At 37.6% G+C, this 48,079-nt stretch carries 43 protein-coding genes and 5 tRNA genes; 34 read left to right on the top strand and 14 right to left on the bottom strand.

Going from position 1 to position 48,079, the window contains the following annotated elements:
* Positions 1–33 precede the first annotated feature (33 nt).
* Positions 34–348 (bottom strand): hypothetical protein, encoded by a 315-nt coding sequence (locus tag AC07YT_RS23115; protein ID WP_494945547.1) that lies wholly within the window; start codon positions 346–348, stop codon positions 34–36.
* A 149-nt stretch (positions 349–497) separates the two neighbouring features.
* Between AC07YT_RS23115 and AC07YT_RS23110 the strand changes: the two genes are divergently transcribed.
* The gene (locus AC07YT_RS23110; protein ID WP_494945546.1) at positions 498–650 is read left to right on the top strand and encodes a hypothetical protein; all 153 of its coding nucleotides are present in this window, start codon (positions 498–500) and stop codon (positions 648–650) included.
* Here AC07YT_RS23110 and AC07YT_RS23105 read toward each other — a convergent pair.
* The 3 genes from AC07YT_RS23105 to AC07YT_RS23095 form a co-directional block, all read right to left on the bottom strand.
* Positions 647–922, bottom strand: coding sequence for a hypothetical protein (locus tag AC07YT_RS23105; protein ID WP_086545143.1), 276 nt, complete (start codon positions 920–922; stop codon positions 647–649). The two genes, AC07YT_RS23110 and AC07YT_RS23105, sit on opposite strands and share 4 nt — an antisense overlap.
* 115 nt (positions 923–1,037) lie before the next feature.
* Positions 1,038–2,219, bottom strand: a complete 1,182-nt coding sequence (locus AC07YT_RS23100; RefSeq protein WP_494945545.1) for a hypothetical protein — start codon at positions 2,217–2,219, stop codon at positions 1,038–1,040.
* Between the two features lie 355 nt (positions 2,220–2,574).
* Complete coding sequence (locus tag AC07YT_RS23095) at positions 2,575–4,326, bottom strand: bifunctional lysophospholipid acyltransferase family protein/GNAT family N-acetyltransferase (protein WP_086545145.1); 1,752 nt, start codon at positions 4,324–4,326, stop codon at positions 2,575–2,577.
* Positions 4,327–4,421: 95 nt separating this feature from the next.
* Between AC07YT_RS23095 and AC07YT_RS23090 the strand changes: the two genes are divergently transcribed.
* From AC07YT_RS23090 to AC07YT_RS23080, 3 genes are all read left to right on the top strand, one after another.
* Entirely contained in the window at positions 4,422–5,321 is a 900-nt protein-coding gene (locus tag AC07YT_RS23090; RefSeq protein WP_086545146.1) for a ComEA family DNA-binding protein, read from the top strand.
* Between the two features lie 639 nt (positions 5,322–5,960).
* Positions 5,961–7,115, top strand: a complete 1,155-nt coding sequence (locus AC07YT_RS23085; RefSeq protein ID WP_086545147.1) for an acyl-CoA dehydrogenase family protein — start codon at positions 5,961–5,963, stop codon at positions 7,113–7,115.
* Positions 7,116–7,499: 384 nt separating this feature from the next.
* Positions 7,500–7,673 carry a DUF6496 domain-containing protein gene (locus AC07YT_RS23080; protein WP_478358773.1) on the top strand — a complete coding sequence of 58 codons (174 nt, stop codon included), beginning with the start codon at positions 7,500–7,502 and terminating at the stop codon, positions 7,671–7,673.
* A gap of 99 nt (positions 7,674–7,772) precedes the next feature.
* Here AC07YT_RS23080 and AC07YT_RS23075 read toward each other — a convergent pair whose 3' ends face one another.
* Positions 7,773–8,156 (bottom strand): hypothetical protein, encoded by a 384-nt coding sequence (locus AC07YT_RS23075; protein WP_086545148.1) that lies wholly within the window; start codon positions 8,154–8,156, stop codon positions 7,773–7,775.
* 169 nt (positions 8,157–8,325) lie between these two features.
* Between AC07YT_RS23075 and rpsU the strand changes: the two genes are divergently transcribed.
* The 26 genes from rpsU (at position 8,326) to AC07YT_RS22945 (ending at position 35,401) form a co-directional block, all read left to right on the top strand.
* Positions 8,326–8,520, top strand: coding sequence for a 30S ribosomal protein S21 (rpsU, locus tag AC07YT_RS23070; protein WP_086549247.1), 195 nt, complete (start codon positions 8,326–8,328; stop codon positions 8,518–8,520).
* A 163-nt stretch (positions 8,521–8,683) separates the two neighbouring features.
* Complete coding sequence (locus AC07YT_RS23065; protein ID WP_086545149.1) at positions 8,684–9,568, top strand: tyrosine-type recombinase/integrase; 885 nt, start codon at positions 8,684–8,686, stop codon at positions 9,566–9,568.
* A gap of 14 nt (positions 9,569–9,582) precedes the next feature.
* The gene (gene hpf / locus AC07YT_RS23060) at positions 9,583–9,930 is read left to right on the top strand and encodes a ribosome hibernation-promoting factor, HPF/YfiA family (protein ID WP_025143266.1); all 348 of its coding nucleotides are present in this window, start codon (positions 9,583–9,585) and stop codon (positions 9,928–9,930) included.
* A 549-nt stretch (positions 9,931–10,479) separates the two neighbouring features.
* Positions 10,480–10,552: transfer RNA gene (locus tag AC07YT_RS23055), tRNA-Thr, on the top strand.
* A 39-nt stretch (positions 10,553–10,591) separates the two neighbouring features.
* Positions 10,592–10,674 (top strand) — tRNA-Tyr (locus AC07YT_RS23050).
* Positions 10,675–10,755: 81 nt separating this feature from the next.
* Positions 10,756–10,831 (top strand) — tRNA-Gly (locus AC07YT_RS23045).
* Positions 10,832–10,912: 81 nt separating this feature from the next.
* Positions 10,913–10,984 (top strand) — tRNA-Thr (locus tag AC07YT_RS23040).
* A 121-nt stretch (positions 10,985–11,105) separates the two neighbouring features.
* Positions 11,106–12,293: an elongation factor Tu gene (gene tuf, locus AC07YT_RS23035; protein WP_086545150.1), complete on the top strand. Its 1,188-nt coding sequence runs from the start codon at positions 11,106–11,108 to the stop codon at positions 12,291–12,293.
* Between the two features lie 82 nt (positions 12,294–12,375).
* Positions 12,376–12,446, top strand: a tRNA-Trp gene (locus AC07YT_RS23030).
* Positions 12,447–12,555: 109 nt separating this feature from the next.
* Positions 12,556–12,753, top strand: coding sequence for a preprotein translocase subunit SecE (gene secE, locus AC07YT_RS23025; RefSeq protein ID WP_029279332.1), 198 nt, complete (start codon positions 12,556–12,558; stop codon positions 12,751–12,753).
* A gap of 9 nt (positions 12,754–12,762) precedes the next feature.
* Positions 12,763–13,302: a transcription termination/antitermination protein NusG gene (gene nusG / locus AC07YT_RS23020; protein ID WP_025143263.1), complete on the top strand. Its 540-nt coding sequence runs from the start codon at positions 12,763–12,765 to the stop codon at positions 13,300–13,302.
* 168 nt (positions 13,303–13,470) lie between these two features.
* Positions 13,471–14,187, top strand: coding sequence for a M15 family metallopeptidase (locus AC07YT_RS23015; RefSeq protein WP_494945544.1), 717 nt, complete (start codon positions 13,471–13,473; stop codon positions 14,185–14,187).
* Between the two features lie 2 nt (positions 14,188–14,189).
* On the top strand, positions 14,190–14,708 hold the full coding sequence (locus tag AC07YT_RS23010) for a hypothetical protein (protein WP_086545151.1): 519 nt from the start codon (positions 14,190–14,192) through the stop codon (positions 14,706–14,708).
* A 215-nt stretch (positions 14,709–14,923) separates the two neighbouring features.
* Entirely contained in the window at positions 14,924–15,367 is a 444-nt protein-coding gene (rplK, locus tag AC07YT_RS23005; protein WP_010601094.1) for a 50S ribosomal protein L11, read from the top strand.
* 20 nt (positions 15,368–15,387) lie between these two features.
* The gene (gene rplA / locus AC07YT_RS23000) at positions 15,388–16,086 is read left to right on the top strand and encodes a 50S ribosomal protein L1 (protein WP_025143259.1); all 699 of its coding nucleotides are present in this window, start codon (positions 15,388–15,390) and stop codon (positions 16,084–16,086) included.
* Between the two features lie 2 nt (positions 16,087–16,088).
* Positions 16,089–16,610, top strand: coding sequence for a 50S ribosomal protein L10 (rplJ, locus tag AC07YT_RS22995; protein WP_086545152.1), 522 nt, complete (start codon positions 16,089–16,091; stop codon positions 16,608–16,610).
* 66 nt (positions 16,611–16,676) lie between these two features.
* On the top strand, positions 16,677–17,054 hold the full coding sequence (rplL, locus tag AC07YT_RS22990) for a 50S ribosomal protein L7/L12 (protein ID WP_010601097.1): 378 nt from the start codon (positions 16,677–16,679) through the stop codon (positions 17,052–17,054).
* 157 nt (positions 17,055–17,211) lie between these two features.
* On the top strand, positions 17,212–21,015 hold the full coding sequence (gene rpoB / locus AC07YT_RS22985; RefSeq protein WP_086545153.1) for a DNA-directed RNA polymerase subunit beta: 3,804 nt from the start codon (positions 17,212–17,214) through the stop codon (positions 21,013–21,015).
* An 88-nt stretch (positions 21,016–21,103) separates the two neighbouring features.
* Positions 21,104–25,390: a DNA-directed RNA polymerase subunit beta' gene (rpoC, locus tag AC07YT_RS22980; RefSeq protein WP_086545154.1), complete on the top strand. Its 4,287-nt coding sequence runs from the start codon at positions 21,104–21,106 to the stop codon at positions 25,388–25,390.
* A gap of 141 nt (positions 25,391–25,531) precedes the next feature.
* Entirely contained in the window at positions 25,532–27,133 is a 1,602-nt protein-coding gene (locus AC07YT_RS22975; protein ID WP_086545155.1) for a sulfatase family protein, read from the top strand.
* A gap of 113 nt (positions 27,134–27,246) precedes the next feature.
* Positions 27,247–28,035: a glycoside hydrolase family 16 protein gene (locus tag AC07YT_RS22970; RefSeq protein ID WP_086545156.1), complete on the top strand. Its 789-nt coding sequence runs from the start codon at positions 27,247–27,249 to the stop codon at positions 28,033–28,035.
* Complete coding sequence (locus tag AC07YT_RS22965) at positions 28,032–30,071, top strand: beta-N-acetylhexosaminidase (protein ID WP_086545157.1); 2,040 nt, start codon at positions 28,032–28,034, stop codon at positions 30,069–30,071. Before AC07YT_RS22970 ends, AC07YT_RS22965 begins: the two co-directional genes overlap by 4 nt.
* A gap of 78 nt (positions 30,072–30,149) precedes the next feature.
* Positions 30,150–32,384: an alpha-L-fucosidase gene (locus AC07YT_RS22960; protein WP_086545158.1), complete on the top strand. Its 2,235-nt coding sequence runs from the start codon at positions 30,150–30,152 to the stop codon at positions 32,382–32,384.
* A 91-nt stretch (positions 32,385–32,475) separates the two neighbouring features.
* Positions 32,476–32,787, top strand: a complete 312-nt coding sequence (locus AC07YT_RS22955; protein WP_029279713.1) for a DUF3467 domain-containing protein — start codon at positions 32,476–32,478, stop codon at positions 32,785–32,787.
* A 77-nt stretch (positions 32,788–32,864) separates the two neighbouring features.
* Positions 32,865–34,088, top strand: coding sequence for an OmpP1/FadL family transporter (locus tag AC07YT_RS22950; protein ID WP_086545159.1), 1,224 nt, complete (start codon positions 32,865–32,867; stop codon positions 34,086–34,088).
* 11 nt (positions 34,089–34,099) lie between these two features.
* Positions 34,100–35,401, top strand: coding sequence for an SGNH/GDSL hydrolase family protein (locus AC07YT_RS22945; protein ID WP_086549249.1), 1,302 nt, complete (start codon positions 34,100–34,102; stop codon positions 35,399–35,401).
* Between the two features lie 121 nt (positions 35,402–35,522).
* Here the strand turns inward: AC07YT_RS22945 and miaA are convergent, their stop codons facing one another.
* The 4 genes from miaA to AC07YT_RS22925 form a co-directional block, all read right to left on the bottom strand.
* A complete protein-coding gene (gene miaA, locus AC07YT_RS22940) occupies positions 35,523–36,437 on the bottom strand; it encodes a tRNA (adenosine(37)-N6)-dimethylallyltransferase MiaA (protein WP_086545160.1) in 915 nt (304 codons plus the stop codon).
* Between the two features lie 72 nt (positions 36,438–36,509).
* Positions 36,510–37,157, bottom strand: coding sequence for an IS1096 element passenger TnpR family protein (locus tag AC07YT_RS22935; RefSeq protein ID WP_086549250.1), 648 nt, complete (start codon positions 37,155–37,157; stop codon positions 36,510–36,512).
* A 99-nt stretch (positions 37,158–37,256) separates the two neighbouring features.
* Complete coding sequence (locus tag AC07YT_RS22930; protein WP_086545161.1) at positions 37,257–38,711, bottom strand: CCA tRNA nucleotidyltransferase; 1,455 nt, start codon at positions 38,709–38,711, stop codon at positions 37,257–37,259.
* A 91-nt stretch (positions 38,712–38,802) separates the two neighbouring features.
* Positions 38,803–39,369, bottom strand: coding sequence for an L-threonylcarbamoyladenylate synthase (locus AC07YT_RS22925; protein WP_086545162.1), 567 nt, complete (start codon positions 39,367–39,369; stop codon positions 38,803–38,805).
* A 223-nt stretch (positions 39,370–39,592) separates the two neighbouring features.
* Here AC07YT_RS22925 and AC07YT_RS22920 point away from each other — a divergent pair, with 223 nt between their 5' ends.
* Together AC07YT_RS22920 and AC07YT_RS22915 are read left to right on the top strand one after the other, a co-directional pair.
* Entirely contained in the window at positions 39,593–40,144 is a 552-nt protein-coding gene (locus AC07YT_RS22920; protein WP_086545163.1) for a DUF4136 domain-containing protein, read from the top strand.
* A gap of 176 nt (positions 40,145–40,320) precedes the next feature.
* On the top strand, positions 40,321–40,875 hold the full coding sequence (locus AC07YT_RS22915; RefSeq protein ID WP_086545164.1) for a DUF4136 domain-containing protein: 555 nt from the start codon (positions 40,321–40,323) through the stop codon (positions 40,873–40,875).
* A gap of 261 nt (positions 40,876–41,136) precedes the next feature.
* Here the strand turns inward: AC07YT_RS22915 and AC07YT_RS22910 are convergent, their stop codons facing one another.
* Positions 41,137–42,246, bottom strand: a complete 1,110-nt coding sequence (locus AC07YT_RS22910; protein ID WP_086545165.1) for a glycosyltransferase family 4 protein — start codon at positions 42,244–42,246, stop codon at positions 41,137–41,139.
* A 79-nt stretch (positions 42,247–42,325) separates the two neighbouring features.
* Entirely contained in the window at positions 42,326–43,144 is an 819-nt protein-coding gene (locus tag AC07YT_RS22905; RefSeq protein WP_057932460.1) for a 2,3,4,5-tetrahydropyridine-2,6-dicarboxylate N-succinyltransferase, read from the bottom strand.
* 204 nt (positions 43,145–43,348) lie between these two features.
* On the opposite strand from AC07YT_RS22905, the gene AC07YT_RS22900 reads away from it, so the two are divergent.
* Positions 43,349–43,750 (top strand): RNA-binding S4 domain-containing protein, encoded by a 402-nt coding sequence (locus tag AC07YT_RS22900; RefSeq protein ID WP_029279693.1) that lies wholly within the window; start codon positions 43,349–43,351, stop codon positions 43,748–43,750.
* A gap of 8 nt (positions 43,751–43,758) precedes the next feature.
* On the opposite strand, the gene AC07YT_RS22895 is transcribed toward AC07YT_RS22900, so the two are convergent.
* Positions 43,759–44,532, bottom strand: coding sequence for an EcsC family protein (locus AC07YT_RS22895; RefSeq protein ID WP_086545167.1), 774 nt, complete (start codon positions 44,530–44,532; stop codon positions 43,759–43,761).
* 108 nt (positions 44,533–44,640) lie between these two features.
* Here AC07YT_RS22895 and AC07YT_RS22890 point away from each other — a divergent pair, with 108 nt between their 5' ends.
* On the top strand, positions 44,641–46,566 hold the full coding sequence (locus tag AC07YT_RS22890; RefSeq protein ID WP_086545168.1) for a redoxin domain-containing protein: 1,926 nt from the start codon (positions 44,641–44,643) through the stop codon (positions 46,564–46,566).
* A 50-nt stretch (positions 46,567–46,616) separates the two neighbouring features.
* Here the strand turns inward: AC07YT_RS22890 and AC07YT_RS22885 are convergent, their stop codons facing one another.
* Positions 46,617–47,093: a nucleoside deaminase gene (locus AC07YT_RS22885; RefSeq protein ID WP_086545169.1), complete on the bottom strand. Its 477-nt coding sequence runs from the start codon at positions 47,091–47,093 to the stop codon at positions 46,617–46,619.
* A gap of 83 nt (positions 47,094–47,176) precedes the next feature.
* Positions 47,177–47,776: an OmpH/Skp family outer membrane protein gene (locus AC07YT_RS22880; RefSeq protein WP_086545170.1), complete on the bottom strand. Its 600-nt coding sequence runs from the start codon at positions 47,774–47,776 to the stop codon at positions 47,177–47,179.
* Positions 47,777–48,079: the final 303 nt, after the last annotated feature.

Below are 48,079 nucleotides of genomic sequence, written 5' to 3'. Positions count from 1 at the left end.
CGTTCATTTTGATGATGAACGCCCCCTTTTATTTTATAATTTTTTATGCTGTTTCTTAATCTCTACTTTGCTTTTCTTTGCTACAGCAGGTTTAGCTGTTTTAACCTTCGGACTTGCAGGCGTTGCTTTTTCTTCTTTAATATATGGCGTTATAGAATCATCTTGAGTAGCGAAAGTAACTTTTTTAGTTAATTGCTTTGCAAATTTTTCGATTACTTTATCAGTTTTTTTGGCTTTTCCGTACTGGATAACAAGTTCGTTAAATGCAAGGGCTAATTTCGATTCTAATTCTTTGCGTAGTTTTTTGCTTGTCGAATGATTTTTCGACTTGGATTTATTCTTTTTCATTTAGAACTTATAGGGTTTCTTCAAAGATAAAAAAACAGAAAGTTAAATTAATATTATGATTATGTTAACACATAGCCCGGCGCTTAACATATAAAATATTTCTCATAACTTAGTTTAAATCAAATAGTTTAGAATTTAATCGAACGAATATGAACTATCCAATATTAATCGGCGTTGCGGTTCTGGTTATTATTTTAATTGTTTACCTGATTAAAAGAAACCAAAAGGATAAGAAGGCCTTTGAAGAGGAGACCATTCAATCTGAACTTCCCCCTGAAAAAGACGATAAGGAAAATATTTAAAAAGTATGCCCTGCTGCGATTTCGCCACCCAGATCTAATGTATTCTGGAAGCCTTCCAAATACTGAAGTAAATGCCGCTCTGCATTTGCATAAGAGGTAAATGTAGACGCCGGTTCATAGGCATCAGCATCAGTTTTGCTTTTGTAAAACGAACTGATTTTGAAAACGAAAACTTTGTCATCATTAATAGGCGACATAATTCTAGCCTTTATGGCGTGGCCGTTTACCTCAACAAAAAATTCTTTTAAAACAGTATAGATAACAGCAGACATAGACCAGGTTTTAAATTTAACTCAATATAAGAAATCTAAATTACCTTAAATAGCCCATGAATCAACCTGTTGTTGATAACATAATAATTTTTTAACATTAATTTAATGTGAATGGCTATTTCTTAACAGGCTCGTATGCATAAACCACTTCGTATTTACTGTTTTTGAAATTTGAAGAAAGTTGTCCGATTTTTAGGTTTTGAGCCTGGGGGGTAGGCTCGCAATACGAATATTTTTTGCCTTTATAAGTAACCGGTTCGCCAATTGGTTTATCAAACTGAACAGCAATGGTTAAATGTTTAGGGTATAGCAGGGCAATCATCGGCAGGTTATATATTTCCTTTACCAGATAGAAAAATAGTGCAGCCCGGTCATCGCAATCGCTGTACGTACTTAATAACGTTTGTTCAGGGGAGAAACGTTTTTCCTTGCCGAAGTTTTCACCGTCATCTTCATATAAAAAACCATAACGGGTAAACCTCATCAGGTAATCAACCCCTTTTTTCTGATCCATGCCCTTTAGGTTTTCTTTCAGGGTGGGAATAAGCGAGCTGTACGTTTCCCTGCTTAAAGGGATATTAAAATAACTCTCAAAATCTACTACCGGATAATTTTTGAAAATGGCTTGTACATCTTCATTAACTTTTAGCTTAAAGTGATGGATTTTTTGACGGTAGCTAAATTCGATATCCTTTTCCTGATAACTTTCCGGTTTAAAATCGGGCATTCTGGTTACCTTATAAGAGAAAGGATTTTTAGCCTCTGGAATTAAAATTTTAACAGGTTTGTAAGCATCGGTCTGTTTAAACAGTTTGCCATAATCATGGTAATTCAGGCACATAAACTTTTTATCATCAATCATAAAAAACGGAATATCACTGATATCCTCTTCATTTCTTACATAAAAGATAACCTGATCATTGCCTATGGCTAACCTGGCATCGTAGCCACATTTACTCAGTAAAAACCATTTGTATAAAGTATAACCGAAATAATTAGCTGCTTTCGGGCTAATCTGTTCGGCTGTTTTACGAATCAGCTGATAATAAATCCAGTCGTTTAGGTTGTATTTTTTCTGGTATTTTTCTAAAGACGAAATAAGGGGCGCATATTGACCAGAGGAGATGCGGCTGTAAAAGTTTGAAACGGCTGATGTGGTTGCTGTTTTGGGTATTGGAAAAACCACTGAAGAATCGATACTAAAGTTAAAGGTCCCATCATAAAAATCGAAAGAATAGTTTTGTCCCTTCGAGATGATGGCATTCATCATCAGGCAAACGAACAAAATAGTGCTCAAAACATATGTATAAATCCCTCTTTTCAAACCGCCCTGTATTTGGTTACATTAAATTTACTTATTATTAACATAAAAGCAACAATTTCTTTATGTGAACAATTTTAGCATCACTTAACGTAGTGTTAACATTAATGCTGATTCAGGGCTTTGAAAATTGCTTCTTAGGAGAAAATCGTTGGATTAGAAATATCATTATATATGCATGAATAAATTCTATAAATAACATATCATTAATACCAATTTAACAAGGCAAACCTACTTTTGTGGCATAAATATTTGGTTAGTATTTATAAAGTTTAGGTTAGTTGATAATAAAAAACCCAGATGGATGTCTGGGTTTTTTTATTGAATTGACTTAAAGATTCTTGCCGAGTTTTTCGAGCATTTCTGGTGGGATATTATGTGTATCAACCACTAAGAAGCCATCTAAGCAATCAGAAAATTTAGGGTCGATATTGAATGAGATAATCTTTGCATTCAGGTTCATGTACTGCCTCAATAATACTGGAATTTTGATGTGCGAGTTTTCAATGTCTCCGATGATGCTGTCTAAATCTTTGAACGATTCGCTACTGTCTACCAGGGTATCGGTAGCGATAGGCAGTAAGTCGGCTTTAAATTTGTTCCGGGGTTTAACATATTTGGCCATTTCATAATCGAAATGGTTTTTGGTAATATAATCTACAATTAGGGCCTTGCTAAATTTAGAAAAGTTGTTGCTGATACTCACCGGTCCAAACATGTAACGATACTGCGGATTATCGATCAGGTACTTTAAAATACCTTTCCAAAGCAAAAATAATGGAAGAGGTTTGCCCTGGTATTCTTTTCTGATCCACGATCTGCCCAGCTCTATCCCTTGTCTCAACATCGGGTAAAACTGATCTTTCATTTTGAACAATTCAGACAGGTAGAAGCCACGGCGGCCCATGCTTTCTAAAATTTCATCTCCTTTACCAATCCGGTAAGCACCTACAATATTTTCCAAATCCTTATCCCAAATAAATAAGTGGTTATAGTAGATATCGTAATTGTCGAGATCGATTTTTTTGTTCGTGCCTTCACCAACTTCACGGAAAGTAATTTCGCGCAAACGGCCAATCTCTCTTAAAATATTCGGTATTTTTAAAGTCGGCACAATATATACTTCGTAGTTTTTCTCTGTCCAAACCTTGAAATCTTCCAGAAGCACAACCTCATTTTTAATTAATTCCCTCGAAGTTTCTTCAATTACTTCAACAGGTTTCTTTTTAATCTTAAATAAGTTTAACGGATTAAAGAGTTTTTTCTCTGTATCTAATCCAACACCAAGCGCATAGGTACGGGCCCTTAAAAAGTCCATCAGTTTATTACTACTGTTCATATGCGAAATTTCAGATACGGCAATGGGTTTACCAATGCGTACCTTAATGGTGCGCCCGTGTTTATTTAAAAACTCCGAAGGTAGCTTTGCTGTACGCAGCGTAGGATGGATGAAGCTTAAAATGTTAAAGAAAACACCATTATTGCCATGGAAATAAATAGGTACAACAGGTACTTTTGCTTTGGCAATCAGTTTTCCAACAACAGGATGCCACATCCTGTCGGTTACCTGCTGGGCATCTAATTTAAAGGTAGAAACTTCTCCTGCAGGGAAAATACCAATTGGTGTTCCATTTCTAAGTAAATCAAAAGTAGTTTTTAAGCCACTGATACTTGAAGAATGCTGCACATTTTCGAAAGGATTTACAGCAACAAAAAATTCATCAAGGTTTGGTATTTTCTTCAAAATGAAATTTACCATCACCTTGGCATCCGGCCTAACCGTGCACAATAGTTTAACTAAAGCCAAACCTTCTACACCACCATAAGGGTGATTTGCAATAGCAATAAAAGGTCCTGTTTTCGGGATGCTGTTTAAATCATCATCATCAAATTCTATCGAAACGCCAATGGTTTCTAATATCTTGTCTACAAATTCTAAGCCTTTAAAGTGTTGATTTTGAGCGAATACGTCGTTGATATCGTTCAGTTTCATGATCTCCATCATCAAACCTGCTAAACCTGGTACACCTAGCTTATCTATCTTTGTTGCTTTCGCAAACTCAGATGTAGTTATGATCTTCATATAAAATTCTTAGATTGTTGATAGGCAAAACCCATTCTGTTTTGCAATCCCAAAAATAAGATTTATATTTATAATACACATGTCATATCGCATCAATGAGAATTTGGCTCAACAAAAATTTTGGTGTTAGCAAGGGTGAATTTAATGGATTGCTGTTTCTGGTCTTTATTCTCATTGTCATTAAGGCTATACCTATTATATATGATTATTATCAGCCCCTTTCAAATGATGATCCAAATCTCTTAGCACAAATTCAGAAGATCAGCATCACAGATCAGGCACATGCCAATAGCATTCGCGATCGGATTGAAAGTTCAAATCCCGAAAAACCGGTTAAACTTTTTAAATTCAATCCCAACACTTTAGATGTACAAGGCTGGCAAACTTTAGGCTTATCGCCAAAACAGGCACAATCGATTATAAATTATACCGTCAAGGGTGGTAAATTTTATAAAGCCGAAGATCTTCAGAAAATGTATACCCTTTCGCCAGAAATGTACCAAAAGATATTGCCTTATATTCAGATACCCGATCAGCCCATCAAGGACTCCGGAAAATATGCGCCTTTCGAAAAAAAGGAATATGCTAAAAAAACATTGACAATCGTCGATATCAATAGGGCTGATTCGGCACAACTGGACGAGATAAAAGGCATTGGTGGCACTTTTGCCCTTAGAATTATTAAATACCGCGAGCGTTTAGGTGGTTTTTACAAGAAAGAGCAGCTGCTCGAAGTTTATGGCTTAGATTCTACGAAGTATGCTGAAATTAAAGATCAGATCGAAATCAGCAATACGCCGCTAAAAACAATAAACCTAAATACAGCAACGTTTAACGATTTAAAGCGCAATCCATACCTTTCGTACAAACAGATCAATGCCATTATTCAATACCGCAAGCAGCATGGCAATTATTCGGGTATATCTGATCTGAAAAAGATTGTGCTGTTGAACCAGCAGGTTATCGATAAAATTACCCCTTATATTTCTTTTTAAACACTTGAGTTAAAGATTAAACATTTCCTATTCCGAGTTAATTGCAAAATTTAGAAAGAATCCATTTTCAATTTGATTTGGAAGGCAATTATTAACCCCAAATCATCGTACTGGCCGTGCCTTATAAACCTGATCGGAACGAGCACGGAGTGTAACGGAGTAAAGTGGAGAGCAGGGCTGAGTTGAGCCAAAAGCTCCTGTACCTGATTTCCAAAAAAGATAACCATTTAAAAATTAAGCATTTCCTATTCTGGGTCAATTTTAGGAGTTAGCCGCCAGGTTTAAAAGAATCGATTTTCAATTTGATTTGGAAAGCAATTATAAACTCCAAATCATCTTACCAGCGGTGCCTTATAAACCTGATCGGAACGAACACGGAGTGTAACGGAGTAAAGTGGAGAGCGGGGCTGAGTAACGCCAAACGCTTCTGTACCTGATTTCCAAAAAAAGATGATCATTAAAAAATTATGTATTTCGTTTCCAGGTTAATTATTGCCGTTAATTTCAAGGTTTAAAATTAACCGATAAACTAATTGAACCGAATACCATTTCATTCTGTAATTGCACAAATATTTAATGGTAACTAACTATCAAATAATTGTTTATAATTGCCTCAACTAACTATAAAATATAAATTTAATGAGCGTAAGCTTCGATTTTTCAGAAACAGAAACTCAGCAAAGTGTAAAGGCCATGGTCCGCGATTTTGCAGAGAAAAACATTCGTCCACATATCATGGAATGGGATGAGGCACAGCATTTCCCCGTTGAATTGTTTAAACAGCTCGGAGAACTGGGCTTAATGGGCGTATTGGTTCCCGAAGAATATGGCGGCTCTGGATTGGGCTATCAGGAATATGTTGATGTAATTGTAGAAGTGGCCCGCGTTTGTGGCTCAATCGGTTTATCATTAGCTGCGCACAACTCCTTATGTACTGGTCATATTCTGGCCTTCGCCAATCCAGAACAGAAACAAAGGTGGCTGCCAAAGCTGGCAACAGCCGAATGGATTGGTGCCTGGGGATTAACCGAAGCCAATACAGGTTCGGATGCCTTAAGGATGATGACCACTGCTGTTGAAGATGGCGACGATTACATTATAAACGGTGCAAAAAACTGGATCACTCATGGCAAAAGCGGCGATATTGCGGTTGTTATGGTAAGAACCGGTGAGCAAGGAAGTTCGAAAGGGATTTCGGCTATTGTAGTAGAGCGCGGTACACCTGGTTTTACTGCAGGGAAAAAAGAAAATAAATTAGGAATGCGGGCATCAGAAACCACAGAAATGATTTTTGACAATTGCCGCGTACCTAAAGCCAATTTATTGGGCAATGTTGGCGAAGGTTTTAAACAGGCCATGAAAGTTTTAGATGGCGGCAGAATTTCTATTGCCGCCTTGGCCCTAGGCATTGCAAAAGGTGCTTTTGATGCTGCAGTTGCTTATTCGAAACAACGCCAGCAGTTTGGTCAGCCCATTTCGAGCTTTCAGGCCATTAGCTTTAAACTAGCTGATATGGCTACAGAGATTGAAGCTGCCGAACTATTAATCCGTCAGGCGGCAGATTTAAAGAACAGGCATTTGCCCATGACAAAAGAATCGGCTATGGCGAAATATTTTGCCTCAGAGGTTTCGGTAAGGGTAGCCACAGATGCCGTTCAGATATTTGGTGGTTATGGTTATACCAAAGACTTTCCAGTTGAGAAATTTTATCGTGATAGTAAATTATGTACAATAGGCGAGGGCACCTCAGAAATACAAAAGATTGTAATCGCCAGAGAAGTCTTGCAAGGGTAGAAAGGTAGAAGGTTTAGGGTTTAAGGCAAATGTCGATCACCCTACACCTTAGACCTTACACCTTCAACCTTATTAAAACCAAATATATTATGAGTAATCCGGATGGCTTAACCACCTCCGGATTTTTTTTTGTTTAAAATTTTAAAACCAACTACTTGAAAGCGATGTTTTTTAATGACCAATGACCAATGACCAATAACCAATAACCAATAACCAATAACCAGGATAAGCCTGGAGTTTGGCGTTTGGCGTCAGTTAACCGATTAAATAATGGCCCACATTAGTGACTATTGTACCATAACCAATATTCAATGATCAATAACCATTTGGTAAGTGAACTAATGAACTAATGAACCATTGAACTAATGACTAATAAACTAACATATGGCAAAGTATTCAGAAAAAGCTGGTGAGAAAGTAGAAGAAACCATGCACGAAATGAAAGCAGGTAAGCTTAAAAGCGGATCAGGTAAAAAAGTGACTTCCAAAAAACAGGCTATTGCTATCGGATTATCGGAAGCCAGAAAAGCAGGAGCGAAGGTACCGAAGAAAGGTTAGCAGGTAAAAGGTTTATGGTATAAGGTTTTAAAACTAATCTTTTGAATAATAATTTTCCCTAAACCCTAAACCCTAAACCCTAAACCCTAAACCTTTAGCTTATTGTATATCTTTCGTAGTTAAAATGCTATCTACCACATAAACGCTAAATCCGCGCCAGGGCAGGGTGTTTTTATATTCTTTATAGTGTAACTCGTAAAACTTTCCGCTATTGGCCATCATTTTATCGGCAATTTCCTTATTTGCAATAGAAAATTCGAATTCGTTGTTTTGCAAGGTGCCGGCTTGTTTGGATCGTACGCCGCTTTGAATCAATTTACCTTCGTATGTTTTAAAGATATAACCTTTCTTTACCACATAATTTAATTCGCCTGCTTTAACCCCTTCGCCAAAAACAAAGAAATACCGGTAATAGCAAACTGCTACGAGTAAAATCACGACTATAACTGCGATAATTGAACCTACTTTTTTGCCTGTTGTCATATCCTATATTGTATATATAAATGTAAGTAAACAACAGTTTAGTTTAATCAATGATTTAAATATAATTTCTTTTTATAAAATCTTTCTCATTTTCAATATTTTGCTTACATTTGCAGCCCCGATAACACGGGAAAATTTAAAAAACCACGAGAGGAGGTATTTCAGCGTTATGATCATTATCAACATTAAAGACGGCGAATCATTAGATAAAGCCCTTAAACGTTTCAAGAAAAAGTTTGAAAAAACTGGTGTATTGAGAGAACTACGTAGTCGCCAAGCATACGAGAAAAAATCCGTTGCTCGCCGTACTGAAATTAAACATGCTGTTTACATTCAGAATATGAATCAAGATACAACTGCATAGTTGTTTAAGATATAAATACATTAAAGTCCTCCAGATGTTAAATCGGGAGGACTTTTTTGTTTTAAAAAGAAATCAAAAACTTTACAATAAACAATTAATTAATGATTTCTTTATATCAAAACTATTTGTAACTTCATATCAGTCCCCGGCAAAAAGATATTGAATGTTGCTAAAAAGTTTTATAACCTATTTAACTCACGAGAAGCGCTATTCTCAGCACACCATTACCTCTTATCAAACCGATTTAGATCAGTTTGAAGAGTATATCAATCATACGTTCAGTCTGAATTTTTTAGAAGTAAAACATGTTCATCTGAGGAGTTATATGGTAGATCTGATGGAGAACAAAATATCCGAGCATACCATCAATAGAAAAATTTCGACCTTAAGGAGCTTTTATAAATTTTTACAGCGAACCGGAGAAATTGATCAAAACCCTACTGTTTTAATTAAGGCACCCAAAATACCCAAAAGGTTACCTGTATTTGTTGATACACAAAAAATGGATCATCTACTGGATTCTGAGCATTATTTTGACGAAAGTTTCCCATCGGTTCGCGATCACCTGGTCATCGAACTGCTTTATGGAACAGGCATGCGTTTAACAGAACTGCTTCAGTTAAAGGATACCGATATTGATATTTATTCGGGAACGATAAAGGTGTTGGGTAAAAGAAATAAAGAACGGATCATCCCCGTAAATAAACAGCTTATTAATCAGGTAAATACCTACATTGAGCTAAAAAAGTTGCAAAACTTTAATAACAATTTGCTTATCTTAATCGTTACCAATACAGGTGCAGCGGCATATCCAAAATTAATATACCGTATTGTGACCTCATACCTAAACCACGTATCAACCAATGAGAAGAAAAGTCCCCACGTGCTTCGGCACAGTTATGCAACAAGCCTGTTAAATGCAGGAGCAGATCTAAATGCAATTAAAGAACTTTTGGGTCATGCCAGTTTAGCGGCAACCCAGGTTTACACCCACAATTCAATCGAAAGATTAAAAACAATTTATAAACAAGCCCATCCAAAGGCATAAAAAAAGGAGGAAAAATGAAAATCGGAGTTCAATCAATCCACTTCAGTGCAGACAGTAAGTTGTTAGATTTTATACAAAAAAAAGCAAATAAGCTAGATCAGTTTTTTGACCAGATTATTAGCGGAGAAGTGTATTTAAAGTTAGAGAACGTAGAGGATGAGGCCAATAAAATTAGTGAGATAAAACTCATTGTGCCCGGAGGAACCCTCTTCGCTAAAGAACAATGTAAATCATTTGAAGAAGCCACCGATCTGGCTATTGAATCGTTAAGAAAGCAGATTACGAAACATAAAGATAAAACACGCGCAAAATTAAGCGAGCATAAAGCAATTTTAAGCGAAAGCGAAGCCGCTGATTACTAAAAATTAGCTTAGTTTAAGAAAAGGCAACATGATTAATGATTATGTTGCCTTTTTTATGCACTACCTTGAGGAATTTGCTATTATTTTTTAATTGTTATTGACTAAGGAATTATGGTATCGAATGATTTTTTTTAAAAAAACAATAAGAATAGAAACGATTTAGTGGCGGTAGCGCATGTAAAGGGCAATGGTGGCAAAGCAGCAGGCAGCAGGGGAAAGTGCGATTAAACTTAAAAACCGATTCATATTCGTTTAGAACACCTAAAAAGTTAAAAAAAATAATACAAATTTAAGCGCAGGCAAAGCGGCTGATTATGAAGTACCTATTATTTTAAATGGGCCTAATTGAATGAATAGGCTAAAAAAGTTCAGTATTTTTTTTCAAATTTATTTTGAAGTGAAATATAAGTGTGTATATTTGCATTCCCTTTCGGAAACGGCGTTAGGCCAGGAAGAAAAGGGTTGTTCTTTAAAAAGATAAAAGTTTTAAAAAAACACGTTAATAGTATGAAAAATGAAGATTTTTCGTATCATTGCACAAAATTTAAAGCCTCCTTAGCTCAGCTGGTAGAGCAACTGACTTGTAATCAGTAGGTCATTGGTTCGATTCCGATAGGAGGCTCTTTTTATTTTAAAGTGTTAGCATTTTAAAGTAAAAAATGGGGAGATTCCAGAGCGGCCAAATGGGACAGACTGTAACTCTGTTATCGCAAGATTTCGAAGGTTCGAATCCTTCTCTCCCCACACTTTAAATGAACGACCAAATGTTTTAATGAGAGATTATTTCTATCATTCTTTCATTCAATCAATCACTAGTTTTTAAAAGCGGAAGTAGCTCAGTTGGTAGAGCGATAGCCTTCCAAGCTATAGGTCGCGAGTTCGAACCTCGTCTTCCGCTCCAATAAAAATTAGAAAGTGGGCAGTTATTGGTAACAGTTTTAATTTGGATAAAACTAAAAAGGCTGAAACTGGAAACTAAAAAGCCGACTTAGCTCAGCGGTAGAGCACTTCCTTGGTAAGGAAGAGGTCATGGGTTCAATTCCCATAGTTGGCTCAGGTATAATAAAGCTTTGTTAAATCTGTTTAATAAGCAGAGTAGACAAGGTTTTTTGTGTTGAAATAACAATAAATAAAAAAATAATAAAAAGTTAACCTACTAATTAGTTATAAATAAAATGGCAAAAGAAAAATTTGACCGCAGTAAACCGCACTTAAACATCGGTACAATCGGTCACGTCGATCACGGTAAAACAACTTTAACAGCAGCTATTACAAAAGTTTTGGCTGATGCTGGTTTAACTGAGGCACGTTCATTCGATTCAATTGACTCTGCTCCAGAGGAAAAAGAAAGAGGTATTACAATCAATACAGCTCACGTTGAGTATTCAACAGCTAACCGTCACTATGCACACGTTGACTGTCCAGGTCACGCGGATTACGTGAAAAACATGGTTACTGGTGCTGCTCAGATGGACGGTGCAATTATCGTTGTTGCTGCTACTGATGGTCCAATGCCACAAACTCGCGAGCACATCTTATTAGCTCGTCAGGTTGGTGTACCTTCATTAGTTGTATTCATGAATAAAGTGGATATGGTTGATGATCCTGAATTATTAGAATTAGTAGAAATGGAAGTTCGTGAATTATTATCGTTCTACGAATTCCCAGGTGATGATATTCCTGTAATCCAAGGTTCTGCATTAGGTGGATTAAACGGCGATCCTAAATGGGTTGGAAAAATTATGGAATTAATGGATGCTGTTGATAGCTACATTCCAATTCCTCCACGTTTAACTGATCTTCCATTCTTAATGCCTGTTGAAGACGTATTCTCAATTACTGGTCGTGGTACTGTTGCTACTGGTCGTATTGAGCGTGGTGTAATCAACTCTGGAGATCCGGTTGAGATCTTAGGTATGGGTGCTGAGAACTTAAAATCTACAGTAACTGGTGTTGAGATGTTCCGTAAAATCTTAGATTACGGTGAAGCTGGTGATAACGTAGGTTTATTGTTACGTGGTATTGAGAAAACTGATATCCGTCGTGGTATGGTAATCTGTAAACCAGGTTCAGTAACGCCTCACACTGATTTCAAAGCTGAGATCTATGTATTATCAAAAGCAGAAGGTGGTCGTCACACACCATTCTTCAACAAATACCGTCCTCAATTCTATTTCCGTACTACAGACGTTACTGGTGAGATTTCACTAGCTGAAGGTACTGAAATGGTAATGCCAGGTGATAACGTTACCATCACTGTAAAGTTGATCAACGCTATCGCAATGGAAAAAGGTCTACGTTTCGCTATCCGTGAAGGTGGTAGAACAGTAGGTGCTGGTCAGGTAACTGAAATTTTAAAATAAATCTTAAATCCCGGTTGACCGGGGCTTAAGTAAAATAAGAAAAGCGAAGTGTTTATACACTTAAACACTTCGCTTTCTAAATACGGGAATAGTTCAACGGTAGAATAGAGGTCTCCAAAACCTTTGATCAGGGTTCGAATCCTTGTTCCCGTGCTCAAAACAATGGTTGAGTAATTGAATGAGTGAATGATTGAATTTGAAAGTAAGCTTTCGAATATTATCATTCACTCATTTAGTCATTCTGTCATTCAATAAATTAAATATGGCTAAAGTAGTTGAGTTTATAAAAGAATCGTACGATGAAATGACCCAGAAGGTTACATGGCCTACCTGGGGCGAACTGCAAAGTTCTGCAATTCTTGTATTAGTGGCTTCTTTAATTATTGCATTGGTTATTTTTGCAATGGATAAAGGATCAACATTTGTGTTAGATACTTTTTATAAATCACTTTCTAATTAATATTTACTAATGAGCGATCTAAAGTGGTACGTTGTAAGGGCTGTTAGCGGTAAAGAAAAGAAAGTAAAACAGTACATTGATGCTGAGATCAGCCGTTTAGGTTTCTCTCATTTGGTTCCTCAGGTTTTAATACCAATGGAAAAATATTACCAAATGAAAGATGGTAAAAAAATTGCCAAAGAACGTAACTTCTATCCTGGTTATGTTTTAATCGAAGCTACATTAGATGGAGAATTAGAACACATCATTAAAGGAATTAACAGCGTTATTGGTTTCTTAGGTGATAAAGCCGGTAATCCAATCCCAATGCGCCAGGCAGAAGTTAACCGTATTTTAGGTGTGGTTGATGAAATGAGCGAGCAAGGTGAAACCATGAATGTGCCTTACTATGTGGGCGAAGGCATCAAAGTAATGGACGGACCTTTCAATGGTTTCTCCGGTATTATCGAAGAGGTAAACGAAGAGAAGAAAAAACTGAAAGTAATGGTTAAAATCTTTGGACGTAAAACGCCACTTGAACTTAACTACATGCAGGTAGAAAAAGAGTAAGAAATTATCTTTAAAATATTTAAAGGCCTTAGAATTTATTTTCTGAGGCCTTTTTGTTTGAAATAGATTTTCATTATAAGATTATGGCATTTTAATTGCTAGATTATAAGTATCCCTATCATTTTTTGTGATTTAATAATTAATTGTCAAACCACTTTAACAGTAATTATGGAATATTCATTAGTAGGGAAGAAGAACGCAGGTATTATATTTAGTTTTTATGATCCTTTTAAGTCGTTTCTAATCTTTGGTTCGGGTTCATTTTCTCCTGCTTTAATTCCTTTAATTATTGACACTATTCATAAAAATTATGTAGTGAAGAAAGTATCTGCAAAAGGCGGTATTGATGTTGATTATTATTTTCTTGAGTCAGGGATGGTTTGGGATAAAAGAAAAAGAATAAAGTTCAATAAAAAAGCGAATTCTTTATTATTATTGGTAGAAAACGGTCTTCCCAGATCCTTAAAGCCAACTTGGGATGCTGCTACTAATAAGCGGATCTTAACATTAGATAAAAGATTGCAAGCGCCAGCTCGGGAATTTACTAATACAGTGGAAGAAGAGCTTGGTATACAGCTAAGGATTGTACAGGCTTTAAGGACTATTGCTGAACAAAATGCGCTATATAATCAAGGCAGAACTACTCCTGGAAATATAGTAACTAAAGCAAAAGGAGGTACAAGTTATCATAATTATGCATTAGCTATGGATGTTGTGATTGTGAAAGAAGGTAATGCAGTTTGGAGTATATTGCCAAAAGAGGTTGTTAAGATTGGAGAAGATTTGGGATTTGAATGGGGAGGAAATTGGAAAGGTTTTAAAGATTATCCTCATTTTCAGATGACTTTTGGTCAAAGTATTAGAGATTTGAAAAAAGTAAAATAGTTATGAAAGGGTTTCTTATATTTTTGATTTGTATACTTTATTATGGTGCTGATGGTGTCTGTGTAAATGATCGTTCAATCAAAGCATTGGTTGATACTCCGGCTATTATCAAGAAAATACAAACGGACTTTTTAGCAATCAATAAACAGTTAAGCCTTTACCGAAAGAAAACTAAGGATGCACCCGGTGTGTCGGCAGAAGGTGGAGAGGTAACTGGTTATTATGATAAAAATACCTTAAAAAAAATGCATTGTGTTTTCTATGGTGAAACAGGAAGAGCTGAGGTTGATTATTATCTTAATAATAAAGGTCTATTCTTTGTATTTAGAAAGGAGATATTCTACGATAAGCCGATGTACGTGAAAGGTTCTAAAATAAAAAACACTGTCGAAACACGTTATTATATACATAGTAATAAAGTGGTAAAAAGTATTTCCAAACCCAGCACATCAGTAATATTATCCTATAATGAAATAGGAGATAGCTTTAAGCAAATCTTAAGCATATTAAATACGAAATAGGTTTGGTTCAATTTAATGATCGTTGCTAACTCCTAATTGATCGGGAATATTTTTACGCATTACATAATATAAAATATATTTCTCTCCATCTATTGTGCATTTGCAAGATTATCCATATCTTTGCAGTCCTTTAAGCTTTATAGGAGCTATAAGGAATTAAATGTTACATGCTTCCAATATTTAACATTGAGTTTTAAATAAACAAAAAACACAAAATGGCAAAAGAAGTCAGTGCAATGATCAAATTACAGATCAAAGGCGGAGCGGCAAATCCATCGCCACCAGTAGGACCTGCATTAGGTGCTAAAGGGGTGAACATTATGGAGTTTTGCAAACAGTACAACGCTCGTACCCAAGATAAAGCAGGTAAAGTATTGCCAGTTGTAATTACTGTTTATGCTGATAAGTCATTCGATTTCATCATCAAAACCCCTCCTGTAGCTATCCAGTTAAAAGATGCTACTAAATTACAGAGTGGTTCTGCTGAGCCTAACCGTAAAAAAGTTGGATCGGTGACCTGGGACCAGATTAAAGTTATTGCTGAAGATAAAATGCCTGATTTAAATGCATTTACGATCGAATCTGCAATGAGTATGGTTGCCGGTACAGCACGCAGTATGGGAATCACCGTTTCTGGTGACGCACCCTGGAACAATTAATTAAAAAACAGTTTACAACAGTGGCGAAATTAACTAAAAATCAAAAAAAGGCACATGCTAAGATAGAAGCTGGTAAAGCTTATACTTTGAAGGATGCTGCTGCTTTGGTAAAAGAAATCACTACGACTAAATTCGATGCTTCAGTTGATATTGATGTATCTTTAGGAGTAGATCCGCGTAAAGCCAATCAAATGGTACGTGGTATTGCTACTTTACCACACGGAACAGGTAAAACTGTACGTGTTTTAGCTTTAGTAACTCCTGATAAGGAAGAAGAAGCAAAAGCAGCTGGCGCAGACTTCGTAGGTTTAGACGAGTATGTAGCTAAAATTGAAGGTGGTTGGACCGATGTAGACATTATTATCACTACACCAGCTTGTATGGCTAAGGTAGGTAAATTGGGCCGTGTTTTAGGTCCAAGGAACTTAATGCCTAACCCAAAATCTGGTACAGTAACTAACGAAGTTGGTAAAGCTGTAACAGAGGTTAAAGCAGGTAAAATTGATTTTAAAGTAGACAAAACGGGTATCATACACGCCTCGATAGGAAAAGTATCATTCCCAGCAGACAAAATTTATGAGAATGCACTTGAGATTATTCAAGTAATTTCTAAATTAAAACCATCTGCTGCAAAAGGAACTTATTTTAAGAGCATTCACGTGTCTTCTACAATGAGTCCTGGGATTGCAATTGAAACAAAATCAGTAGCGGGGATCTAATCATGAACAGAGAAGAAAAAAACGAAGTAGTTTTAGAACTACAAGGACAAATGCAAGAGTTTGGCAATTTTTATATTGCTGATACTTCTAGCCTTTCTGTAGAGCAGATCAATAACATCCGCCGCAAATGTTTCGAAGGTGATATCGTAATGAAGGTTGCTAAAAACTCTTTAATCCGCAAAGCGATTGAAGGTTTAGATGGCGATGCTTCTGAGATATACGAAGCCCTTAAAGGTTCATCATCATTATTATTCTCAAAAACAGCAAACGCTCCGGCTAAGTTGATCAAAACTTTGAGAAAAACATCTGATAAACCAGTGCTTAAAGCAGCATATATAGATTCATCAGTATACGTTGGCGACGACCAATTGAATAACTTAGTAAGCTTAAAATCAAGAGAAGAGCTTATTGGCGATATCATTGGATTATTACAGTCACCAGCTAAAAATGTTCTATCTGCGCTTCAGTCAGGCGGTAACAAAATTGCAGGAATTGTTAAAACTCTTCAAGAAAGAGAAGGTTAACGAACACCTTAAGTTCGCAAATTAAACAAAATTATTACACACGTAAATTTTTAAAATCTTAATAAAATGGCAGATTTAAAAGCGTTTGCTGAGCAATTAGTAAACTTAACAGTAAAAGAAGTTAATGAATTAGCTCAAATCTTAAAAGATGAGTATGGTATTGAGCCTGCAGCTGCTGCTGTAGTTGCTGGTCCTGCTGCTGGTGGTGATGCACCTGCTGCTGCTGCAGAAAAAACATCTTTTGATGTAATCTTAAAAGAAGCTGGTGGTCAGAAATTAGCAGTTGTAAAACTGGTTAAAGACTTAACTGGTTTAGGTTTGAAAGAAGCTAAAGACTTAGTAGACGGAGCACCAAAAGAATTAAAAGCTGGTGTTGCTAAAGACGAAGCAGAAGCTCTTAAAAAACAATTAGAAGAAGCTGGAGCAGTAGTTGAGATTAAGTAATCACTTAACTTAGCTAAGCTAAAAATGTATTAGACACCGACTGAAAATGTCGGTGTCTTTACCTGTTTATAAACATCTCATTTTGTTTGGTTAATGAGCCTGTTTGAAATCTGAACCAAACAAATAGTTTATTCTTAAACTAAAATCTTTTAGTCCATTGGCAAAGACAGTCGAACAAAGAGTAAATTTTGCAACTAGTAAGCACATTATAGACTATCCGGATTTTCTGGATGTGCAATTGCAATCATTCAGAGAATTTTTCCAGATAGATACCACATCAGACGATCGCTCTAGCGAAGGTTTGTTTAAAGTGTTTGCTGAAAACTTTCCAATAACAGATTCAAGAAATATCTTCGTATTAGAGTTTCTTGATTATTTTGTTGATCCGCCACGTTACGATATACACGAGTGTATTGAGCGTGGATTAACCTACAATGTTCCATTAAAGGCAAAGCTAAAGCTTTCTTGTAATGATGTAGAACATGAAGATTTTGAAACCATCATCCAGGATGTGTACTTAGGTACGATCCCGTATATGACACCAAAAGGTACATTTGTTATCAACGGTGCAGAACGTGTTATCGTTTCGCAATTACACCGTTCTCCAGGAGTGTTCTTCGGTCAAAGCCGTCACACTAACGGAACCAAATTGTATTCTGCCCGTGTAATTCCTTTCAAAGGTTCATGGATCGAGTTTGCTACAGACGTTAATAACGTGATGTATGCTTACATCGATCGTAAGAAAAAATTCCCGGTTACCACTTTATTACGTGCTATCGGTTACGATTCTGATAAAGATATCTTGGAACTTTTCGATCTTGCTGACGAAGTAAAAGTTAGTAAATCGGGTTTAAAGAAATACATCGGTCGTAAACTGGCTGCAAGAGTATTGAAAAAATGGGTTGAAGATTTTGTTGATGAAGATACTGGTGAGGTAGTTTCTATCGACCGTAATGAAGTGATTCTTGAAAGAGAAACCGTTTTAGAAGACGAACACATTGATATGGTTATCGAAGCTGGCGTAAAAAGCATCATCTTATCAAAAGAAGATGGCGCAAGTCAGGCTGATTATACCATTATATATAATACATTACAGAAAGATACATCAAACTCAGAAAAAGAAGCTGTAGAAAACATCTATCGTGCTTTGCGTAACGCAGAACCACCTGATGAGGAAACAGCACGTGGTATCATTGATCGTTTATTCTTTTCAGATAAACGTTACGATTTAGGAGATGTTGGTCGTTACCGCATCAACCGTAAATTAAAAATGAATACCCCTGATGAGGTTAAAGTATTAACAAAAGCAGATATTATTGCAATTGTAAAATACCTGATCAAATTGATCAACTCAAAAGAAGAGGTAGATGATATCGATCACTTGTCTAACCGTCGTGTACGTACGGTAGGTGAACAATTATACGCACAATTTGGTGTTGGTTTAGCCCGTATGGCCAGAACAATCCGTGAGCGTATGAACATTCGCGATAACGAGGTGTTTACACCAACTGATTTGATTAACGCCCGTACGTTATCATCAGTGATCAACTCTTTCTTTGGTACTAACCAGTTATCTCAGTTCATGGATCAAACCAATCCATTAGCAGAGATCACGCACAAACGCCGTTTATCGGCCCTAGGTCCAGGTGGTTTATCACGTGAGCGTGCCGGTTTCGAGGTACGTGACGTTCACTACACGCACTATGGTCGTTTATGTACGATTGAAACGCCAGAGGGACCAAACATTGGTTTAATTTCATCACTTTGTGTGCATGCAAAAATCAATAATTTAGGTTTCATTGAAACACCTTACAAACGTGTTGAAGATGGTAAAGTAGTTGTAGATTCAGACGTTATTTATTTATCTGCAGAAGATGAAGATGGTAAAACCATCGCTCAGGCTAATGCAGAGTATGATGATAAAGGTAACTTTACCACACCACGTGTTAAAGCGCGTTATGAGGGTGACTTCCCAATTATTGAGCCTGAGAAATTAGACTTAATGGACGTTGCACCTAACCAGATTACTTCAATCGCTGCTTCGTTAATTCCGTTCTTAGAACATGATGATGCGAACAGGGCTTTGATGGGATCGAACATGCAACGTCAGGCCGTACCATTGTTACGTCCTGAAGCACCAATTGTAGGTACAGGTTTAGAAGGTCGCGTTGCACGTGACTCAAGAACTTTGATCAATGCAGAAGGTGATGGTATTGTAGAGTATGTTGATGCTAACGAAATTACCATTAAATATGAGCGTAACGAAGATGATCGTTTAGTTTCATTTGAAGGTGATAGCAAAACTTACCGTTTAATTAAATTCAAAAAAACCAACCAGAATACTTGTATCAACTTAAAACCAATCGTTAAGAAAGGTCAGAAAGTAACTAAAGGACAAGTACTTTGCGAAGGTTATGCAACTGAAAATGGCGAATTAGCATTAGGTAGAAACTTGAAAGTGGCATTCATGCCTTGGCAAGGTTTCAACTTTGAGGATGCGATTGTAATTAACGAGCGTATTGTTCGTGATGACGTTTTCACTTCATTGCATATTGAAGAGTTTGAATTAGAAGTACGTGATACTAAACGTGGAGAAGAGGAATTAACACCAGATATCCCGAACGTTTCTGAAGAGGCTACTAAAGACCTTGATGAAAATGGTATTATCCGTATTGGTGCTGACGTAAAAGAAGGTGATATTTTAATTGGTAAGATTACACCAAAAGGTGAGTCTGATCCTTCACCGGAAGAGAAATTACTACGTGCAATTTTTGGTGATAAAGCAGGTGATGTTAAAGATGCGTCTTTAAAAACTCCTCCTTCAATCCAGGGTGTGGTAATTGATACTAAATTATTCAGCCGTGCTAAGAAAACGACAAAAGCTGAGGAAAAATCGGCAATTGAGAAATTAGACAAAGGATATAACAATATCACTGAGAAATTAAAAGCAGAATTAGTTGACAAATTATTCACCATCGTAAACGGTAAAACATCTCAGGGTGTATTTAACATTTACAAAGAATTATTGGTTGCTAAAGGCGCTAAATTTACTCAGAAAATTTTAGCTGAGCTTGATTATAATCACATTAGCCCTAACAAATGGACTACTGATGATGATAAAAACGAGATGATTAAAATGTTGCTTCACAACTACGGTATCCGTGTTAACGAAGAACTTGGTGCTTACAAACGTGATAAATTCGCGATCAGTGTAGGTGATGAGCTTCCTTCAGGAATCGTACAGATGGCAAAAGTTTATGTAGCTAAAAAACGTAAATTAAAAGTAGGTGATAAAATGGCGGGTCGCCACGGTAACAAAGGTATTGTTGCACGTATTGTACGTGATGAAGATATGCCTTTCTTAGCTGATGGTAGTCCGGTTGATATCGTGTTGAACCCACTGGGTGTACCTTCACGTATGAACCTTGGTCAGATCTACGAAACCGTATTGGCATGGGCTGGTAAAGAATTGGGTGTTAAATTTGCAACCCCGATTTTTGATGGCGCTACGCATGATGAGGTGGAAGAATGGATCGCTAAAGCAGGAGTTCCTGCTTCAGGAAAAACCTACTTATACAATGGTTTAACAGGTGAGCGTTTCGATCAGACTACAACTGTAGGTATTATCTACATGTTGAAATTAGGTCACATGGTTGATGATAAGATGCACGCCCGTTCAATCGGACCATACTCATTAATTACACAACAACCATTGGGTGGTAAAGCCCAGTTCGGTGGTCAGCGTTTTGGTGAGATGGAGGTTTGGGCATTAGAGGCATTCGGTGCAGCTAATATTCTTCAGGAGATCTTAACCGTTAAATCGGATGATGTAATCGGAAGAGCCAAAACTTACGAAGCCATTGTTAAAGGTGAAAACCTACCAACGCCAGGTGTGCCAGAATCGTTTAACGTATTGGTACATGAGTTACGCGGATTAGGTTTAGATATTACATTAGATTAAATAAGGTAGAAGGTTTAAGGTATAAGGTGAAAGGTTTTAAACCCTACGCCCTAAACCTTAAACCCTACGCCTTTAACCTTACATAAGTATGTCTTACAAAAAGGATAATAAATTAAAAAGCAATTTCACATCAATCACGATTAGCTTATCGTCTCCAGAAATTATTTTGGAACGTTCAAGCGGTGAGGTGTTGAAACCAGAAACCATTAACTACCGTACTTACAAACCTGAGCGTGATGGTTTGTTCTGTGAGCGTATTTTTGGTCCGGTAAAAGATTACGAATGTCATTGCGGTAAATACAAACGTATCCGTTATAAAGGTATTGTTTGCGATCGTTGTGGTGTTGAAGTAACGGAGAAAAAAGTACGTCGTGAGCGTATGGGCCACATTGCTTTAGTGGTTCCTGTTGCACACATCTGGTACTTCCGCTCTTTACCAAACAAAATCGGTTATTTATTAGGTTTACCTACTAAAAAATTAGATTTAATTATCTATTACGAGCGTTACGTAGTTATTCAATCAGGCTTAATGGCTGAAGAAGGTATCAACTATATGGACTTCTTAACGGAAGAAGAGTATTTAGATATCTTAGATAAATTACCTAAAGAAAACCAATACCTGGATGATAAAGATCCTAATAAATTCATCGCCAAAATGGGTGCTGAAGCATTAGAAGATTTATTAAAACGTATTGATTTAGATACTTTATCTTATGATTTACGTCACCAGGCAGCTAACGAAACTTCTCAGCAACGTAAAAATGAGGCTTTAAAACGTCTTCAGGTTGTTGAAGCTTTCCGTGGCGCTAATACACGTATTGAGAATCGCCCTGAGTGGATGATTGTTAAAATCGTTCCGGTTATTCCACCAGAATTACGTCCTTTAGTACCATTAGAAGGTGGCCGTTTCGCTACTTCCGATTTAAATGATTTATACCGTCGTGTAATTATCCGTAACAACCGTTTAAAACGTTTGATCGAGATTAAAGCACCAGAGGTAATTTTACGTAACGAGAAACGTATGTTGCAGGAAGCTGTAGATTCGTTATTCGATAACTCACGTAAAGTTAATGCGGTAAAAACTGAAGGTAACCGTGCTTTGAAATCACTTTCAGATATCTTGAAAGGTAAACAAGGTCGTTTCCGTCAGAACTTATTAGGTAAACGTGTGGATTATTCAGCTCGTTCGGTAATTGTTGTAGGGCCTAGCCTTAAATTACACGAGTGCGGTATTCCGAAAGATATGGCTGCTGAACTTTACAAACCGTTCATTATTCGTAAGATGATTGAGCGTGGTGTAGTAAAAACAGTTAAATCTGCGAAGAAAATCGTTGATAGAAAAGATCCGTTAGTTTGGGATATCTTAGAAAATGTATTAAAAGGTCACCCGGTATTATTAAACCGTGCACCTACGCTACACAGACTAGGTATTCAGGCTTTCCAGCCAAAATTAATTGAAGGAAAAGCAATCCAGTTACACCCACTAGTTTGTACTGCATTTAACGCCGATTTTGATGGTGACCAGATGGCTGTGCACTTACCGTTAGGTAATGCCGCAATTTTGGAAGCCCAGGTTTTGATGCTTGCAGCACATAACATCTTAAACCCTGCAAACGGTACACCAATTACAGTACCTTCTCAGGATATGGTTTTGGGTCTTTATTATATTACTAAAGGCCGTAGAACAGATGAAACCAGAGTGGTAAAAGGACAGGATTCTGCTTTCTATTCTCCGGAAGAAGTTATTATTGCTTATAACGAAAAAGAATTAGACTTGCACGCATTTATCAAAGTAAGGGTAAATGTTAAACAAGCTGATGGTTCTATCGTTAATAAATTAACTGAAACTACTGTAGGTAGAGTATTGTTCAACCAAATGGTTCCTGAAGAAGTTGGTTATATCAATGAGCTATTAACCAAAAAATCTTTAAGAGATATTATTGGTGAAGTAGTGAAAATGACCGGTATGGCCCGTGCTTCTCAATTCTTGGATGATATCAAAGAATTAGGTTTCAAAATGGCATTCCAGGGAGGTTTATCGTTCAACTTACAAGACGTAAACATTCCGGTTGAAAAACATACTTTATTAGAACAGGCAGCAGCTGAGGTTGAAGAGGTAAGAAACAACTATAACATGGGTTTCATTACCAACAACGAGCGTTACAACCAGATTATCGATATCTGGACCCGTATCAACAACAGGTTAACTACATTCGTTATGACTCAGTTATCATCAGATAACCAAGGTTTTAACTCTGTTTACATGATGCTTGATTCAGGTGCACGTGGATCTAAAGAGCAGATTCGTCAGCTTTGCGGAATGCGTGGTTTGATGGCGAAACCTCAAAAATCAGGTTCAGGTGGCGATATCATCGAAAACCCGATCTTATCAAACTTTAAAGAAGGTTTATCGGTATTAGAGTACTTTATCTCTACTCACGGTGCACGTAAAGGTTTGGCGGATACGGCGTTAAAAACGGCGGATGCGGGTTACTTAACCCGTCGTTTACATGATGTAGCGCAGGATATGATTGTTAACGATAACGATTGTGGTACTTTAAGAGGTATGTATACAACCGCTTTAAAAGATCAGGAAGATATCGTTGAGCCATTGTACGACAGGATTTTAGGCCGTACTTCATTACATGATGTATACAATCCTTTGGATAATACATTATTAGTAGGTGCGGGCGAAGATATTAACGAAGATGTTGCTAAATTGATCGAAGAATCTCCGTTAGAAGGTATCGAGATCCGTTCAGTATTAACCTGCGAATCTAAACGTGGTGTTTGTGCATTATGTTATGGCCGTAACTTGGCATCTGGTAAACGCGTTCAAAGAGGTGAGGCAGTTGGTGTAATTGCAGCACAGTCAATCGGTGAGCCGGGTACACAGTTAACACTTCGTACTTTCCACGTGGGTGGTACTGCATCAAACATTGCTGCAGAATCTAACATCGTAGCTAAGTTTGATGGTGTAATCGAATTCGAAAATATCCGTACTGTTGATACACAAACAGAAGAAGGAACAGTTCAGGTGGTATTAGGTCGTTCAGGTGAGTTCAAAATTGTTGAGCCAGGAACCGGACGTATCATTGTAACCAACAACATTCCTTACGGTGCATTCTTATTCGTAAAAGAAGGTGATAAACTTTCTAAAGGTGATAAAATCTGTTCGTGGGATCCGTACAACGCGGTTATTCTATCAGAATTTGCCGGTAAAGCACAATTTGATGCCATTATTGAAGGTGTAACCTTCCGTGAAGAATCAGATGAGCAAACTGGTCACCGTGAAAAAGTAATTATCGATACACGTGATAAAACTAAAAACCCTTCAGTTCAGATCGTTGATAAAAAAGGCGAAATGATTAAAGGTTATAACATTCCGGTAGGTGCCCACGTTTCAGTTGATGAAGGTGAAGCTATCCAAACTGGTCAGATTATCGCTAAGATTCCTCGTGCAACTGGTAAAACCCGAGATATTACAGGTGGTTTACCTCGTGTAACGGAATTATTTGAAGCACGTAACCCATCTAACCCAGCTGTAGTAACTGAGATTGATGGTGTGGTAACTTTAGGTGGCGTTAAACGTGGTAACCGTGAGATCACAATCGAATCGAAAGATGGTGAAGTTAAAAAATACCTGGTTCCATTGTCGAAACACATCCTTGTACAGGATAACGACTTTGTGAAAGCCGGTATGCCTTTATCAGATGGTTCAATTTCTCCTGCCGATATCTTATCAATTAAAGGTCCTGCAGCGGTTCAAGAATACTTAGTAAATGGTATTCAAGAGGTTTACCGTTTACAAGGTGTGAAAATTAACGATAAGCACTTCGAGGTAATTGTTCACCAGATGATGCAGAAAGTTCACATTGAAGATCCAGGTGATACTATTTTCTTAGAAAACAATGCTGTTGACCGTTGGGATTTTGCCGATGAGAACGATGCAATGTACGACAAGAAAGTTGTTGAAGACGCAGGTGATTCTACAGATTTCAAACCAGGTCAGATTGTTTCATTACGTAGATTAAGAGATGAAAATTCTCAATTGAAACGTAAGGATTTAAAACAGATTACGGTTAGAGATGCAAGACCAGCAACTGCAAGTTCTATCTTACAAGGTATTACACGTGCATCATTAGGTACTAAATCGTTCATTTCTGCGGCTTCGTTCCAGGAAACTACGAAAGTATTAAATGAGGCAGCAATTGCAGGTAAACGCGATAATATGTTAGGCTTGAAAGAAAACGTGATCGTTGGTCACTTAATCCCTTCAGGTACTGGTGTACGTGGTTACGAAAGAATCATCGTTGGTTCTCAGGAAGAATACGATAAATTATTAGCTTCGAAACAAGAAGAAGTAGAAGCTTAGATTTTAATCTAACAATAATTTTAAGCCTACCGATGTAAAAATCGGTAGGCTTTTTTGTTACCCGATTATTTTTCATCGCAGCGAAAAAAAAATATTTGTGTAGTTTTAAATGCAATTGCTTAATCCAATAATTTTTGCCATATGAAGAATTTTTTTCTCTTTCTTTTCTTATGTTTTCAAGCCACGGTTTTTGCTCAAAATAAACGCCCTAATATCATCTTTATACTTTCCGATGATCATGCTTATCAGGCAATAAGTGCCTATGGGAATAAATTGATTCATACACCGAATATTGACAAACTGGCAAAGTCTGGCACCTTGTTTAACAATGCAATTGTATCAAATGCCATTTGCGGACCAAGCCGGGCAGCCTTTATAACCGGGCAATACAGCCATAAAAATGGCTATAAGGTTAACGACGGTGTATTAGATACCAACCAACGTTTTTTACCACAAATATTGAACGAAAATGGCTATCAAACGGCCTGGATTGGGAAATGGCATTTAGGAAGCCTTCCACAGGGTTTTGATTATTGGAATGTGATGCCTGTACAGGGACATTATTTTAATCCTGATTTTATAAACCAAAAGAACGATACTTTATTGTACCATGGTTACGTAACGGAGGTGATAACGGAGTTGACAAAAAATTATTTAAACAAAAGAAATCCGGATAAACCTTTTTTCCTGGTTGTAGGTGAGAAAGCAACGCACAGAGAATGGTTGCCCGATTTACAGGATCTTGGCGCATACGACTCGATAAAATTTCCTTTACCTGCTACGTTTTACGATGATTATAAAGGAAGAACGGCGGCATCTAAGCAATTAATGAGTATTGGGGAGGCCATGACAATTAAAACCGATTTAAAAATCAATCAGCCTTTTGGTGAAAAAGTTAATGTAGGTAAAGCCACAAAGCCGGCAGTAAAAGGAAAAGAGATTGAAGAATCAATGATGCGCTATTATCAGCAGGGAGAGTATTCTCGCATGGATAGCCTGCAGAGCAAAGCATATCGTGCATATTACGGCCAGCTTTCGAAAGCATTTCAGCAACTTTATTTAACAGGAAATGCGTTAAAAGAATGGAAGTTTCAACGATACATGAAAGACTATTATGCTACGGCAAAATCACTGGATAGAAATATTGGAGAAATACTAGATTACCTGGATCGTAATGGATTAAGTGAAAACACGATTGTTATTTATGCCTCAGATCAGGGCTTTTACCTGGGTGAGCATGGTTGGTTTGATAAACGTTTTATCTATGAAGAATCCCTTCGTACCCCATTCATCATCCGTGTGCCAGGCCTTTCGGCAATGAAAGATAAAAAATTAGATCAAATCATCTCAAATGTTGATTGGGCACCAACAATTCTTGATTTTGCAGGCATCTCCAAACCAGGCTTCATGCAGGGTAGGTCTTTTTTGCCCGTACTAGAAAATCCAAAAATAAAAAACTGGAAAAAAGAAGGCGCATATTATCATTATTATGAATATCCAGGGCCACATTATGTTTCGCCGCATTTTGGCATTCGAACCGATGGTTATGTTTTGGCTCGTTTTTATAAAGGCACCGAGGCCTGGGAAATGTATGATTTGAAAAAAGATCCCAAAGAATTAAAAAATATAATTGAGGATAAAAACTATTTTGTCATTAAAAATGAGCTTAAAAAGAAACTTAAGGCGCTAATTATCGCCTACGATGATAAAGAAGCCCTGAAAGTTTTTAATCAGAATTTATAGCTTTTCTTGCCGATGTTTTGCGTATTCGTTTTGTTACAATCTATCAAACGTTTGCGTAGTTGTGGGCTGACAATCCATTAATTTATTGTGTAAGGTTTAATTAACTTCGGTTTATGAAGCTTGTATCACTTTCATTATTAATGGTTTTACTTTATTCCTGCTCGGTAAGTAGAACCTATAACCAGAAAGCAACCTGGAAGGAAGATTTTAACCAGAAAAGTAGTTTCGACCAAAAAAAATGGTCTAAAATACCTCGCGGAGGTGCCGATTGGAACAGGCACATGAGCGATGATGAAAATTGTTATGCGCTTCGGGACGGTAAAATGATACTCCGTGGAATAAAAAATAATGATTTTTCGAAAGATACTTCACGCTACTTAACCGGTGGTATTTATACCAAAGATAAAGTGGCTTTTGGTTTTGGTCGTTTAGAGATTAAAGCCAAACTAAATGGAGCCCAGGGTGCCTGGCCTGCCTTTTGGATGCTGGCCGAAAACAGTAAATGGCCTGATGGTGGCGAAATTGATATTATGGAAAGACTAAATTTTGATTCCATAGCTTATCAAACCATTCACACTTATTATACGCTTACCCTTAAAATAAAGGATAAACCAAAATCAGGAGGAACAGCTAAAATTGATCCCAAAAAATTTAATACTTATGCTGTAGAAAAGTATCCAGACAGTTTAGTATTCTTCGTGAATAACAAAAAGGCTTTTACCTATCCAAAAATAGCGACGACCAAAGAAGGACAGTTTCCGTTTAATCAAAGCAAACATTATCTGCTTATCGATATGCAGCTGGGAGGTAGCTGGGTTGGGAAGATAAAAGATGCCGATTTGCCGGTAGAAATGGAAATTGACTGGGTGAAATTTCATCAATTTAAAAACGGTGCAAAATGATGAAGAGGCTTCTATTTGGTATTCTTATTATAGGGATCTATTTTAATCTAAGTGCACAAACCAAAGGAAATAATTGGACAAGTAACCATTCGCTTGATGAATTAAACCGTGCACCTGTTGCACTTATTCCATTTCCACAGAAAGTACAATGGCTGCCCGGGAAATTGATTGTTAAGCAAATTGTTGTCAAATCAAATGCGGATACTGCTATTCTACCTGCTTTAAAAAGCTTATTGGTGGATAATGGTCTTACGATTTCAGCCAATTCTGGCAAAAATAAAACTCAGGTAAACTTAGCAATCGTAGAAATACCAAACCTTAAAAAAGAAGGTTATCAGCTTTCCGTTTCTCAAAAAGGAATTAACATCAGCGCGCCAGACATTAATGGTTTGTATTACGGTATCCAGACTTTGAGGCAGTTAATGCTGAAAGAAAACGGGTTCAGCTCATTACCTTTTTGCGAGATTAGTGATTGGCCAGCTTTCGCTGTTAGGGGATTTATGCACGATAATGGGCGTAATTTTCAAAGTATTGCTATGTTAAAAGCACAACTGGAAATACTTTCTCATTATAAATATAATACCTTTCAGTGGCATTTAACAGATAATCCGGCCTGGCGTATGGAAAGTAAAATCTTCCCTCAGCTTAATGAATCCAGATTTAGGCAGACTAGCCGCGATCCGGATAGTAGTTACAGTTTTGATGATATTAGGGAATTGATCCGCTTTGCTAAAGAAAGGGCTATCACCATTATCCCCGAATTAGATATGCCTGGGCATAGTGCTTATTTCGAGCGTGTATTTGGCTTTAAGATGGAAAGTGTGCAGGGTATGCAGACTTTAGAAAAGTTAATTGACGAATTTTGCAAAGAAATCCCATCCGGCGATTGCCCGATTATACATATTGGCTCTGATGAGGTTCATATTCCCAATCCTGTGGCATTTATCGATAGGATGAGCAAAAGGGTTTTGGCCAACGCACGTAAGGTAATGGTGTGGAATCCGGGCTTGCCACCAGCAGCAGGAAGTATACAGCAGCTTTGGCGGGAAGAAGCAACAGGCGAAGTAGCCAACAATAACACTAATCCCATTATCGATTCGTATGGTGGTTATTTAAATTTATTTGATGCTGTTACTTTAATTCAGCATTACTTTTTCCAACAGGTTTGCAACAAAGCTCAGGGAGATCAATATGCTTTAGGTGGTATTTTATGTTGCTGGCCAGATACCAGGGTAGCAGATAAGCAGAAAATTTTTCTGCATAATCCGGTTTGGCCGGGTGCATTGGCATACAGTGAAGCCGTTTGGTGTGGGCGAGCTGAGGCTAAGCCCGAATACCTTAATGTTTTACCTTTAAAAAATACCCTGGCCAATCAATACTTCGCAGAATTTGAAAAACGGTTAACAGCTCATCAGGGCCGGTTTTTTAGTCAGCTGGCATTTCCTTATTTTAATACTTCACAAACAGAATGGCAGTTAAGCAAGGTTTATCCGAAAAACAAGGCTGGGGAAGCAAAACAAGTGTTTCAAAAAGTTGCTGGAAGTGTGATCAGAATTAATCAATCGTTAATTCCAAATCAGCCAATTGATAGTTTAACACAAGTTGATTTTATTTCGTACATTTTTTGTAAAGCAGACCAAACGATCAATGCTTTAATTGGTTTCGAAACCCCTGCACGTTCTAACAGGCATAGTGCGGGCATACCACAAAATGGAAAATGGGATGCCAATGGTGGCGAAATTTATATCAACAATATGGAACTAAAAGGGCCGGTTTGGCAAAATCCGGGTGGAAACCAAAACCTTAAACCAACCTGGTTTACACCAGCCAATGAAATTCCATATACCGATGAAGAATTTTTCTGGTCGCGTAAACCTGCAGCCATCAAGCTTAAAAAAGGGTGGAATAAACTGTTGATAAAAGTGCCTAAACCCATAACCGGGCAGAACTGGATGTTCGCCTTTATTCCTGTTAAACAGAAAGATGGGAAATGGATTAGTGATGCGGCTGTCGCGCTAAAAGCGGAGCGAAAATGATAATATAGATTCAAAGACTGTTAACATACGTTGTACTTCAACCTTAACCAAATGCTAATTTTATTACAAAATAATTTAATGAAAAAATTAATTGTTACCTCAACCTTGATGGCGTTATTCATGGCCAACGCTTTAGCTCAAAGCGACAAATTAAAACCACAGCATACCATAGCCATTACGCCCGGAGAAAGTAAAGCCAGCATTATTGCAAAGGCAAGTCATGTGGTGCCAACCGCTAATCAATTAAGCGCATTAAAAAACGAGTTTATTGCATTTATTCATTTTGGGCCAAACTCTTTTACCAGAATGGAGTGGGGAAATGGCAAAGAAGACCCGAAAGTTTTTGATTTAAAAGAACTGCATACCGATCAATGGTGCCAGGCGATGAAATCGGCAGGGATGAAAATGGTGATCATTACCGTAAAACATCATGATGGTTTTGTACTTTGGCAAAGCCGTTACACCAAACACGGCATCATGTCAACAGGTTTCGAAGACGGGAAAGGAGATATTCTAAAAAATCTTTCTGCATCTTGCAAAAAATACGGACTTAAACTAGGTATTTATTTATCTCCGGCAGATTTATATCAAATCGAAAATCCTGAAGGATTGTATGGCAATCTGAGTAAAATATCTACGCGAACCATTCCACGCGAAACAGCAGGACGCCCGTTCGCTAACCCAACTAAATTTAAATTCGAGGTTGACGATTACAACGAATATTTTCTAAACCAATTATTTGAAGTTTTAACCGAATACGGACCAATTGATGAAGTGTGGTTTGATGGTGCACATCCTAAAACCAAAGGCGGACAGAAATATAACTATCCGGCCTGGAAAACACTGATCCATACTTTAGCACCAAAAGCGGTGATTTTTGGTAGAGAAGACATCCGTTGGTGTGGCAATGAAGCTGGTGGAACCCGCGAAACCGAGTGGAACGTAATTCCTTATAGTGAAAACCCGGATACGGCGACACATTTTCCTGATATGACAGATAAGGATTTAGGTAGCAATAACGAACTTTATAAAGCTAAATACCTGCACTATCAACAAGCCGAAACCAATACATCCATAAGAGAAGGCTGGTTTTACCGTGACGATGAGAAACAAAAAGTACGTAGTGCGGATGATGTTTTTGATATTTACGAACGTTCTGCAGGTGGAAATTCGACTTTTTTGCTCAATATCCCCCCAAATAGAAGTGGTAAATTTTCAGATGAAGATGTAAGTGTACTGAACGAGGTTGGTAAGCGCATCACCGAAACCTATGGCAAAAATTTATTTGCCGGTGCAAAAGGTGCAAAACAAGTACTCGATAACGATATGAACACTTATGTTTTACTTAACAATAAGCAAAACAGCATTGAAATAGCAACGCTTAAGCCGGTTACCATCAATAGAATCGCAATACAGGAAGATATTGCAAACCATAGCGAGCGCGTAATCGAACACCAGCTGGAGGCCTGGATCGGTAATAAATGGCAAAAAATTGCTGCGGCAACGAATATCGGTTATAAACGTATTTTACGTTTCCCTGAAATCACTTCTTCGAGGTTTAGGTTAACTGTTCTGTCATCAAGAGCTGAACCTGCAATAGCCACCATATCGGCACATTATTACCGTACACGTCCGCCACAATTACAGTTTAGCAGAGATATCAATGGTTTAACCACCATTTCACCGAAAACCCACGTATTTGGGTGGAAGCCACACGGAGAAAATGCTACCGCTAACCTTAACAAAGGCATCGAAATTTACTACACCACAAACGGAACTGTACCGAATGCCAGTGCTAAAAAATATACTGGTCCGCTTCAAATTGCAAAAGGCGAAGTAAAAGCAATAGCCATAACCAATAAAGAAAAAGGACCTATAGCCACTGAAACATTTGGTATAGTGAAAAAAGATTGGAAATTGTTAAGTAGTGATAGCGAAGGTGCTAAGCACGCTGCTGCAATGGCATTTGATGGTAAAAAACAAACGTATTGGTTAGCGAACGAAAGCAATGATCAGCTCCAAATAGCAATAGATTTAGGTAATGTCCGTGAATTAACGGGTTTTATTTATACCCCACCAACTGATTATGCTGATGGAATGTTAGAGAAAGGCGTTTTACAAATCAGTAACGATGGTAAAACCTGGCAAGATGCCGAGAGCTTCGGGTTTGGTAATTTAATTAACGATCCAACCCCGCGCACGCATTATTTCAAAAAAGCAATTTCAGCAAAATATATACAGGTAAAAGCAACAGCGATTGCAGGCAATAAAAAAACATTGGCCATAGCAGAATTAGATTTTTTAGAAAAATAATATTTTATAGCGCCAGTGAATTAATTTTATTTCAAACATTATGTTTTAAATTCCGCTATTAAGCAGCGGAATTTTTTATTTTTGAGCTATTATGGAAGAACAACAAAACGAGAATCAATTAAACATAGAGTTATCAGAAGAAATCGCTGAAGGAATTTTTTCAAACTTAGCCATCATTACACACTCTAATACCGAGTTCGTATTGGATTTTATCCGCGTAATGCCGGGAATTCCGAAGGCTAAAGTGAAATCAAGGATTATCTTAACTCCGGAACACGCAAAGCGTTTATTATCGGCATTGGAAGATAACATTCAGAAATTCGAAGCCGTAAACGGACGTATTAAAACTCAGGAAGAACCACCTTTTCCGATGGGCTTCGGCGGGCCAACCGCTCAAGCGTAAGCGTACTCAAAATCTTACAAACAAATGTTTGTTTGCTATGTTAGCATAGTATATATTTGTTATTTAACCATATATAGATGAGAAAAATTTTATTGAGCGCATTACTTTCTGCCCCACTTTGGGTTTTGGGGCAGGGTTTCCAGGTTAATTTACAAGGACAGAAACAAATTGGTATGGCAGGTGCAGGTTCTGCATTGGCTTTAGATGAGGCTTCCGTATTTTACAATCCAGGTGCAGTAACTTTCTTAGAGAAAAACTCCGTTTCAGCAGGTGTAAACCCATTATTATTTAAGTCGGCTTTTAAACAAGCAGGTTCGAACGTTACAGAAGATGTGAAGAACAAAATTGCTCCACCTTTCGAATTTTATGCGGTTTGGGGTCCGAAATCGAATAAATGGAAGGTTGGCTTAGGTGTATATACACCTTTTGGCGGTTTGGTAGATTGGGGCGATAATTGGTCTGGTAAGTATGCTTTAACCTCACTAAATTTAAAAGCAATCTATTTTCAACCAACTTTAAGTATAAAAATTACCGATCGTATTGGTATAGGGGCAGGTTTCGTTTATAACCATGGCGATGTAAATCTTCAAAGGGCTATTCCTGTAAATTTTCCTGACGGTCGTTCGGGAAAAGCAACCTTAGATGGTACCGGAACAGGTTACGGATGGAACGCGGGTTTATACATTAAAACATTAAGCAACATCTCTTTTGCACTGGTACACAAATCGAAGGTCATTACAAAACTTGATGGTGGCTCAGCAGAATTTGAAGTTCCTAAGTCATTAGAAGGATCTTTCCCGGCTGGAAATACATTTAATGCCGAATTGCCTTTACCAGCAACAACCAGTTTAGGGGTAGGTATTCCCTTGTCAAAAAGCACCGTTTTAGCATTTGATGCAAGCTGGGTACAATGGCACATTTATCAGGATTTATCTTTTGATTATGCAACCAATACACCTGCGCTTGTTGATACAAAATCGGCACGCAATTATCGTGATGGTTCTTCGTTTAAATTAGGTATTAACCACCAGGCATCAGAGAAATTAGCATTAAGGGCAGGTGTTGGTTATGCCTTTTCTCCGGTACAGGATGGATACGTAACCCCCGAAGCGCCTGATGCCGACCGTTATATTTTAAGTGCTGGTTTAGGTTATACACCTACCCGCCATTTCGAAGTTAATGCATCGTTCTTTTTTGAAGATGTTAAATCGCGTAAACAAAAGAATATCGAAACGGGCCTGGATGGTACCTTTAAAACTTTGGTTTATGCACCAGGTATTTCGTTAACTTATAAATGGTAGGAGAATTACAAATGAAAAGATACATATTGAATAGTTTCGTTGCTGCTATCATCCTTTTTGCAGCAGCTTGTAAACCAGAAATAGAAACTCCTGCAGGATCAACCGCCGGACAAGCTAATTTTAGCAAATATATTGCAGTAGGTAATTCCTTAACCTCTGGCTTTGCCGATGGAGGTTTATATTTAGAAGGACAGAAAGTGGCCTATCCTAATTTATTGGCGGCCAAAATGGCTACTGTTGGTGGTGGTGCTTTCACTTCGCCGTTTTTTAGTGAAGAACATTTAAACGGCTCAAGTTATATTTCTTTAACCGCGTTGGTTAACGGAACACCAACCTTAACGCCGGTAGTTGATAAATTGGCTTATCGGGATGCAGCGAAGCATTTAGATAAATATAACGGTGAAATTCAAAACTTAGGTATACCGGGCATGCGTGTTGATCTGGCTTTCGATCCAACGTTTTCTTTCAGTGCTGCAAACCCTTATTTCGAACGTTTGTTAACCGATGCTCAGGTAGGTAAAACCAATTATTTTCAGTTTATTCAAGGCAGAAATCATACTTTTTTCTCCCTTTGGTTAGGAAATAATGATGTATTGGGTTATGCCTTAAACGGTGCGGTTACCGTATCTACCGACCCAACAACAGCTTTAACAGATAAGGTTACTTTTTCATCTTTATATGCTAACTTTTTAAATGTTTTAACCGTAGGTGGTCAAAAAGGTATAGTAGGTACTATTCCTGATGTAACGGCAATTCCTTATTTTAATACGGTTACCGTGGCAGCTTTGTTAAATGCCGCTAAGGCAATTAATCCAGCGGCAGCGGCAATTTACATCCAAACCGGAGCAGGCGCAGTAAGACCTGCAACTGCTGAAGATTTAATCCGTTTGCCATTCCAATCAGAAGGCATATTTGGAAAACCAAATGTTGCTGGTATTCCTTATGGATTACATCCCTTAAATCCAATCGAAAATAAATGGGTACTGGATAAAGATGAGGTAGTTAAAGTAAAAGATTATGTAAATAGCTACAACAGTACCATTAAATCTTTAGCTACAAGCAAAGGTTTGGCTATCGCTGATACCTATACTTATTTTAATCAGGTAAAAACGGGTATTAACGTTCAGGGTGTTGGTATTAATGCTGCATTTATTACGGGTGGTGCATTCTCTTTAGATGGTATTCACTTAACCCCACGTGGAAATGCAGTAATTGCGAATGTATTTATTGATGCCATTAATGCTAAATATGGTTCTACCATTCCAACGGTTGATATTACACAGTATAGAGGTGTAAAGTTCCCGGATAAATAATAAGATTTTTAATGGCATAAGCGGAGGTTGTATCATAAATATAGAATTGTCATCCCGATTCTTCGGGAAGCTCAAGATGACAGCATCTAAAGTGAAATCGCATTTATGATACAACCTTTTTTTATTTCGCCGTTATTTTATCTTCTATAAGGTTTATAATTTCTGCGCTTTGATTGGGCTCAAACCAATTGATTTCTTCATCCCTTCTAAACCAGGTCAGTTGACGTTTAGCAAAGCGACGTGTATTTTGTTTGATCGCAGTTATTGCATCATCCAGGCTTGATAGCCCATCCAGGTAATCGAAAAGTTCACTATAACCTACGGTGTTTAAGGCATTGTATTTTTTAAAAGGTATTAGCGATTTTACTTCATCTACTAAACCATCCGCAATCATTTTATCAACCCTGCGGTTAATTCGGTCATATAGAACAGCACGATCGGTATTTAACCCGATTTTGATGATATTAAACGGTCTTTCTTTTTTTGTAGCCGAAAGCATTGATGAAAGTTTTTGACCTGTTGATAAAAATACCTCCAAACCCCTGATCATTCTCTGCGGATTCTGTTGATCTACCTTTGCGAAGTATTCGGGATCTAATTTGGCCAGCTGGTTTTGGATACTGGATAATCCTTCTTCTTCAAATTGTTTATTCAGTCTTTCACGTATCGCTAAATCAATATCTGGCATCTCATCCAAACCATTAATTAAGGCATTTACATATAGACCCGAACCGCCAACCATAATGGCCAGGTTGTGGTCTTTAAAAATTTGATCGATCGTTTTTAAACCTTCTACTTCAAAATCGCCTGTGCTGAACAGTTGTGAAACCGAATGTGAATTAATAAAATGATGTTTTGCTGCTGCTAATTCGGTAATATCTGGTTTTGCCGTTCCGATTTCCATTTCCTTAAAAAACTGGCGGGAATCGGCAGAAATAATTTCTGTGCCAAAATGTTGAGCCAGTTGAATAGCCAGGGCTGTTTTGCCAATTGCAGTAGGGCCAACAATGGATATTAAGGTTTTTGGGTGAAGCATAGTGCTGTATAAAATAAAAGCTGCCAAATTTAAATATTTGGCAGCTTCTTGTACTTATTATTTTGTTGCTAATTAATAATCGTCTTTATGGCTATCATCTTCGAAGTTATCACTATCCGAAAATTCGTCCCCGAATTCGTCTTCTTCGCTTTCTTCATCTTCGTCCCGCTCTTCGGTATTGATGCCCATTTCGCCCATGGCCTCCAATTCGTCGGTATCTTCCGGTACAAAGTTCATTTCATTTAAGAAATCAAATTCACTTGCCGATGCCACTGCGCCTCTTGGATCAACAGCCTGTGGACTGTTTTGCTCCATTATTTTTGGGGCCTCGCCACTGCTTTTCGCTAAAAAAGGATATTCGATATTTGGATCGGCATCTAAAATTATTTTTACCAGCTCTACATGAAAATCGTAAGGGCGATCGAAATTATAGATGTAGTAAAACTTTTGATGTGGATCTTCAATAAAACCACTCAGTTTAGAATTCTCCATTAAAACTACACGGTCTTTTTTACGTTCGCTTGGTAAATAGGCAATTTCATCTCCTTTTAACCAATTATCGGTGCTTACATAAAAAGAGGAAGATTTTTCGGCATTATAACCCGTAGATCTGTGAATAGCCTTATGCAGGTCTTCAAATGTTTGGTTTGATTTAATGTCGATCTCTCTCACAACATCATCAAAATCTTCGAAAGTAATTCTAAATTTATAAATAGCCATTATAGTGTTTTGGAACCGTAAAAATAAAGTTAATTTATAATTACCACAAATATCAGGAGCCATAAAAGACATCCCAATTGTGGTGTTTCAACAATTAAATTATTTATTAACAGGATTTAATCCCATTTGTTTTGCCTGATTTAGCATAAAATTAAATGCTTCCTGATAGTCGTTTGTAATCTCGCCCTCCAAAATGGCTTCGCGGATTGCATTTTTAATCAGGCCAACTTCTTTCCCGGCGTCAAGACCGAAAGTTTCCATGATATCATTTCCTGAAATAGGGGGCTGCCAGTTTCTAATTTTATCACGTTCTTCTACATCCTTAAGCTTTTGTTTAACCAGCTCAAAATTGTTTCTGTATTTCGTTTTTTTGTATTCGTTTTTAGTGGTTACATCGGCATTGCAAAGCAACATCAAACTTTCAATTTCTTCCCCGGCATCAAAAAGTAATCGCCTTACGGCAGAATCTGTTACCGTTTCCTGCGCCAGGACAATCGGCCGTAAATGAAGCTGCACCAATTTTTGCACATATTTCATCTTCTCATTTAAAGGCAGTTTGAGCTGTGCAAATATTTTCGGAACCATTCTGGCTCCTCTATCTTCATGACCGTGGAAAGTCCAGCCGTGGCCTTCTTCAAAACGTTTGGTAGCAGGTTTGGCAATATCGTGTAAAATAGCGGCCCAGCGCAACCATAAGTCATCGGTGTCTGCACAGATGTTATCCAGTACTTCCAGTGTGTGGTAAAAATTATCTTTATGTCCTTTTCCTTTAATAATCTCTACACCATAAAGCTGTGCCATTTGAGGGAAAATGAGCTGCAACAAGCCGGTATCAAAAAGGTGCTTAAAACCCACTGAAGGTTTTTTAGAGAGGATGATTTTATTCATCTCATCGGTAATCCGCTCTTTTGAAACGATACTGATGCGCTGTTTTTGCGTTTTAATGGCATTTAGAGCAGCCGGATCGATGTTGAAATTAAGCTGTGAAGCAAAGCGGATTGCCCTCATCATACGCAGCGGATCATCAGAAAAAGTAATTTCAGGATCCAGCGGGGTACGGATGAGCTTATTTTCTAAATCTTTGATCCCGTCGAAAGGATCTAACAGTTCGCCAAAATGATCAGCATTTAAATTAATGGCTAAAGCATTAATGGTGAAATCCCTGCGCAACTGGTCATCTTCTAAGCTGCCATCTTCAACAATTGGCTTACGCGAATCGGAACGGTATGATTCTTTCCGTGCGCCTACAAATTCGACTTCTAAATCCTGATATTTAATATTTGCAGTGCCAAAATTTTTAAAAACAGCAACTTTAGTGTTCAGTTTCCGGCCTACCGCTTCTGCATAGGTTATTCCACTACCCACAACCACCACATCAATATCTTTTGAAGGGCGATCTAAAAATAAATCACGAACAAAGCCTCCAATAACATAAGCTTCGGTATTGTGCTTATCGGCTATTGAGGATAAGGTTTTAAATATGGGGTTTTGTAGGTGACCCCCTAAATCCCCTGAAGGGGACTTGGAGTTCCCTTCATTTAATTCAGACTGCATATATAAGGGTAATTCATTTGTTCAAAATTAAGCAAAACATTTGGTCGGTAAACACTATCAGCGATTCAAAGCCCCTTTAGGGGTTGGGGACTTACTTCCTAATAAACTCAAATTGTCCGCCTGGAGAAAGTTTCATAATGGTTGAAGGCTTTCTGCTGGTTCGGTTTTCTTGTTCGAAATCAACTACATAATCAACAGCATCGATAATTTCAGCATCGATATCGTCAAAGAATTTTGGCGAAGGCTGTCCGCTTAAATTTGCAGAAGTAGAAACAATGGGTTTTCTGAAGCGTTGAATTAATGGTGTACAAAAATCGTGTTTAACAATTCTGATTCCTACGCTTCCATCCGCATTGATTACGTTTGGCGCTAAGTTTTTTGCCCCTGAGAAAATAATGGTTAAGGGATTTTCTGCATATTCGATTAAATCATAAGCCACATCAGGAATTTCGGCTACATAACTTTGCAGTTTGCTGTCTACATCCAATAATACGATTAAACTCTTTTCAGCAGGGCGGTTTTTGATCTTCAGTAATTTATCTACTGCCTCGGGATTGCTTGCATCGCAGCCTAATCCCCAAATGGTATCCGTTGGATATAGAATAACGCCTCCTGATTTTAATACTTCAAAAGCTTTATTAATCTCGTCTCTTAACATGTCGCAAAGTTAATTTATTTACGAAGTTTATAAGGAATGTGTTGCAGGAAAACTTTACCCAATTTTTTGATAGATTTTAATCCTTTGAGGTGCCATATATCTGATAGGGGTTAAGATGGTAGTGCTCGTAACAGATTCTTTATCATTTATTCAACAAGTGTTATGTGTTTTAAGGTGATAAACTATTATTTTAGTCATAGGTTATTAAATAAAAACACAAAAAATGGAACAAACACTCAAATGGTGTATGCTATTTACGGTTGTAATGGCATTTACCAGCTGTGCCATACTTGATACGGCATCAGACTATGACAAAAAGATCGACTTTAAAAAGTTAAAATCCTATAATTATTACGAAAGTGGGATTGAAAGCTTAGCGTTGAATAACCTTGATAAACCCCGAATGTTAAATGCTGTAGATGCAACGATGACTAAAATGGGCTTTGCTAAAACCAATAAACCCGATTTTTTGGTAAACGTTGTAGTTTTTAGTACCCTTAAAACCAAGTCTGATTGGGGGTATAGGGGAGGTGGTTACCAATGGGATACAGCAACTTTGGCTTATCAATGGAGAGATTCGCAATTTGGACCATTAGATACAGGGAAACAAGTTGCAGATGGCAGAATTATTATCGATTTTTTAAATCCCCGGACAAAAGCCATAATGTGGCATGGCGTAGGTACAGGCTTTAATTTTGATAATTACGATAACCGGGAATTAAGGATAAATTCGGCTGTAAAACAGATTTTAATGCAATATCCACCAGTGTATTAAATAAGCGATCTAATCTAATTGTAAAATATTTAGTTAGAGGTATATAGCATCCAAACTAAATTAATTACTAGCTGTTTTTAATATAACAATCTGATTGTAAAAAATATAAATGATTTTCCTTTTTAATTGTCAAAATCGTTATATTTAGATCAGGTTATTTAAAGAACAACGCACAAATGAGAACGACACAAAAATTATTAATGCTTTTTACAGTGGTATTGGCATTAGCAGGATGTACAACACTCCGCACCGCTTCAGACTATGACAAAAATGTTGATTTAAGCGGTTACAAAACTTACAATTTTTATGATAAAGGCATAGCAAGGGTTAAGCTAAATAACCTGGATAAACGCCGTTTATTGGCTGCGGTTGAATCAGAAATGAATGCCAAAGGATTTACTAAATCTGAAAAACCAGATATGTTAGTGAATTTGGTTGTGGTTGCCCGCGAAAAAACGGATGTTTATGGTCCTGGTTACTATGGTGGCTGGGGTTGGGGCTGGCGCGGCGGCTGGGGAAATCCTTTCTGGGGCGGCGGTACCTACGTGAACCAATATATTGAAGGCACCATTATTATCGATTTCTTAGACCCTGCTAAAAAGATTTTATTCTGGCACGGACAAGGATCTGGTTTTAACCTGGATAGCTTTAACAAAAGAGAAGAACGTTTGTATACAGGCGTAAAAGAAATATTGGCACAATATCCGCCAACAGTTACGGCAGCTAAATAATTTTAGTGTATATTATAAAGATCTGAATAGCAATTTATTAGTTGCTGAATAAAGAAAGGGCTGTAGAATTTTTAAATAAATTCCAGCCCTTTTTCTTTTGCTTTTTTGAGACATAGGATTTTATTTTGAAAGAGGGGGCATTGCTACTATTAGTGCTTAGCCCTGCCAATGCTGCAAGTCCTCACTCGTGCCTCGTTCCGGGCTTTTCGCGAATGTCAGGTTTAGATTAGGAAGGCTGCTGCGGTATAATCGTAGAAATAATTAAAGCGCTAAATAGCAATCCATTAATTGCTTTGTAACCACAGGACTATTGAATTTTTGAACAAATTCCAGCCCTTTTTCTTTCATCTCTTTTTGGAGTGGAGGGTTTTCGACAATCTGATTGATTGCTGTGGCTAAAGCGTTGGCATCGTTTGGTGAGATGTATAAACTATCTGGTCCGCCAGCTTCTTCCAGGCATGAACCTGTTGCCGCAACAACCGGAACGCCAGAATATAAAGCTTCGATAATCGGAATGCCAAAACCTTCGTAAAAAGAAGGGTAAACAAAAACACTTGCCATTTGATAAATACCCGGCAAATCGGCAAAGGGGATGTTTTTTAGGAATAAGATCCTGTTTTTAAGGCCAAGTTTTTCTATTTCTTTCTCAACCGTTTTAAAATAAGCCGTTTGTTTGCCTATCACCACCAATTTATAATCTTCGCTGACCGCTTTTAGGGCCTGCACAACCAGTTTTAGGTTTTTACGTTCTTCAATGGTGCCAACATTCAGTATATATTTTTCAGGCAGCTTATAGGTTGCCCTGATCCGGCTCAATGTTTCTTTCGGGAAAGGTGTTTTAAAGCTGTCATCGCAACTTTGGTAAATTACATCAATCTTCTCGGGACTAATCCCGTAAAGTTCAATGATATCAGCCTTTGTTTTTTCACTGATGGCAATAATCTTATTGGCCCGTTTACAGGCAGATTTGCTTTTCCACTCGTATAATTTCCGGTCGATAAATTTATAATATTGCGGGAAACGAAGGAAAATTAAATCATGAATGGTGACAATTGATTTAATCCGTGTATGTTGTATGGCTAATGGAATTTCGTGGCTCAAACCATGAAAAATCTGACAATCATCCTGGGCTAAATCTTTCAGGATATTTAAAGTCCTCCATAAAAAAGGCCCACTTTTAGGAAGCTTAAGCTCGATGCTATCATTTTCGAAAAACGCATCGATCTGTTTGGCCGCTTTTACTTTGGGCGCATAAACCAGGTACTGGTGTTGAGGAAACTGATGTGCCAGATGCTCAATTAAAGAACGGCTGTAATTACCTAATCCTGTTAAATTATTGGCGGCACGCTTGCCATCGTATCCTATTTTCATTAAAGGTATAAGGTTAAAGGCATAAGGTATAAGGTTTGGGATGTCACCTTACACCCTAAACCTTACGCCTTAAGCCATTTTATACGGCAACATTATTTTCTCTTAACGCATCGTTAAGCGAAGTTTTCTTATCTGTACTTTCTTTACGTTTACCAATAATTAAAGCACAAGGCACCTGAAATTCGCCGGCAGGGAATTTTTTGGTATAACTTCCTGGTATTACAACCGAACGTGCAGGAACAATTCCTTTATATTCTACTGGCGTAGGGCCGGTAACATCAATAATTTTGGTTGATGCTGTTAATACTACGTTAGCGCCCAAAACAGCTTCTCTCTCTACCTTAACACCCTCTACCACAATCGCTCTTGATCCTAAGAAAGCGTCATCTTCGATAATAACCGGAGCAGCTTGTACTGGCTCTAAAACACCACCAATACCTACGCCACCACTTAAGTGAACGCGTTTACCAATTTGTGCACAAGAACCTACAGTAGCCCAGGTATCAACCATCGTACCTTCATCAACATAAGCGCCAATGTTTACGTATGATGGCATCATGATTACACCTTTTGCTAAAAACGCACCGTAACGCGCACTTGCCATAGGCACAACACGTACACCAGTTGCTTTATAATCGGTTTTTAAATCCATTTTATCGTGGTAAACAAAAGGACCGCTTTTAATTTCTTTCATCTCGCGAATCGGGAAATATAAAATTACTGCTTTCTTTACCCATTCATTAATGCCCCAGGAGTTTAAAACTGGCTCAGCAACACGGATTTCACCCTTATCAAGCCCCATAATAACGGCTTCAATGGCTTCGCAATAGTTGCTGTATTTTAAAAGGGTTCTATCCTCCCAAGCGGCTTCAATTAATTTCTTTAAATCTGAATACATGATGTTTTTAAATTTTACGCAAAATAAATCAATTTTTGCTTATTAAATGGTTAATTGTTTAAATTGTTTTGTTGTAGACTGGTGTAAAAGATTGTTAAATTGTTGGATTGTTCAGATTACTGGCTTTTAACGGGTGTGCAATATGGAGAACGATTTAACAATAAAGCAATAAAACATTTAACAATTCTTTACTTTTGAAACTTTATGACAGAGACAGAAAAACTTAGGATCGATAAATATTTATGGGCAATCAGGTTGTTTAAAACCCGGAGCCTGGCTACTGATGCCTGTAAAGCGGGTAGGGTGAAACTCAAAGGACAGAATATTAAACCTTCGGCGATTGTGAAAGTGGGTGAAGTTTATCAGGTATCGAAAGGGATCGAAAAGAAAATTATCGAAGTGGTAGAACTTTCATATAACAGAACAGATTCGCCAACGGCTTTAACAAAATACAAAGATTTAACCCCTGTTGAAGAAACGCATGCTTTTAAATCGATGTTTCATGCACCAAACCTAAAACGGGATAGAGGTACTGGCCGCCCAACAAAAAAAGACCGACGGGAAACGGATGACCTGATTGGAGGTATGTTCGAAGAAGAAGATTAGTTAGTTAACTAGTCCCCAGTCTTGAGTCTTAAGTCGTCAGTCGACTCATGACTTAGGACTATGGACTGAAGACTAAAATACCTCATCCGGTAACTCATCATTGCCGTTTTGCCCAGTTTATCGATTAGTTTATAATTGGCGACTGCACCCACCGCCGCGCCTACAAAGGGAAGCATTTGTGCAAGTTTGGCTAAATCAATATAATCACGGTATTGCTGCTGAAAGGTAAGCCAGTCAAATTCATCAATATTGGTCGGTAATTGATGTGCTTTATCATCCCAATCCTGCATTTTCATGAAAATATTCTGGCTTTCTTCTTTACTTGAAAAAGCCAGCTGGAAGATGTGTAAAATGTATAAACGTTCTCTGTAATCTTTCACATCGTATCCGTAAACAGCAGCAATATCAAAAAGCATTTTCATTTTTATGCCCAGTAACAGCGGGAAATCAGCCAGGCTCATTAAAAATCCTCCTGCACCGGTAATTCCGCCTTCGGCTGCACCTGTTTTTTTATAGTTTTCTATTTTTTGCTTAATTAATGCTTCGCGGTGCATCAGGGTTAAATCGGTAATCGGCTTCGAGGTGGTAAATGTCGATCCAAAAAGCACAGCCTTAACCATCTGTTTAATCGCAGTAGTTATGGCATTGTGAACCTTATCGGGAATATAACTATTTATTTTTTTCTGCACTTTATTCGTCATTTTATTCAAAAGCGAAGGTTTTTGCAAAGTTTTAAACTTCCAGAAATTCAGCTCACTGCTTATTTTTTGTTCGTAGGTCATCCTTAATTACTACAATAATTATTCCTTAAAATTTAACATAAAACAGCTTTGAAGAATAAAGAATAAACTATATATTTAGTTACCTAATAAAAACTTAATCCTTTCATTATGAAAACCTTAAAATTGTTATGCTTGCTCATATTTGCTGCCGGAGTAGCAAATGCACAAGGAGTGAAATTTTCTGCTACCAAACCTGCAGCAGGAAGTACAGTTAAATTTACATACGACCCAAAGGGAACCAATCTCGAAAACCTGGCAGATGTGAAGTGTACTGGTTATACCTTTTTTTCAAAAACCAATCCTAAAAGTAACAAAATAGAACTCACAAAGGAGGGAGGGATTTATAAAGGAGAAATCTCTACTCCCGATAGTGTTACTGTGGTTGGACTTGCTTTTTCGGTTGGCGATCAAAAAGATGAAGCACCTGCTGGTTATGTTTTAGAATTTACTAAAGCGGGTAAAGTTCCGGCAGAGGCCTATCTTAACGAAGCTTTTTTATATGGATTAGCAGGAAATTACTATTTGGGGCTGACCATCGACCCTGAAAAGGCAGTTTCATTGTATAAACAAGCTTTTGCCTTAAAACCTGAGTTGAAAAAGAAAAACCTGAATCAATACCTGTCGCTTGAGTACAAAGCAGATAAAGACAATGGTACAAAGCTGATCAATGAAAATATTTCGACCCTGTCAAAACTGAAAGAACCAAAAGAAGAAGATTTGGGTACTGTTATTAGCCTTTACTCCCTGTTAAAGAAAAAAGTGCAGGCCGATTCAGTTAAAGCTATTGTGCTTAAAAAATATCCTACCGGAAATTATGCCTGGAATGACGGGATGAATACGCTTTATAGCACAAAAGATTTTGCCACACAAGTACAAAAGGCCGATGAAATGATTAGCAGGTTTAACCTCGATCAAACCAAAAAAGTAGATGCCGGTAGGTTGAATTCCATTCATAGTATGTTAGCCAATAGTGCTGTAAAAGCTAATGATCTGGAAAAATTTCAGGCTTACGCTGCAAAAGTTACCGATAAAATGTCTCGGGCAAGCCTGTACAACAATAGTTTTGCCTGGCCATCTGCTCAGAAAAAAGAAAATGTAGAATTGGCCGCTCAACTTTCAAAACAATCACTCGAACTGATAGAAGCATCTAGAAGTGATGAGATGCCAAAGTATTATAACACTAAAGAAGAATACCTTAAATATTTAGACGGCGCTTATGGTATGTATGCAGATACCTATGGCTTGCTGCTTTATCATCAGGGGAAATTTAAAGAAGCGCTGGCTATGCAGGAAAAAGCCATACCCTTGTACGCTAATGTTCCGCCAGATGTATCCTCCCGTTATGTAACTTATTTAATTAAGAATGGCCAGGATGATAAAGCTTACAGTGAGGCCGAAAAATTGATTAAAGAAGGTAATGGCAACGATTCGTTAAAGAACGAATTTAAAATGCTTTATACTAAGTTAAAGAAAAGTGGAACTTATGAAACCTACATTGCCAATTTAGAAAAAGCAGCATTAGAAAAAGAGCGCGCAGAATGGACAAAAAAAATGATTAATATTCCAGCGCCTGCATTTTCATTAACTAACCTGAAAGGCGAAACCATAAGTTTAGCCAGTTTGAAAGGTAAAATTGTGATTTTAGATTATTGGGCCACTTGGTGCGGGCCTTGTGTATCCTCTTTCCCTGGGATGCAAAAAGCAATGAACAAATACGCCAGTAATCCAAATGTGGTTTTCCTGTTTGTAAATACCTGGCAAACAGAAGAAAATAGAGAGAAAGTGGTGACTGACTTTATTGCTGCGAAGAAATACAATTTTAATGTGCTTTACGATACCAAAAATGCAAAAGATCCTTCCAAGTTTGATGTGGTAAGTGCCTATAAAGTGGATGGAATCCCGACTAAATTTGTGATTGATGGTGATGGTAATATCAGGTTTAAAGCGGTAGGTTTCTCTGGTTCTGATGATGGTGTGGTGAAGGAAATAGATTCCATGATCGGCTTATTGGCAGGAAAAGAATCGAGTAAATAAATAATAATTTCAAAACAGAAAAGGTGCTGAGTATCGGCACCTTTTCTGTTTTAATACGCTATCCTCATCGGTGAGGTTTCCCATAGCTTAAAGGCTGCCAGGGCTTCGTCGCGCATCAGCTGGACAACCGGCAGGCTTCTGTTTTCCATGGGTTTGTCTAACTCTTCATAAATAAATTTATCACTAAAACCAATGTGTTCGGCGTCAGCCTTGGTATTAGCATAATAAATGGTGTCGATTTTTGCCCAATAAATTGCTCCTAAACACATGGGGCAAGGCTCGCAGCTGGTGTAAATTACGCAGCCACTCAAATCGAAAGTGTTTAACTCGTTGCAGGCCAGCCTGATGGCCGAAACTTCCGCATGTGCAGTCGGGTCGTTGGTAGAAGTGACCTTATTTGCCGATTTGGCAATCAACTTTCCATCTTTTACCACTACCGCTCCAAAAGGTCCGCCAATGCTTTCACTCACATTTTGTACAGATAACTCAATTGCCATCTGCATATATTTCTGATGTTGATTGTCCATATTAATCTGATCTTTTTATAAAATACAGCACAAAAAAAATGCCCCGATTTATACGGGGCATCTATATTTTAATCGCTGTTTGCTTATTTTTTGCTGTATTCAGCGTTTAAGCCTTTAATTACTTCAGAAGTAACATCTAAACTTTCGTCGGCAAATAAAATAGCGCTGTTACCTTTTGAGTAAGTTAAAACCATTTTATAGCCTTTTTCCTTCGCGTAACCTTTTAAGTAATCGGCTACTTTATCATAAAGTTTTTCATTCTCAGCAGCTTGCTCATTTTGTAAAGCACCACCAGCATTTTGTTGGTAAGTTTGTAGTTCTTGTTGTTTACGTGCTAAACGCTCTTCAGTGCTTTTACGTTGATCGGCCGATAAAGTTTGTGCCGATTGCTGGTATTGCGCCACCTCTCTTTGAAAAGCCTGACCTTTAGCCTGCATGTCTGCCTGAGCATTTTTGGTCTTACCTTCAAATTTCACTTTAAGATCTTTGAAGTATTCATATTTTGTAAGTAACGAGTCGGAGTTTACGTACACAATTTTCTCAGTTGGAGAAACCGCGGCAGTAGTACCCTCTGTTTTTTTAATTTCAGTAGTTTTAGTGTCTTTGTTCTGGCATGCAGAGAAAGCAGTTATCAAAGTTGCTGTTGCAAGTAAACCAAAGGTTTTAAAGGTTCTTCTTTCCATTCTTGTTTAATAAATTTTAGCAAACTTATATAAATTAGTTTTTATATCCAATTTAAAGAAAGGCCTATCGCAATACAAGTTGCTCCAAATTGGTTTTTGCGTTAAACGTTTAATTTACTCAACGCTAAGCGCATAAGGCTAAGCGTGTCATCTGGTAGCGGTGATTTGAAAAGCAAAGCCTGTATTTCAAAAGGTTGTTCGTCCCGCTGTCCGCTTTATTTCATGTCCGCTGCCATCCCTTAGGTTTGAGAAAGATTATCAAAGAATTAAATTTGACAAAGGAAACCTTAAAAGCAGAGGTGA

The organism is Pedobacter sp. GW460-11-11-14-TSB4 (assembly GCF_059423705.1).
This window is presented reverse-complemented; position numbering and strand designations above follow the sequence as displayed.

Bases quoted from the DNA above. Each gene is read 5' to 3' on its own strand.
- AC07YT_RS23115 (WP_494945547.1), bottom strand. From the start codon at position 348: ATGAAAAAGAATAAATCCAAGTCGAAAAATCATTCGACAAGCAAAAAA.
- AC07YT_RS23110 (WP_494945546.1), top strand. From the start codon at position 498: ATGAACTATCCAATATTAATCGGCGTTGCGGTTCTGGTTATTATTTTA.
- AC07YT_RS23105 (WP_086545143.1), bottom strand. From the start codon at position 922: ATGTCTGCTGTTATCTATACTGTTTTAAAAGAATTTTTTGTTGAGGTA.
- AC07YT_RS23095 (WP_086545145.1), bottom strand. From the start codon at position 4,326: ATGAAGATCATAACTACATCTGAGTTTGCGAAAGCAACAAAGATAGAT.
- AC07YT_RS23090 (WP_086545146.1), top strand. From the start codon at position 4,422: ATGAGAATTTGGCTCAACAAAAATTTTGGTGTTAGCAAGGGTGAATTT.
- AC07YT_RS23085 (WP_086545147.1), top strand. From the start codon at position 5,961: ATGAGCGTAAGCTTCGATTTTTCAGAAACAGAAACTCAGCAAAGTGTA.
- AC07YT_RS23080 (WP_478358773.1), top strand. From the start codon at position 7,500: ATGGCAAAGTATTCAGAAAAAGCTGGTGAGAAAGTAGAAGAAACCATG.
- AC07YT_RS23075 (WP_086545148.1), bottom strand. From the start codon at position 8,156: ATGACAACAGGCAAAAAAGTAGGTTCAATTATCGCAGTTATAGTCGTG.
- rpsU (WP_086549247.1), top strand. From the start codon at position 8,326: ATGATCATTATCAACATTAAAGACGGCGAATCATTAGATAAAGCCCTT.
- AC07YT_RS23065 (WP_086545149.1), top strand. From the start codon at position 8,684: ATGTTGCTAAAAAGTTTTATAACCTATTTAACTCACGAGAAGCGCTAT.
- hpf (WP_025143266.1), top strand. From the start codon at position 9,583: ATGAAAATCGGAGTTCAATCAATCCACTTCAGTGCAGACAGTAAGTTG.
- tuf (WP_086545150.1), top strand. From the start codon at position 11,106: ATGGCAAAAGAAAAATTTGACCGCAGTAAACCGCACTTAAACATCGGT.
- secE (WP_029279332.1), top strand. From the start codon at position 12,556: ATGGCTAAAGTAGTTGAGTTTATAAAAGAATCGTACGATGAAATGACC.
- nusG (WP_025143263.1), top strand. From the start codon at position 12,763: ATGAGCGATCTAAAGTGGTACGTTGTAAGGGCTGTTAGCGGTAAAGAA.
- AC07YT_RS23015 (WP_494945544.1), top strand. From the start codon at position 13,471: ATGGAATATTCATTAGTAGGGAAGAAGAACGCAGGTATTATATTTAGT.
- AC07YT_RS23010 (WP_086545151.1), top strand. From the start codon at position 14,190: ATGAAAGGGTTTCTTATATTTTTGATTTGTATACTTTATTATGGTGCT.
- rplK (WP_010601094.1), top strand. From the start codon at position 14,924: ATGGCAAAAGAAGTCAGTGCAATGATCAAATTACAGATCAAAGGCGGA.
- rplJ (WP_086545152.1), top strand. From the start codon at position 16,089: ATGAACAGAGAAGAAAAAAACGAAGTAGTTTTAGAACTACAAGGACAA.
- rplL (WP_010601097.1), top strand. From the start codon at position 16,677: ATGGCAGATTTAAAAGCGTTTGCTGAGCAATTAGTAAACTTAACAGTA.
- rpoC (WP_086545154.1), top strand. From the start codon at position 21,104: ATGTCTTACAAAAAGGATAATAAATTAAAAAGCAATTTCACATCAATC.
- AC07YT_RS22975 (WP_086545155.1), top strand. From the start codon at position 25,532: ATGAAGAATTTTTTTCTCTTTCTTTTCTTATGTTTTCAAGCCACGGTT.
- AC07YT_RS22970 (WP_086545156.1), top strand. From the start codon at position 27,247: ATGAAGCTTGTATCACTTTCATTATTAATGGTTTTACTTTATTCCTGC.
- AC07YT_RS22965 (WP_086545157.1), top strand. From the start codon at position 28,032: ATGATGAAGAGGCTTCTATTTGGTATTCTTATTATAGGGATCTATTTT.
- AC07YT_RS22960 (WP_086545158.1), top strand. From the start codon at position 30,150: ATGAAAAAATTAATTGTTACCTCAACCTTGATGGCGTTATTCATGGCC.
- AC07YT_RS22955 (WP_029279713.1), top strand. From the start codon at position 32,476: ATGGAAGAACAACAAAACGAGAATCAATTAAACATAGAGTTATCAGAA.
- AC07YT_RS22950 (WP_086545159.1), top strand. From the start codon at position 32,865: ATGAGAAAAATTTTATTGAGCGCATTACTTTCTGCCCCACTTTGGGTT.
- AC07YT_RS22945 (WP_086549249.1), top strand. From the start codon at position 34,100: ATGAAAAGATACATATTGAATAGTTTCGTTGCTGCTATCATCCTTTTT.
- miaA (WP_086545160.1), bottom strand. From the start codon at position 36,437: ATGCTTCACCCAAAAACCTTAATATCCATTGTTGGCCCTACTGCAATT.
- AC07YT_RS22935 (WP_086549250.1), bottom strand. From the start codon at position 37,157: ATGGCTATTTATAAATTTAGAATTACTTTCGAAGATTTTGATGATGTT.
- AC07YT_RS22930 (WP_086545161.1), bottom strand. From the start codon at position 38,711: ATGCAGTCTGAATTAAATGAAGGGAACTCCAAGTCCCCTTCAGGGGAT.
- AC07YT_RS22925 (WP_086545162.1), bottom strand. From the start codon at position 39,369: ATGTTAAGAGACGAGATTAATAAAGCTTTTGAAGTATTAAAATCAGGA.
- AC07YT_RS22920 (WP_086545163.1), top strand. From the start codon at position 39,593: ATGGAACAAACACTCAAATGGTGTATGCTATTTACGGTTGTAATGGCA.
- AC07YT_RS22915 (WP_086545164.1), top strand. From the start codon at position 40,321: ATGAGAACGACACAAAAATTATTAATGCTTTTTACAGTGGTATTGGCA.
- AC07YT_RS22910 (WP_086545165.1), bottom strand. From the start codon at position 42,246: ATGAAAATAGGATACGATGGCAAGCGTGCCGCCAATAATTTAACAGGA.
- AC07YT_RS22905 (WP_057932460.1), bottom strand. From the start codon at position 43,144: ATGTATTCAGATTTAAAGAAATTAATTGAAGCCGCTTGGGAGGATAGA.
- AC07YT_RS22900 (WP_029279693.1), top strand. From the start codon at position 43,349: ATGACAGAGACAGAAAAACTTAGGATCGATAAATATTTATGGGCAATC.
- AC07YT_RS22895 (WP_086545167.1), bottom strand. From the start codon at position 44,532: ATGACCTACGAACAAAAAATAAGCAGTGAGCTGAATTTCTGGAAGTTT.
- AC07YT_RS22890 (WP_086545168.1), top strand. From the start codon at position 44,641: ATGAAAACCTTAAAATTGTTATGCTTGCTCATATTTGCTGCCGGAGTA.
- AC07YT_RS22885 (WP_086545169.1), bottom strand. From the start codon at position 47,093: ATGGACAATCAACATCAGAAATATATGCAGATGGCAATTGAGTTATCT.
- AC07YT_RS22880 (WP_086545170.1), bottom strand. From the start codon at position 47,776: ATGGAAAGAAGAACCTTTAAAACCTTTGGTTTACTTGCAACAGCAACT.